Raw genomic sequence first — 57,280 nt, 5'->3', positions numbered from 1 at the left:
CACAGTGTATTATGCGCGATTTTTTTCACCTTGCAACTTTCTCCAGCGAATTTCCACCGCTTGTTTGTGCGCTTCTAATTGTTCTGCTTCTGCCATTAACATCACAGTATTGGCGAGATTTTTAAAACCCTGTGGACTAAGTTCTTGTACGGTCATTCGTTTGCTGAAATCGGCCAAACCTAGGCTAGAGTGTGTGCGTGTGTAGCCGTAAGTTGGCAATACGTGGTTGGTGCCGCTGGCATAGTCGCCCATACTTTCAGGGGAATAAGCGCCTAAAAAGATCGAACCTGCATTGTCCAACAATGGCAATAAATTACGAGCGTTTTCCACTTGTACGACTAAATGTTCTGGAGCGTAAGCATTGCTGATTGCGACACATTGTTGCAGATCTTCTGCGATAAACGTGCGGCTGTGTGCAAGGGCTTTGCGTGCAGTTTCCGCTCTTGGTAAGCGTGCAAGTTGTTGTTCAATGGCAAGTGCGGTTTGTTTTGCTAAAGTTTCGCAATTCGTCACTAAAATCACTTGGCTGTCAGCCCCGTGTTCCGCTTGAGAGAGTAAATCGCTCGCTACAAAATCAGGATCGGCAAATTCATCGGCAATCACTAACACTTCTGAAGGCCCCGCAGGCATATCAATGGCTGTGCCTTGTTGTAAAACTTGGCGTTTAGCTTCTGTCACAAAGGCGTTGCCTGGTCCGAAAATTTTATCCACTTTTTGCACGCTCTCTGTACCGTTTGCCATTGCAAATATCGCTTGAGCGCCACCAACGGCATAAATAGTTTCAACTCCACATAAGTTTGCTGTGTAGAGAATTTCATCGGCAATTGGTGGTGGCGAACAAAGTACAATGGTTTTGCAGCCTGCGATTTTGGCGGGCACTGCGAGCATCAATACAGTGGAAAAGAGCGGGGCAGAACCACCCGGAATATACAAACCGACTTTTTGAATTGGTCGGGTTAACACTTGGCAACGCACACCTTCTTGCGTTTCGATATCCACACGTTCATTTTTCTGTGCTTGGTGAAAACGCTCAATATTATCTTTTGCCGTTTGAATAGCTTGTTTCAACCCTTCAGAAATTCGGCTACTTGCTTGTTCAATTTGCTCTTTTGAGATAACCAAGCTTTCCAATTTCACTTTATCGAATTTTTCCGACAGCTCAAATAACGCCTGATCGCCGTTCTTGAGCACATTCGCCTTAATTTGATTGACTGCTTGTGTAATTTGCTCACCAATCGCTTGTGCTGGGCGTGAAAGTGCGGTTTGTTTTTCTTGATCATTTAAGTTATTCCAAATTAGTGTTTGCATAATTTTTTCTCATATTGCACGGTAAATTCATTAATAAAAAATACAAGCGGTCAGTTTTAAAGCATTTTTTGCAATATATTAACTGTTTTGTGCCTTAGCCCAATTAATTGCAGCCTCTATTGCTTTACGAGCTTGCGGGCTATTTCGCCAACAAGTTGAACCTGTAATTTCTGAACCGAGTTGTAAGATAAAGTCAGGGGTAGAATTTGCTAATTGATTCACATCATCTAGCCCCATTTCAGCTAAACGTTTCAAAATAGTTGGACCAATGCCTTTTTGAGCGAGTAAAGATTGCTTTTCAGTTTCTGTGAATGCCATATTTACTCCATCATTTTCTCAATTGGTAAAACAAGGATTGAACTTGCACCAATCTCTTTTAACTGTTCCATTGTTTCCCAGAATAGCGCTTCTTGGCTAACAACATGCATGGCGACTTTTGAATCATCGTGTGCCAATGGCAAAATGGTTGGGTTTTCCACGCCTGGTAAAAGTGCGGTAATTTCTTCTAATTTTTCTTTCGGTGCGTGGAGCATAATGTATTTGGATTCTGCCGCCTGTTGAACGCCTTGGATACGAGTGAGTAACTTATTCACTAAGGCTTGTTTTTCTGGGCTAAGTTCGGCAGCTCGTTGAATTAAGCAGGATTTTGAGCGGTAAATCACTTCCACTTCTTTTAAGCCGTTGGCTTCAAGCGTAGCGCCTGAAGACACTAAATCACAAATCGCATCGGCAAGCCCCGCACGAGGAGCAACTTCTACTGAGCCAGTGAGTGAACAGGTTTTGAAGTCCACGCCTTGTTGTTGCATATAGCGTTTGAGTAAATTTGGATACGAGGTTGCAATACGGGCGTTTTCGAGATCGCTTACGCCTTTATAAGTCTCATCTTGTGGAATAGCGATGGATAAACGACAGCCACCGAAATCTAAACGGCGTAATTTTTTATAATTGACGCTTTCGCCAGCAGCTTGGCGGGCAAGTTCCTCTTCTTCTAAAACATTCTCACCGATGATGCCAAGATCCACGACGCCATCAAAGACTAAACCAGGGATATCATCATCACGAACACGTAAAATATCAATTGGCATATTTTCAGCGTAAGCAATTAAACGTTGTTCTTGTAAATTTATTTTTACACCACATTGTTTTAATAGTGCTTGAGATTCTTGGCTTAAACGCCCTGATTTTTGCATCGCAATGCGTAGTCTTTTACTTTCGATCATAATGTTATCCTGTGTTTGATGTTGTGAATTTTAGTTATAAAAAAAGCCTCTCGAGTGGTTCCGAGAGGCTTTGTTGTTGGTTCTATCGCACTGCTCGGAAGATTTTCTATCTTCCAAGCACCACTAAACGCCCGAAAGATAATCAGGAGTGATGGTGGTGATGATGAGCAATGCGGTTAAAATTCATTTTGTCTTCCTTATTGGTTAATTGCTATCCAAATTACTGTAAAAAAAATGAACTGGCAAGTGTTTTTTACAAAAAAGTTAAATTTTTTTTGCTTTAATAAATAACAGAACAGGGCGGTGTTGCAGATCTTTAAATTCGTTTTGCCACTCAGGCTGATCGGAAAGCATCGGTTCTGCCATTTGTTCAATTTGGAAACCCGCTTGAATTAAATTATTGATGAGGGTAGCAGTAGTGCGGTGATAGGTTTTAAACGGTTGTTTAAACCAATTTCGATCACGTTCGCCTTCGTCACGGTAATAATTTAAGCGATACGCCACTTGCTGTTTGTTTTCATCTTTTTCCCAGCGATCACCGCCTTGGTAACAAGTTACAATCGGGTGCTCTTGCGAGAAAATCAAATAACCATTTGGATTTAATTTTTGATGAATATCGGATAACAACTGAGGAAAATCTTGCACATAATGAAACGCAAATGAACTTGTGATGACATCAAACTGGCTTTCAGGTAACTCGCTGAGTTGTTCCATTGAAAGCTGATGCAAAGCAAAGTGCGGTGCATTTTGGGAAAATTTTGCTAAGTCTGTTTCTGCCTGTTTGAGCATATTCTCAGACAGATCAATGCCCACAACAAAGCGGGCATTGCGTTGTAAATAAAGTTGTAGATGACCACCACAGCCACAACCCAAATCTAACAGTTTTTTGCCTGTTAAATCGGGCAGTAGAGACAACATTGTCGGCTTTTCTACCACTTCATTTAAGCTGATCGGATTTTCCCGCAATTTTAAATAAAGCTCAAAAAATTGCGGGGCATCATAGACGCTTTTTTTAGTCATCTTATTTGAAGATGATGTCGTCTTTTGGATCGTATTTCGATGCGTCTAATACTTTGTTTTCTTCAAAGTATTTTTTCAACATTTCAGCATCGATGAAACCAGTATTCACATAGCTTGGGTGTTTTTTCAATACTGGGTAACCGTCACCACCGCCAGCGCAGTAGTCTGGTACAGACACTTTATATTTTTTGTTTAAATCAAGTGCTTTGCCATCCACTTTTACATCAGACACTTTTTGTGCAGTACGATCAACAACCATTGAAAGCCCCGCAAATTGTGGATATGCACCACTATCAACTTGTTTCATCGCAACAACGTTGAGGTAGTCTAAAAGCTCTTGGCCGGTGAAATCCACAGTTGCGATCATATTACCGAACGGTTGAACAGTAAGAAGATCTTTATAAGTGGTTTCGCCCTCGTTGATATCAGCACGGATACCACCTGAGTTCATAATACCGACGTCAGCTTTCACACGTTCCATTTGAGATTGTGCGATTAAGCGACCAAGGTTAGTTTGGTGGAAACGAATAATTTTACGATCGCCCACAAATTTACCTTTTACTTCACCCACTTTCACGCCTAATAAGCGGTCACCTTCGTCTTGGTAAGTTTTTAAATGTGCAAATACTGCTGGATCTTCTACGATTTCAGATTGATAAAGTTTGTATTCAGATTTGCCGTCTTCTAATTTGATTTTTTGTTTTAAGTTAACTGGGATTAACTCATATTTCACCAATTTCGTTTCGCCGTTTTTGAATTCAAAATCTGCGCGACCAATGAATTTACCCCATTCGCCTGCTTGAACAATCCAAGTCCCGTTTTGGAAGTCAGGTTGACATGCTTCACCTGGCGTGTATTTCGCTTTGAATTGACCTTGTTCATCAATACAAACGGTGTCGTGTGTGTGTCCACCAATGATTAAATCAAATGCGCCTTTATCAAGAGTTCGAGCCATGGTAACGTCGCCTGGTGCATTTTGACCGTGTTTACCGTCAAAATAGTAGCCCATATGGGTCAACGCAATGCGCATATCGGGTTTTTCTTTTTTATTGATTTCCGCTAATGTAGTTTTTGCTGTTTCGATTGGATTTTTGAAGATAACGTGATCAACCACATCTGGGTTACCTAATTTTGCGGTATCTTCAGTGGTTAAACCTACAACTGCAATGTTTAAATCTTCTTTTTTCAACATCACATAAGGATTCACTAATGGTTTGTTGGTTTTTTTGTTGATCACGTTTGCAGAAAGAAGTGGGAATTTTGCCCATTTTTCTTGCATATCTAACAGTTGGATTGGGAAGTCAAACTCGTGGTTACCTAGCACTGCCGCTTCATAACCAATCATATTCATCCCTTCGATATCTGGTTTTGCGTTTAGCATATCTGATTCTGGCACGCCCGTGTTGAAGTCACCTGCGTGAAGTAACACAACCGAGCCACCTTTGCTTTCGACATCCTTACGAATACCGTCGATCAAGGTTTTGTGTGCAGCAAAACCATATTCACCTTTGCTGTTTTTCCAGAAGTGACCGTGCGTATCGTTCACGTGTAATACGGTGATGTTATAGGTTTTGTCTTGTGTGTAAGCATGTGCTTGGCTGATTAACCCTAATGACAGTGCGACGGCGCTAAATTTAATTAATTTTTTCATTGTAAACCTCTTGAGATTGAAAATCCGCTAACTATATACTCAAAATTTTGTATCAAGCCAAGCTTTTTCCATGAAATTTGTGATGTTTAACCTAAAAATGTCGGTAAGATGCCAAATTGTGCAGCCACTTGTGCCACAATATTGAGGACGCCAAACAAAATCACAAAGTAAATCATAAAGTTACCGCCGTAAACACGATATGTACTGTCTTTAAAACGCTGACGTGTCGCTTTTGCCAATAATGCTGGCACAATTGCCGCCCAAATCGTTGCCGCCAAACCTGCATAGCCAATGGCGATCACAAAGCCATAAGGGAATTGTAAGCTTAGTAATAGTGGCGGTAAAAATGTGATTAAAGTTGCTTTGGTTCTGCCTGATAAGCTGTCATCTAATTTGAATAGGTCAGAAATATAGTCAAATAAACCTAAACTTACCCCTAAGAATGAGCTCGCAATCGCCATATAAGCAAAGAAATTCAGTACCACGCCAATGTAATCGGTTTGGATATATTGTGACAGTGCGCCAAGCAGTGCAGCGATGTCGCCACCTTTTTCAATAACTGGTGCAAATTCAGCGCGTGGCAAGTTTCCTTGCACCGCTAGCTGCCATAAGATGTAAATCACTAATGCAATGCCTGTACCTAAGAAGATCGATTTCATCACACGTTTACCATCGCGATCGTAATATTTCACTAAACTTGGCACGTTACCGTGGAAACCAAACGATACTAAGCAGACAGGAAGTGCGGTCAAAATATAAGGTAAATAGTGTTGTTCACTTTGTGCGATTTGATTGAATAACACGTCTGTTTTGACTGAGCTAATTAAATCGCTGGTGGAAAGAAAGAACGCTACAACCATACCTGCAATCAGCACAGTAGTAAAACGATCGACCGCTTTCGTGGATAACCACACAAAAGCGGCGAGTACAATACAGAAAATTAGCGAGCCAGAACTACGCCCAATATCGACCGCACTTTCTGGTGAACTGAAGACCTGATTGAGTAAATTCTGTGTAATCCCGCCGCCTGATGTAATGTAAGCATAGGTTAAAATATAAAGTACAAAGGCAACAGAAAGTCCGTTGATTACATTCCAGCCGTTACCTAATAAATCTTTCACAATGGTGTCAAAACTTGCACCAGTTGGATAATGCAAGTTGGCTTCGAGGATCATTAAACCCGACGTTGTCATACAAAACCACGTGTAAGCTAAAAGAAGAATCGAACCGATAAACCAAACCCCTGCGGTTGCTGTTGGGTTTGCTAACATACCAGCGCCAATCGCTGTGCCTGCAATAATCATTGCGCCGCCGAGTAAAGAAGGCTGTTTTTTTGTTGTCGTTGTCATAGAAATCCCATGTTAGTTATGATAGTCATGTAAAACATGTACTACTTTAATAGTGCATGAAATAAAAATCAAATGTTTTTTACACATTTGAAGTATTTTTTTGATGAATGAGAGAAAGTGAGGAGGCGTGCGTCTCTATCTCGACAAATTACGTCAATTAGCGCTATAATTGATTGCTTTTATTTATAATTAACTTGAAATAAGGAAGACAAAATGGGTTTAGAAAATGTACCAGCAGGTAAAGCATTACCAGATGATATCTATGTTGTAATTGAAATCCCTGCAAACGCTGATCCAATCAAATATGAAGTGGATAAAGAAAGCGGTTCATTATTTGTGGATCGTTTTATGGCAACAGCGATGTTCTATCCAGCAAACTACGGTTATGTAAACCACACCCTTTCTTCTGATGGCGACCCAGTGGACGTGTTAGTGCCAACACCATATCCGTTACAGCCAGGTTCTGTCATTCGTTGCCGTCCAGTTGGCGTATTAAAAATGACTGACGAAGCGGGTGGTGATGCAAAAGTGGTTGCAGTTCCACACAGCAAATTAACGAAAGAATACGATCACATCAAAGATGTGGGTGATTTACCCGCATTATTAAAAGCGCAAATCCAACACTTCTTTGAAAGCTACAAAGCATTAGAAGCTGGCAAATGGGTGAAAGTTGAAGGCTGGGAAGGCGTTGAAGCAGCACGTCAAGAAATTTTAGAATCATTTGAACGTGCGAAAAAGTAATATTGATGCGATAAATACCGCTGTAAAGAGCGGTATTTTTTTATTTAATTGATTGTAAGTGAGGACTTTATGACTAAATTTATCAAGCAAATCGCGATGGTTTCTTCTATTGCCCTGCTATTAAATGCCTGTGCCGATTCTGCCAGTATTAATCAACAGTCGGCGTCGTCTTATTTACAAGCGGTAAATAAAGCGCGCAGTGAAGGGGTGTTAGATACGACTTCCCCTACAGCAAAACGGATCCAAGCAGTGTTTAAGAAAATGGTTCCTTACGCGAATGCAGAAAATCACACGGGACAAGTATTTAACTGGCAAATTAGTGTGATTAAATCAAAAGAATTAAATGCTTGGGCAATGCCTGGCGGTAAAATGGCATTTTATACTGGGTTAGTTGATAGTCTGAAATTAACCAATGATGAAATTGCAACGGTTATGGGGCACGAGATGGCACATGCGTTGAAAGAACATGGTAAGAAAAAAGTCAACATGGGACAATTTACTAATGTCTTAGCGCAAGTGAGTCATGTTGCGTTGTCAACCGTGATTGGTACAGACGGTAGTGCGGTCGTTGTTGGGCTAACGAAAGATTGGGCATTGGATAAACCGTATTCGCGTAGTAATGAAACGGAGGCGGATGAAGTCGGTTTAATGTTAATGGCAAAATCAGGTTTTAACCCAGAAGCTGCACCACGTGTTTGGCAAAAAATGCAAGCCGCGGGTTCGAGTTCAAAAGGGGTATTGGCGGCCTTATCTTCAACACACCCTAATGATGCAGATCGCCAACAGAATTTATTACGCTTGATGCCACAAGCCATAGCGTTATACAAACAATCAAAATAATTTGCGCGGATGAACTCGCTTGATATAAAAAATCCACCTTCTGTGTAAGGTGGATTTTTTGTTAGTTAGTGATTCTAAAGCTAACAGGTACGCTTACTTCATTCGCCATCCCCGCGGGCAGTGGACCAATTGGGCGTGCATTATTTACAGCGGCCAGTGCAGCTTGATCAAGTTCTTCTGACCCCGATGATTTAATAATACGAGCGTGACTAATTGCACCACTATTATTAATGTGGAATGAAATCGTTGCGACACCTTGTTTACGCATCATTTTAGCGCGATTTGGATAACGTTTATGTTTTTCAATCTCGCGGCGTAATGCCGAACGATAAGCATTAATTTCGTTTGTTGTACTTCCAGTTCCAACTAAATTAGGGTTTGTGCTAGTCACTTTACCTGTCGTGGTCGCTTGCTGATTAATTGAGGAATCTGAATTAATCTCACGATCCGATTTCGGTAAGTCTTTACGTTCTGGTTTGGTTTTTTTCGGTTTTTCCTTTGGCTTTTCTTTAGGCTTTTCCTTTGGTTTTTCTGGTTCTTTAGGTTTTTCTGGTTCTTTTGGCGGTTCAGGTTTTACCGTTGGATCGGCTACTTCTTCTTTCGGGAGCTCTGGCTCGACGACTGGCTCAGGAACGGGTTCTGGCTCAGGTTCTTCCAGCACAGTAGCTGCTAACATTTCCATGGAAATGTGAGTACTTACAATGTCCGCAGAAAATCCATTTGCACTTTCATCATCTTTTTGTACCGACCAGTATAAAAACGCGACAAAGCTCACGTGAAAAAGCAAAGAAACGACAAATCCAACCAATGAGCGATTTGTTTTTATCATTGCGCAGCCTTTTCTTTGATGGTGACAATCGCCACATTGCGAATTTCATTTTTTGCCATGATATCTGTAATAGAAACAAAATCTTGGAAGCTTGATTTTGCATCTACTTTCAGCGTTACTTTCTGATCTTTAGCCCATGTGCTGATTTCTTGTTCTAATGCTTCTTTCGTAATCGGTTTATCATTAAAAAAGATGTCACCAGTTTCTGTCACGGTTAATAATTTGGCTAAATCATCCGATCTAAATGCGACAGTTGAACTGGCTTTGGGAACATTCACTTGTATTTTGCCTTGAGAAATAAAGGAAGCTGTAATCAAGACAATGGCTAACAATACCAACATAATGTCGATAAACGGAATGATGTTGATTTCATCAAATTTTTTCACGGTATCACCTATGCTTGTTTGGTTTTTTTCTCATTTAAGGCAAACCATTTCAAACGATTTACTTCGATTTTACGACCTAATCCGTTGTAGAAAACCATAGAAGGAATCGCCACTAAAATCCCCACAGCAGTGGCTTTTAGTGCAAGAGACAAGTGCACCATGATGGCAGCAGCATCGATTTCACCACCAGAATGTCCAAGCTCAAAGAAAGTGAGAAGAATCCCAATAACCGTTCCCAATAAACCGACATAAGGTGCATTGGAACCGATAATCGAAATTGCGGTGAGATTACGTTGCAAATCAATATCAAGTTCATGCACGTTGTCATAATCTTCAACATTTACTTTATTTAAGAAGATAAAACGTTCAACAACAAGCCATACCATGATAAAGCTCATCAGAGCAAGTAAGCCTAAAATGATGTAGTCAATATAGTTTTGTAAGAATTGAAAGAGCTGTGGCATAACAAAGTCCTTTAATTTGCAACGAAAAATAAGTTGTGCATTATACGCTATTGAGAATTAATTTCAATTGCGAAATTCTAGCAAAAAGCAAGGTAAAAGGTAAATAAAAAAGAGACAATTTTTTGATATAAATCAGCGCATGTTTTATAGAAAAATATTGAGGAAACGAAAGAGGATGGCGATGGGATTGTGCCATCGCCATGAGAAAAAACGGTTAAAGTTTGACGACTTTTGCTTGTTTAATCATGTTGTCAGCGACTTCTAAAATGGTAATCTGTAGACCATTAATTTCGCAGACGGTCCCTTCTTCAGGGATTTCCTCCAGATGTTCGAGGATTAAACCATTAAAGGTTCGTGCTTCTTCCGTATCTAAGTTCCAATCAAATAGTTTATTCAAATCACGTAAATTGGTTGAGCCTTCGATAATCATAGAACCATCAGATTGTGGGATGACTTCTTCTTCGATCGATGGTGCAGTTGAAGTGGTAAATTCACCGACAATTTCTTCAAGAATATCTTCTAGTGTGACGAGTCCCTTGATATCACCGTACTCATCTACTACTAATCCAATGCGTTCTTTATTATTACGGAAATTTAGTAATTGTGCATTTAGTGCGGTGCCTTCAGGAATAAAATAGACTTCGTCTGCGGCGCGAATTAATGTTTCTTTGCTAAACTCATTTTTATCCAACATCAAACGGTAGGCTTCTCGTACGCGAAGCATCCCGAGGATATTTTCATCCATACTGCCTTTATAAAGAACCACGCGACCATGTGCTGCATGGTTGAGTTGGCGCATGATGGATTTCCAGTCATCGTCTATATCAATGCCGCCAATATCGTTACGTGGCACCATGATGTCATCCACAGTGACTTCTTCCAGATCTAAAATGGAAAGTAACATTTCTTGGTGGGCAGATGGAATGAATTTGCCTGATTCGTTGACAATAGAACGCAACTCCTCTGGACTGAGGGATTGTGATTTACTTTCCGATTTGAGTCGGAGTAATGCCAGAATGCCTTGGATGATTAAATTCATCAAGTACACTAATGGGGTAAATAAACGTAAAAAGACCGAAAGCAAATGACTTGATGTAAACGCGACTTTTTCGGGGTAACGCGCAGCTATCGTCTTAGGCAAAATTTCTGAGAAAATGAGCATAACAAACGTTAATGCCCCTGTCGCGATGGCGACCCCTGCATCGCCATATAAACGCATACCAATAATAGTGGTAATGGCAGAGGCGGTAATATTGACGAGGTTGTTACAAATCAGAATTAGGCTTAATAACACATCGGTTTTTTTTAATAATTTCTCAGCTTTTTTGGCACCTTTATGACCTTTCTCGGCTAAGTGGCGGAGACGATAGCGGTTTGCCGCTAACAGACCTGTTTCTGAGCCTGAAAAATAGGCTGAGGTGATAAGTAGAACAATAAGAACGATAAATAGGGTACTAAGGGGAATACTGTCCAAAATGCATCCTTTTATGAGTTAATCAAAATTGAAAAGTGCGGTCATTTTTTTCACTATTTGAACCGCACTTTTGCTAGGTATAAGGATAAATAAATATTGTTTATATTTCAAGCATTACACGACTGCCAAAATAGGCAATGCTGAGTAATAACATACCTAGAATGGCATAGTATACCATCTTTTTCCCACGCCAATGTTGTTTCCAATGACCAATCAGTGCACGACCAAAAACTAGCCAAGCGAGAAAAGAAAACACGGCTTTTTGAATATCTTGTGGCGCAAATTCTTTTGCCAAGTGATAAGAGCCCGAAATTAAGATGAGACTAAGGAGGAATTGACCTGTGAGCATTAAGCGGAAAAAATGCCGTTCGACAGCCATTAAGGGGGGAATGACTGGGGAAAGAACCAATGTTTTATTTTTTAAGTTGCGATCGATCCACAAGAGCTGAATAGAGTAAAGTGCAGACATGAGGCAAATTGAATAAGTGAATAATGCCAATCCGACATGGATAAACAGTGAAATATCTTGGCTTAAATGATAGACAAAATGCGTGGGTAATAAGGTTGTTAAAAGTAAATTAATGATAGAGAACGCATAGATAATTGGTAAGAGAAACCAGAGTGTACGAATTTGAAATAATAAAGCAAAAGTTGCGAGCGTGGCTGTGATGACACTGATGAGTGAGCTAATTTCCATAACAGTGAAATTTTGTCCCCCTGTTAAGCGGAGTAAGAGCGGAGTGAGATTGATAATATGAAGAACCAGGGCGAACACCGTACTTATGATAAAAAAGAAGGTATTTGGTTTTGCGGCAGGTTCACCTGATTGTGTTTTTAATAGCATGGGTGTTATTAGCAGCACACTCAACAAATAAAATAGCACAGCAAAAATTGCAAACCACATGTCGATTTCCTCATCTTAAAACGTAATTTATTCTAACTTTCTCCGTATTAAACTGCTATTAATTTATTTCACAGGGTGAAAATCTAACAGATTTCAGTATAATTGACACAATTTTTGTTGTGTAAATAGGAATAACACATGTTTGAGAATTTATCAGATCGCCTATCTAAAACGTTGCGCAATATCAGTGGACGTGGGCGCTTAACCGAAGACAATATTAAAGAGACGCTGCGTGAAGTTCGGATGGCATTGCTTGAAGCGGATGTCGCATTACCAGTAGTACGTGATTTCATTAATAACGTTAAAGCACGTGCGATTGGGGTCGAAGTTAATAAAAGCCTGACACCAGGTCAAGAGTTCGTCAAAATTGTACAAGCTGAACTTGAAGCAGCGATGGGCGAAGCAAACGAAAGTTTAAACCTTGCTACGCGGCCTCCTGCAGTCATTTTAATGGCGGGTTTACAAGGTGCGGGTAAAACGACGAGTGTTGGTAAATTAGCGAAATTCTTAAAAGAACGCCATAAGAAAAAAGTGCTCGTGGTGTCTGCTGACGTGTATCGTCCAGCTGCGATTAAACAGTTAGAAACCCTGGCTCAAGCGGTTGGTGCTGCATTTTTCCCTTCTGATGTTTCACAAAGTCCGGTTGCGATTGCACAAGCAGCTTTAGCTGAAGCAAAATTAAAATTTTATGATGTATTGATTGTGGATACCGCAGGTCGCCTCCATGTTGATGGCGAAATGATGGAAGAGATTAAGCAAATTCATACCGCGCTTAAGCCAATCGAAACACTTTTCACTGTGGATGCAATGACAGGGCAAGACGCCGCGAATACCGCGAAAGCCTTCAATGAGGCCTTACCATTAACTGGGGTCGTATTGACTAAAGTTGATGGAGATGCACGTGGAGGGGCAGCCTTATCGATTCGTCAAATTACAGGCAAACCGATTAAATTCTTAGGGGTAGGTGAAAAAACGGATGCGCTTGAGCCTTTCCATCCAGAGCGTGTTGCTTCACGTATCTTGGGAATGGGCGATGTCTTGTCGTTAATTGAAGATCTTGAGCGCTCTGTTGACCGCGAAAAAGCGGAAAAAATGGCGCAGAAATTCAAAAAAGGCGACAATTTCACATTAGAAGATTTTCGTGAACAGTTAATTGAGATGAAAAAAATGGGTGGAATGATGTCGATGTTAGACAAATTACCTGGCGCGAAAAATTTACCAGACCATGTTAAGAACCAAGTTGATGATAAAATGTTTAATAAAATGGAAGCCATTATTAACTCCATGACATTTAAAGAGCGTGCGAATCCCGATATTATCAAAGGATCCCGTCGTCGTCGTATTGCAATGGGGTCTGGGACACAAGTGCAGGACGTCAATAAATTGCTCAAACAGTTTGACGAAATGCAACGAATGATGAAAAAAATGCGTAAAGGCGGCATGGCAAAAATGATGCGTGGTATGCAAGGTATGATGGGGGGACTTGGTGGTCTAGGCGGGATGTTTAGACGATAAACTCTTCGTGAATACAGCATAAAAAAGAGCGGTGCAAATTTTTACTTTTGCACCGCTCTTTTTCATATCGAAAGATTTATTCTTCTTCAATTTTGGCAATAGCACCTTTGATGGTTAGGGTGACTTCTGTTGAAATGACTTGATTTAGAATCTCTATGATTTCATTGAGTTTTGTTGTATTGGCAATGCCTTCCTCATTGAAATAGCCTTCTTGTTTTAAGCTGGCGATAAAGGCAGAGAAAACCGCTTTATCAAAGAACTCTGGTGCATTGATGCCGTGTAATACGGACAAACGTTGTGCAACAGATTGACTGTCTTTTTCTAAATTTGCACGAGGTGTGGCAGGATCTTTTTCTAAAATACTCACCGTAATGTAATAACGTTGTAATATTTCACGCACACCCGAAGACCACAGTTGTAACATTCTGACACGAGGTTTATTAATCGACAGCATGTTGGCATTACATTTAATCACTTGCTGGCGTTCAAATTCAGCAATGATGTGATTGACGCGCTCTTGTAGCTCTTCTTGTGAGAATGATAAAAATAATTCATTCTTCAAGAACGGATAAATTTTGCTGACTGCTTCTAACACTAAAGGCTTTTGGATCGCTTCATAGTGCAAGACGATACTAGCGACTAAAGAAGGTAAGACAAATAAATGCTGGATATTGTTTCGATAGTAAGTCATTAATACTGCAGCATTGCGTTCTAAACGCACAATTTCACCAAAGTTATCTTTTTCAATAATGATACCAACACGCTCTAATGTCAGAATATGCTCAAGCATTTTTTCTGGAGATTCTTGTGGAACCACGATGTCTTGTGAATAAGGCACATTTTGTAAAAATTGTTGGTAGCTTTCTAATTGTTCAAGTAGCTGCTCTTTTGAAAGGGCGCGCTGACGTGAAGATAATAAGGCGGTACCCGTTAAATTCATGGCATTAACCGCTGCAGCTTTATTAATGTTAATCATCACCTGATGTGACACACTATCAACCGCTTGGTTAAACCATTGTGGTCGCTCTTCATGTTGAATGTTTTCTTTCCATTCAGGATAATGTTGATTCAAAAAGTTACTTAACGTAATTGGCTCACCAAAATTCACATAAGCTTGACCTAAATTACGTAATTTTTTGATCACTCTTAAAACCAGTCCTGCGTTTTCTTTCTCTTTTGCTGCCCCGCGCAGTTCTTTCGCATAGGTATCAACTTCTAAAACGTGCTCATAACCCACGTAAACAGGAACAACAGAAATCGGGCGAGTTTGACGCTGTAACAGTGCCTGTAAGGTCATTGACATCATCCCTGTTTTAGGTGCGAGCAAGCGACCAGTCCGAGAACGTCCGCCTTCAATAAAGTATTCAACAGGATAACCACGGTGGAAAAGCTCTGCTAAATATTCACGGAAAATTGTTGAGTACAGGCGGTTTCCTTTAAAGGTACGACGGATAAAGAAGGCACCGCCTCGACGGAACATTGCCCCCACGGGCCAAAAGTTAAGGTTAATGCCTGCTGCGATATGAGGAGGGACTAATCCTTGATGATAAAGCAAGTAAGACAGCAATAGGTAGTCAATGTGGCTGCGATGGCAAGGGACATAGACAATTTCATGTCCTTCTAATGCCAATTTACGTACGCGATCTGCATTTTGTACATCGATACCTTGATAAAGTTTATTCCATAACCAACGTAAGAAACGATCCGCAACACGTAACCCTTCATAATTGACGTTAGCTGCAATCTCATTCAGTATTTTTTCTGCTTCTTGTGCCGCTTTTTCTTCACTGATATTTTTTGATTTTGCTTCATCTTTTATGGCTTCCAAAATGCTTGGCAGTTCAAGTAGTTTATTGAACATTGCTTGACGATTTGGTAAGCGTGGTCCTGTTGCTGACATACGTTGTTTTGAAAAGTGCATCTTGGCAACACGGGCAAGTTTGTGAGCAATTGCCTCGTCTGCACCATGTTCATTAACCATGTAACGTAGTGATACAGCCTGTGAAAAGCGCACAAATGTGTCACGCCCAAACCAAATGGCTGCGATGACTTTTTGAATGCCACTTAATAGACGAAGTTGCGGTAGACCTGATTGATTCTCGTGACCAGGAGAACGTCCCCATAATACTGAGCCTGGAATTAATTGCACATCCAGCTCGGGTAAGGCGTGGTGTAAGGCTAAGTATTTATTGAAGACTTGAATCGTTTCTTGTTTAGCACCTTTTGATTTGAAAAAACGACGTCCTTCATCAAGAAATACGAAACGTGGCAACACATGATCGCCAATTTCATTATTTTCAAATGGATCAGGCAAACCTACACTGAGGCAGTTTTTGCGGAAAATAACTAAATCGGTCTGTGAAGTATAGGGTAAAACGTAAACAACAGGTTGTGTGGTATCAAGTTTTAATTCATCGATAGGATGATGTGGAATTGGATTATTTTTCACTAAAAAGGATAAAGGCAATTCCAATATTTTGCGATACATATTTAGAAAACTAAACATAGTGAATTTCCATTTTTATAGGTTTATTAGAAAAATTTCGATTAGTTTACCATAAAATTATCAGAAGTGAGTTGTTGAATAAAAGAACTACTGTGGGTTTTGATCTCGTAGGGGGATTTTCGTGTTCTTGCTTTGCTACGAGAAGAACGGAAAAGATTGCAATATGAATAAGTATGTATATAATGACAGTTATTCTGTATATAAAAACAGGGGTGTTTATGAAACCATTCAAAGCACTGACAGCGCGTCAGCAAGAAGTATACGATTTTCTAAAGCGTCATTTAGAGACAACAGGCATGCCGCCTACTCGTGCGGAAATTTCAAAAGAATTAGGTTTCCGTTCGCCTAATGCGGCAGAAGAACACCTTAAAGCCCTAGCAAGAAAAGGCGTTATTGAGATTCTTTCGGGCACATCGCGTGGGATTCGTCTCTTATTAGAAGAGGCTTCTTCTCATGATGATGCCGATGACGGTTTACCACTTGTTGGACGGGTTGCAGCAGGAGAACCAATTTTAGCGGAACAACATATTGAGGGGACATATAAAGTCGATGCCAATATGTTCAAGCCACAAGCCGATTTTTTATTAAAAGTTTATGGTCAATCGATGAAAGACATCGGCATTTTAGATGGCGATTTGTTAGCAGTACATAGTACCAAAGATGTACGCAATGGACAGGTAGTCGTAGCGAGGATTGAAGATGAAGTGACAGTAAAGCGTTTGGAACGCAAAGGATCTGTCATTTATTTGCATGCAGAAAATGAAGAATTTGAGCCGATTGTTGTCGATTTGAATCAACAACCAAATTTTGAAATTGAAGGAATTGCAGTTGGGATTATTCGCAATAATGCGTGGATGTAATCCAAAAAAGTAAAATGAGAGCCGTAAAAATGCGGTTCTTTTTTATTCTTTTTCGAGGGAAAGAAAAACATAAAATTCTTGCAAAAATGACCACGCTTTATCTTGCAAAAAACATGATTATCTGTATAATTCACCACCTTACAGCTACATTGAATTTTCGTTCCTTGCTTCTGCAGATTGGTAGCTGGTCTAACAGTCAGAGGCTGATTAACCCGTAAGGAGCAGTAATGCGACACTACGAAATCGTGTTTATGGTTCACCCGGACCAAAGCGAACAAGTACCTGGCATGATTGAACGTTACACAGGTTCTGTAAAAGAAGCTGGCGGTCAAATCCATCGCCTAGAAGATTGGGGTCGTCGCCAATTAGCGTACCCAATCAACAAATTACACAAAGCACACTATGTGTTAATGAATGTAGAAGCGCCTCAAGAAGTCATCGACGAGCTAGAAACAACTTTCCGTTACAACGACGCAGTTCTTCGTAACGTAATCATTCGTACTAAGCACGCCGTAACAGAAGCGTCCCCAATGGTTAAAGCAAAAGACGATCGTAAAGCTTTAGCTGAAGTTGAAAACAACGATTTTGAGGATGCTGAAGAGTAATTTAAAAATTGATAATCGTTTTTCGTTGATAGGTCAGGTCGCCAGTCAACCAAAGCGAATGCAAAGCCCAAGCGGAATTGCGCATTGCCAATTTTTGTTAGAACATCGTTCTACACAAGAGGAGGCAGGATTAAGCCGACAGGCTTGGTGTAAAATGCCAATTCAAATTAGCGGCAATCAATTAATAGAAAAAACTCAAAGCATTACGGTCGGCAGTCAGCTTTTGGTGGTGGGATTTATTAGTTCTCACAAAACTGCAAATGGTTTAAGCCAATTAGTATTACATGCCGAGCAAATCGAATTTATAGATTAGGAGACTAGCCAAATGGCACGTTATTTCCGTCGTCGTAAGTTCTGCCGTTTCACAGCGGAAAATGTAGTTGAAATTGATTATAAAGATGTTGCTACATTAAAGAACTATATCACAGAGAGCGGCAAAATTGTTCCAAGCCGTATTACCGGTACTCGTGCGAAGTATCAACGTCAATTAGCTCGTGCTATTAAACGTGCACGTTATTTAGCGTTACTTCCGTACACTGACAATCATCAGTAATTAAAGAGAGGATACGGTAATGCAAGTAATTCTTTTAGACAAAGTGGTTCACCTTGGTAACATTGGTGATCAAGTAAATGTTAAATCAGGTTTCGCGCGTAACTTCTTAATCCCACAAGGTAAAGCAGTTATGGCAACGAAAGCAAATATTGAACATTTCGAAGCTCGCCGCGCAGAATTAGAAGCGAAAGCAGCAGAAGTATTAGCAGTTGCTCAAGCTCGTGCAGCGAAATTAGCAGAATTAGGTTCGGTAACTATCGCATCTAAAGCTGGTGATGAGGGTCGTTTATTTGGTTCTATCACAACTCGCGATGTGGCTGAAGCTGTAACAGCAGCTGGCGTTGAAATTGCGAAAAGTGAAGTTCGTTTATCAACAGGTCCTATCCGTACTTTAGGTGATCACGAAGTGAAATTCCAACTTCATGGTGAAGTATTTGCAACAGTTAACGTTATCGTTGTTGCTGAATAATTCTTGAAGTATAAATATGAAAAACCCAGCGTATGCTGGGTTTTTTATTGCCCCAAATTTGATGTGTCATCTGGATATTTTGAAAAAATAGACCGCACTTTATTGTTAAATCTGAGCTAACTAAATGAGAATAAAAAAATTGCTGGTACATACAAAATATATCAGCAATTTTTGTTATTGGTATCAATCAGATTGAATTAATATTTTTGACAAACTGTGGTTAATAATTGACGGCTGGTACGATAATCAGGCGCAGGGAAAGTAAATGTACCTGATGCGTGATGATCTTCCCATTTCAATGTATTTTGGTTATTCACATAAGTCGCTTTTGTGCCTGGTACTGTAGTGAGGTAATTGGCATATCGGTTTTTATTGTTGTCTCTAAATACAAGGCTTATTGCGCCTTTTGCTTGGTGTTTAATTGAACCTTTGTAGCCATTTTCACAACGGAATTGGATAAGGCTAGAATCAGTAGTTTGGTTATTAAACCCGCCCATTTCAATATCGCCAAGTTGAACACAAGCTGTAGTACAGCAAGCGACTGCAACAGGGATTAATTTTTTAAAAGTACGCATAAAAGCTCCTAGTGAGTAATTAGCTAAATTAAGATTAAAAATAAAAAAATGAATAAATAGAATGCAGCAGGGACTGCATTCTAAAAATTAAGCATAATACATTTCAAATTCTACTGGGTGTGGGGTCATATTTAAACGTTCCACTTCTTTACGTTTGATGCTAATAAAGGCATCAATAAACTCTTTTGTGAACACGTTACCTTTCGTTAAAAATGCATTGTCTTGTTCAAGTGAATTTAATGCTTCTTCTAATGAGGTCGCAACAGCGGGGATATTTTTTAATTCTTCTGGCGGTAGATCATACAGGTTTTTATCCATTGCATCACCAGGATGGAGCTTATTCAAGATACCATCTAAACCAGCCATGAGTAATGAAGCAAAGGCAAGATAAGGATTTGCTAGCGCATCAGGGAAACGTGCTTCAATACGAATAGCTTTAGGAGTGGTGACCGCGGGGATTCGAATTGAAGCAGTACGGTTACTTGCAGAATAAGCTAATAACACAGGGGCTTCAAAGCCAGGAACAAGACGTTTATAGGAATTAGTTGTTGGATTAGTAAAGGCATTTAATGCTTTTGCATGTTTAATAATCCCGCCGATAAAATACAGTGCGGTATCAGATAAGCCAGCATATTTATCTCCTTGAAACACATTTTTACCTTGTTTGCTTAAAGAGATGTTGCAATGCATCCCAGAACCATTATCACCTGTGATGGGTTTGGGCATGAAACAGGCGGTTTTACCATGTTCATAAGCCACATTCTGAACAACATATTTGTAAATTTGTGTTTCATCTGCTTTTTTAGTTAGTGAATTAAATTTTGTTGCAATTTCATTTTGTCCTGCCGTCGCAACTTCATGATGATGTGCTTCGATGACTAAGCCCATTTCTTCTAAAATAAGACACATTTCTGAACGAATATCATGTGCGCTATCTACTGGCGCTACCGCACAATATCCGCCTTTTTTCAATGGGCGATAGGCGTTATTACCATTTTCGTAGCGTTTATTGGTATTCCAGCTTGCTTCTATATCGTCTACAGAGTATGAATTTGTATTCATTGATACATCGAAACGTACATCATCAAATAGGAAAAACTCAGGTTCAGGTCCTAAAAATGCTTCGTCAGCTACCCCTGTTGAACGCATATAGTTTTCCGCACGTATCGCGATAGAACGAGGGTCACGATCATAGCTTTGCATCGTAGTCGGTTCGTAAATGCTGCAGCGAAGTGATAGGGTTGGAATTTGTGCGAAAGGATCAACCACGGCCGTTTCAGGCATTGGCATAAGTAACATATCTGCTTTGTTAATTGCTTTCCATCCTTCGACAGAGGAACCATCAAACATTTTTCCATCTTCAAATAAATCTTCATCAACGAGACTCACAGGAAGTGATACACCGTGTTCTTTTCCTTTAATGTCCGTAAAACGAAGTAAAACAAATTTGATATCATATTCTTCAATCAGCTTGAAGACATTAGCGATGGCAGCTGCGTTTGACATATTATCAATCCTCTAAAATGTGATTTTTTTAAATAAGCTCACATTATAAAACAGCCGCCCTAAAATAGCATAATTTTTATCTGTTTTTTTCTGCGATTATTTGATAGCTCATTACTTCAAAACGTTGTATAATCTTGCCCCTTTCGCACGTTTTTAGCTTAAGTGCGGTCAGAACACAGAACTTTTCATATTTCAAGACATAAGATTTTCTCAATGACAGATAAAATAGATATCAATAAATTGCGTAATATCGCAATTATCGCTCACGTTGACCACGGTAAGACCACCCTTGTTGACAAACTTTTACAACAGTCAGGTACATTAGAAGCATCACGTAGTGAAGGTGATGAACGCGTCATGGATTCAAATGACATTGAAAAAGAGCGTGGCATTACCATTTTAGCCAAAAATACCGCAATTAATTGGAACGATTACCGTATTAATATCGTTGATACACCGGGACACGCGGACTTTGGTGGTGAAGTAGAACGTGTAATGTCAATGGTAGATTGTGTACTACTAATCGTTGATGCGTTTGATGGCCCGATGCCACAAACACGTTTCGTGACACAAAAAGCCTTCGCTTATGGTTTAAAACCTATCGTTGTCATCAATAAAGTTGACCGTCCAGGCGCACGTCCTGATTGGGTTGTGGATCAAGTATTCGATCTTTTCGTCAACCTAGGCGCAACTGACGAACAATTGGATTTCCCAATCATCTATGCATCCGCATTAAATGGTGTTGCGGGTTTAGAACATGATGATTTAGCGGAAGATATGACGCCGTTATTTGAAGCGATCGTGAAATATGTTGAGCCACCAAAAGTTGAACTCGATCAACCTTTCCAAATGCAAATTTCCCAATTGGATTATAATAATTATGTAGGGGTAATCGGTATTGGACGGATTAAACGTGGTTCAGTCAAACCTAACCAAACTGTCACGATTGTTGATACAGAGGGTAAAACCCGTACAGGTAAAATTGGTCAAGTATTGGGACATTTAGGTTTACAACGTTATGAAACAGAACGTGCCTATGCTGGTGATATTATTGCGTTAACAGGATTAGGTGAACTGAATATTTCAGATACAATCTGTGACATTAACAATGTGGAAGCGCTTGCGCCGTTAAGCGTAGATGAGCCTACAGTGACAATGTTCTTCTGTGTAAATACTTCCCCATTCTGTGGTAAGGAAGGGAAATATGTGACTTCTCGTCAAATCCTTGAGCGTTTAAATAAAGAGCTTGTTCACAATGTTGCACTACGTGTAGAAGAAACACCAGACCCAGATGCTTTCCGTGTTTCTGGTCGTGGTGAATTGCATCTTTCTGTGTTAATTGAAAATATGCGTCGTGAAGGTTATGAACTTGCGGTTTCTCGTCCACGTGTTATTTACAAAGATGTAGATGGTCGCAAACAAGAACCGTTTGAACAAGTAACGATTGATATTGAAGAACAGCATCAAGGTGCGGTGATGGAAGCGCTGGGTATTCGTAAAGGGGAAGTACGTGATATGGTGCCAGATGGCAAAGGTCGTACACGTTTAGAATACGTGATTCCAAGCCGTGGTTTAATCGGTTTCCGTGGTGAATTTATGACGATGACTTCAGGTACAGGTTTACTTTACTCGAGTTTCAGCCATTATGATGATGTGAAGTCAGGTGAAATCGGTCAGCGTAAAAATGGTGTATTGATTTCTAATGCAACAGGTAAAGCATTAGCCTATGCGCTCTTTGGTTTACAAGAACGCGGTAAACTTATGATCGATCATGGTGCGGAAGTGTATGAAGGACAAATTATCGGCATTCATAGCCGTTCAAATGATTTGACAGTGAACTGTTTACAAGGTAAAAAACTCACTAATATGCGAGCTTCAGGTAAAGACGAAGCCGTGGTATTAGTCCCGCCAGTGCGCTTCAGTCTTGAACAAGCAATTGAGTTTATTGATGATGACGAGTTAGTAGAAGTGACACCAAGCTCAATTCGAATTCGTAAGAAATTATTAACTGAAACGGACCGTAAACGTGCAGGGCGTACGACAACGAGTACGAGTACTTATTAAATCGTGAGTCTGTTTGAGAAAGATCGCACTTTTAGTGCGGTCTTTTTTTATGCTTGAGTTAGCCTAAAACATTTATTTTTGTCTTATTAAGCTTTTCTTAATATTTCTAGTGTGTAATAGACTCATCAAAAGTGAGGTAGGCTTTTGAGTAAAGTATGTTAACTTATGATGATTATTGAGGAAGGAATTATGAAAAAACTAATGACATTTGTTTCAATTTTAGCACTTTCTGGTGTTGCGGTGGCACAAGGCGGTTTTGGACCTAAACAGGAAGGAAAGCCTTATCATAAAGGGGGATTTTATGATAGTGCAGCAGTTGTCAAAACAGTGAAAGAGGCACTGAATTCGGCAGATAAAACGCCAATTATCATTGAAGGGTATATGACGAAACAAATTGATGATGAATTTATTTTTCGTGATGTAGCAGGTTCAGAAGTACAGATTGATGTTAGCAATCGCGCCTGGAAAGGACAAACAATTCAGCCGACTGATAAGATTACTATACAAGGTCATGTCGACAAGGAATGGAATAAAATCGAAATTGATGTAAGAGACATCACAAAATAATCTGATAATAGGCGGTCAACTTTTAAAGGTTGACCGCATTTTTTTGAATATTATTCCACTTCTTCTATTTCGAATATAATGGCTTGCGTTGAGTTTGCAGGGATTTGCCAACGGATATTAAAGTCATCGAGTCGGCAACCATAGGTCCGATCATTTGAACGATTTTTTTGATACGCTGGGCGTGGGTCTTGAGCAATGACATCTGTAATAAAACGGGTAAAGTGCGGTCGTTTTTGTTCAATTTTTTGTAACGTATTGATGACAGATTCACTTAGTATAACCTGCAGTTTAGGTTCAGGTTTCTCTTGCGCGAAACTAGAGCACGCATTGGGTTCACTGTCGGCGTAAGCAAGATAAGGTTTAATATCAAAGATTGGTGTGCCATCAACGAGATCTACGGGTCCAACGTGAAGTAACACTTTCCCATGCCGACATTCAATATGTCGTAAGGCCACTTTTGATAATCCCAATGGATTAGGTCGATGTGTTGCACGCGACGCAAATACACCAATGCGTTGATTTCCACCTAAACGAGGGGGGCGTACGGTTGGATGCCATTTGCCCGTAGGGACGTGGTTAAATTGGAAAATGAGCCAAATATGACTAAATTTTTCAAGTCCACGGACACTTTCTGGTTGATTATAAGGTGGAAGCAATTCAATGACGCCAGTTCCATCTTGCACTAATTCTGCTTGACGAGGAACAGAAAATTTCTCTTTATATGGGGTATGGATGAACGCAATTGGGGTTAATGCAAGCGACAAGTCAGACATATTTTCCTTAATACTGTGATTTCGTGTAGAATAAGTACAAATTATAAGTATTTTACGCAAAGTGCGTTGGAAATCGTACTTTTTCTTTGTATAAGTGATTTTTATGACAAAAAATACATTAAAGATGTGGGTAGAAACGGCACGACCAAAAACATTGCCTCTTGCGATTGCTTCAATTATTACGGGAGCCGCATTGGCAGCATGGTCTGGTCAATTTAATTGGATGATTACGTTACTCTGCTTAATTACAACTATCTTATTGCAGATTTTATCTAATTTTGCAAATGATTATGGTGATCACCAAAAAGGGTCGGATACGGCGGAGCGAATTGGTCCTTTACGTGCAATTCAGCAAGGGGCAATTAATGCGACACAGTTAAAAAAAGGGTTAATGATTGTTGCGGGAGCCAGTGTCGTGTGTGGCGCATTGTTACTGGTCGTCTCTTATCAAAATCTAGTGGATTTGCTCGCGTTTAGTGTATTAGGGATATTGGCAGTGATCGCGGCAATTACTTATACTGTGGGAGCAAAACCTTATGGGTATATGGGGTTGGGGGATGTATCGGTATTGCTCTTTTTTGGAATTTTAGGTGTAGGCGGAACCTATTATTTACAGACGCAGCAGCTTAATTTTGCGGTGTTGTTGCCTGCTTTTGCCACAGGCTTATTAGCAAGTGCGGTATTAAATATCAATAATTTACGTGATATTGAACAAGACAAAAAAGCAGGAAAAAATACGTTGGCTGTGCGTTTGGGCGCAGAGAACGGACGTATTTATCATATTTTACTGCTTACTCTTGCGATGTTAAGCTACATGTTGTTTAGCGTATATTATGTTCAAAAAGGAACGGGTTTTTTATTTATTTTAGCCATGCCTTTGCTAATAAAACATGCTGTTTTTGTTTGGCAACATAAAGAGCCGATTACATTGCGTCCAATGTTAGCACAAATGTCGTTGATTGCGTTAATTATCAACGGCTTGTTTAGTTTAGGCTTGCTTATAAGCGGATAATAGGCATATACTAAGTGAACTCATTTTCTTCAAAATAAGGTAGTGTTATGTACGTTGATACTTCTGAGCTTTGTGATATTTATCTTGATCAAGTTGATGTGGTTGAACCTATTTTCTCAAGTTTTGGTGGTGTAAGCAGTTTTTATGGCAAGGTCACAACAGTGAAATGCTTTGAAAATAATGGGCTGATTACTGAAATTTTGGAAGAAAACGGCGCGGGTCGCGTTTTATTAGTCGATGGTGGCGGGGCAGTACGTCGAGCTTTAATTGATGCAGAGTTAGCGCAGCTTGCTGCAGATAATGAATGGGAAGGTATCATTGTATATGGTGCAGTACGCCAAATTCAGCAATTAGAAAATATTGATATTGGTATTCATGCGTTAGCGCCTATTCCAGTCGGGGCAGATAACCACAATACTGGTGAAACAGATGTTCCAGTTAATTTTGGCGGCGTAACGTTTTTCCCAGAAGATTACGTTTATGCGGATCTGACGGGCATTATTTTATCTCAAGAACCTTTAGAGCTTGATGAATTTAATGAAGAATAAAGCGTTTCTTTTTCCACGTTAAGCAAAAAGTGCGGTTAAAAAAATGTTAAAATTTTAACCGCACTTTTTTATTCTACGCTGATTTTTATGCGTTTGTTCACAAATCCACAAGAAATATATTGCTTTTTATTAACATGATGATAGCTTGCCTTTTAACTTGTTTATAAGTTAAACATGCTTTCCCTTTTTGTTGTTTATTTAGAAGGATAACATTATGAATGTCGCAGACAATCCCGTGCAAAATGGTTTAAATAAGAATGCCATTATTTTTCTCTTAGATATTGTTGTGTTCTTTGTGTTACTTAAGGCATTACCTTTTGATCCAAAAGCAAATAAAGGTTTAGCCTTACTGGTCTTTATTGCTGTCTTATGGTTAACCGAGGCGCTGCATGTGACAGTGACGGCGCTGCTTGTCCCTATTCTAGCGATTAGTTTAGGATTGGTCGCCACGAAAAGCGCATTAGCCGAGTTTGCTAACCCGACTATTTTCCTCTTTTTTGGTGGTTTTGCTTTGGCAACCGCATTACATATTCAAAAACTGGATCGCATGATTGCTAATAAAATTATGGCACTCGCGAAAGGTAAGCTTCTTCTTGCTAGTATTTATTTGTTCTCAATTACCGCATTCCTTTCCATGTGGATGAGTAATACCGCAACCGCTGCCATGATGTTACCTTTAGCAATGGGGGTGTTAAGCCAAATGGATAGAGATGCAAACCACAATACCTATGTGTTTATTCTATTGGGGATTGCGTATAGTGCGAATATCGGCGGAATGGGAACTGTTGTAGGTAGCCCACCTAATGCGATTGTTGCATCTCAGTTAAACTTAACGTTTTCTGACTGGCTGGCTTACGGTTTGCCAATTATGTTGATTTTAATGCCATTGATGATTGGTACGCTCTATCTTGTTTTTAAACCAAAACTCAATGTTCGTTTCGAGAAAACGTTTGAAAAAGTGGAAATGAATAAGCAACGTATTATTACTTTAGTGATTTTTATTACTATTGCATTATGTTGGGTATTCAGCAGTAAAATTAATCCATTGGTATCAGGCATGCTTGGATTAGAAAAGAAAATTGCCAGTTTTGACAGTGTGATTGCCTTACTTGCTGCCGCTGTAATTTGTATTACAGGTGTCGCAACATGGAAACAAATTCAAGAAAATACAGACTGGGGTGTCTTAATGTTATTTGGTGGTGGTTTAACATTAAGTGCTGTGTTAAAAGATTCTGGGGCAAGTAAAGTGTTAGCCGATGGCATCGTGTTCTTAATTGATGGCGGGCATTTCTACTTAATTGGTTTAATTGTTGCTGCGTTTATTATTTTCTTAACAGAATTTACCTCCAATACCGCCAGTGCTGCATTATTAGTACCAATTTTCATTTCGATTGCACAATCATTGGGTATGCCTGAGCTTGGTTTAGCCTTGATTATTGGTTTAGGGGCATCTTGTGCCTTTATGTTGCCAGTTGCCACACCGCCAAATGCGATTGTTTTCGGTACGGGTGATATTAAACAAAGTGAAATGATTAAGGCTGGGGTAGTATTGAATATTATTTGTATCTTTGTGATTGCGACTATCGGTTATTATTTCTGGCTAAATTAAACCTAGATATAGGCTCAGCATGTTTTGCTGAGCATTAAGTTAATATAGAAAAAATGCGGTCAACATTAATGGAATGTTGACCGTGTTTTTTTAGCCACAAAACATTATTTACCAATACAGAAAGAACTAAAAATATTGCCGAGTAAATCATCAGAGGTAAATTGCCCTGTGATTTCGCTTAGATGGTTTTGTACCATACGCAGTTCCTCCGCAAGTAATTCGCCTGCATAAAATTGTGTTAATTGAATGTGACCCTGCTGTAAGTGTTCCGCTGCTTTTTCTAGTGCGTCTAGATGACGACGACGAGCAAGGAATCCGCCTTCCATATTGGTTTGATATCCCATGGATTGTTTAAGGTGTTCCCGTAATAATTCAATGCCTTGTTGTGTTTTAGCAGAGAGTGTGATCACGGTATATCCCTGCTGGGCTTTTAACCCTTCGGGTTCACCACTTAAGTCAGCTTTGTTGCGTACGATCGTGACAGGAATATGGGACGGGAGTTTTGTCAAAAATTCTGCATGCACTCGCGTTAAATCTTGATTATCTTCCTCAGTACTGTCCAACATTAATAAAATACGATCTGCTTGTTCTATTTCACTCCAAGCTCGCACAATCCCGATACGTTCCACTTCATCTGTCGCCTCACGTAAGCCTGCGGTATCGATGATATGTAAAGGCATTCCATCAATATGAATATGCTCACGTAGTACATCACGTGTTGTTCCCGCAATATCCGTAACAATCGCAGCTTCACGACCAGCAAGGGCATTCAGTAAGCTTGACTTACCCGCATTAGGACGACCTGCAATCACGACTTTCATGCCTTCACGCAGGATAGACCCCTGTTTCGCTTCTGAACGTACTTTCTCTAATTGCCCAATAATATCATTGAGGTGGGCTTCAATTTTACCATCAGCAAGAAAATCGATTTCTTCATCTGGGAAATCAATCGCAGCTTCGACATATGTGCGCAGATAAATCACACTTTCTACGAGCTGGTTGACTTTATTGGAAAATTCACCTTGTAATGATTTTAATGCTGAACGAGCGGCTTGTTCTGAGCTCGCGTCGATTAAATCCGCGATTGCTTCTGCTTGGGCTAAATCTAATTTATCATTTAAGAAAGCTTGTTCTGAAAATTCGCCAGGACGAGCGAGACGTACCCCATCAATGCATAGAATACGTTTGAGGAGCAAATCAAGGACAACTTGTCCCCCATGGCCTTGCAGTTCAAGCACATCTTCACCAGTAAAAGAATGTGGGGCTTTGAAATATAAAGCGATTCCTTGATCGAGCACGGTCCCATCAAGATCGTGAAAAGGTAAATAATCCGCCATTCTTGGTTTTGGACATTTCCCTAAAACTGCTTCAGCCACTGAGATGGCTTTAGGTCCTGATACCCGTAAAATCCCAATGCCACCACGTCCTGGTGCTGTCGCTTGTGCCACAATTGTTTCTTTCATAAAAATTCTCTCAAAATGACCGCACTGATATGAAAACAAAAGGCATCAAACTTGATGCCTTTTTCCTCTGTTACAATTCACTTATTTGTGGCGAGCATGTAACCCTTTTTTCTCTAGACCACGATAAATTAATTGTTGTTGTACAATAGTGATTAAGTTTGATACTAACCAGTATAGCACTAAGCCAGATGGGAAAAATAGGAAGAATCCTGTAAATAACACTGGCATAAAGTTCATGATTTTTTGCTGTGTTGGGTCAGCCACAGGCGTTGGTGACATTTTTTGTAACAAGAACATAGATGCACCCATTAGAATTGGTAGGATGTAATAAGGATCTTGTGCGGATAAGTCTTGAATCCAGCCAAAAAATGGCGCATGGCGTAACTCAACTGCTTCTAAGAAAGTCCAATATAATGCGATGAAAATTGGCATTTGAAGAAGTATAGGCAAGCAACCGCCTAATGGGTTCACTTTTTCTTCTTTGTACAGTTTCATCATCTCTTGGCTCATACGTTGGCGATCTTCACCAAAACGTTCACGCATCTCTTGGAGTTTTGGTTGAAGCATACGCATTTTGGCCATTGAGGTATATTGCGCTTTAGTCAGTGGATATAAGAGTGCTTTCACCACTAATGTGACGCCAATGATTGCAAGACCCCAGTTATGTACAAGGCTTTGAATAAAGGTCAATAACCAGAAGAGTGGTTTTGCAATAAACCAAGCCCATCCGTAGTCAACACTTAAATCTAAATGATTTGCGACTGAAGCCATTTCATTTTGTAGTTTGGGACCTGTCCAAAGTGTGCTCTTAATGGTTTCTTGCGTACCTGCAGGAATGACGGTCACTGGACCACGATAACCAATAGACGCAATATTGCTGGCTTTATCTGTTAAACTATAAAGCTGATTATCAGCATCTTGGTTAGGAATCCAAGCAGAAACAAAATAATGTTGTAATACTGCAACCCAGCCTGCTTTAGTTGAGATCGCTAAATTCGCTTTTTGCATTTCATCAAAACTGTATTTTTTATAGTTGGTTTCAGCTGATGAATATGCACCACCAGTATAAGTTGGCATCGCAACATTACCACTATCTTCCACTAAAGTATGGCGTAGTTGACCATAGGGTTCAACTTCAAGTGTTTTGTTACTTTGGTTGTTAATTTCAAAATTCACGGCAACATCGTATGCATTACGTTTTAGCACAAAAATTTTGCGGTAGGTCACTCCCTCTTTTTCAAACACAAGTGGAACAACAAGTTCATTTTGATCTTCAGCAAGTTTAAAAACGTCGCCTTCTACTTGATAATTTGCTCGTCCTGCTTTTGTATCAATCCCGTCTTTACCTACTAAACCACTTTGAGCAATGTACACATGATTTGCTTGGTTGGTTAACAAAGTGAATGGGGTATTTGAGTGCAGTTCTTCATCATAGTTTAATAGTTCAGAACTGACGACATCTCCACCTAATGTGTCAACTTTTAAACGGAAAACATCGTTTTCTAAAGTAATGATACGACCTTGCAGTTGCGCCGTAGTAGAAATATCTGATGTTGATGAAGCCGCGCTTGCAGGTACGTCAGAAGATACTTTTACTTGTTCAGTGACAACGGGCTTTGGCGTGTGATAATCCAGCTGCCATTGTTGATAAACAAGAAAAGAAATGAAGAGTAGTGCGATGACTAACAGGCTACGTCTTGAATCCATTATTTTTTCTCTTTTTTGTTATTGATCTTTGGTGGTACAGGATCGTATCCACCCTCGTTTAAAGGATGACATTTTAATATACGTTTCAATGTAAGCCAACTCCCTTTTATTGCACCATGGGTTTTTAATGCTTCAATACCATAACAGGAGCAAGTCGGTGTAAAACGACAGCGTGGACCAATAAGTGGACTGATGACAAGTTGATAAATGCGAATTAGCCCAATTAAGATTTTTGAGCCAAACGAATGTGTCGTTGCCATAATTTATCCAATGTTTGATTTAATGTACGATTATCCAGTTTTCCAATACCTTGCTTGGCAACAATCACAAAATCATAAGGCGGTAGTGTATGCTGTAACAAACGAAAACGTTCACGACACACTCGTTTAATGCGATTACGATCATGCGCTCTTTTCAGATGTTTTTTAGCAACAGTGAGACCTAAACGTGGATGTTGGAGATTGTTTGGACGGGCAAGAATAGTGACTTCAGGCGTACTAGCTCGGGACGGCTGTTCAAAGACGTATTTAAAATGAAGGGGAGTTAACAAACGCAACTCCCTCGAAAAGTTCAGTTTAATCACACCAATAGGGTTAGATTATGCTGATAAAGATTTACGACCTTTAGCGCGACGACGAGCTAAAACTTGACGGCCGTTTTTAGTCGCCATGCGAGCACGGAAACCGTGTGTACGACTACGTTTTAATACTGATGGTTGAAATGTACGTTTCATAACTTTAATTTACCTAAATCAAAAAGTGTTCAGTAATCTTGAAAACAAGGATTAATAAAATAAGGAACGGAATTGTAATCATAAATTCAGCGTTCGTCAAATTAGAATAGGCAAAATGAGCAAATAAATCTCAGTTTTCCTAATAAAAAGCAAAAGTGCGGTCGGAATTATACGTTTTTTAGCAAAAATCTCAAGCAACCTTTTTCGTTTTTTTTCCGTCTTTAATGCAGATCTTTGACCAACTTTATTGTAAAATTAATTTTCTTTAAACCGAGCTTTAGCAAGGTTTTTTCTGATAAATTTAACTATAACGATAATAGAATATGAAACCTGATCTGTCTTCTCTTTGGCAAGAATGCCTATTACAGCTTCAAGACCAAATATCACTAACGGATTTTAGTACATGGTTACGTCCGTTACAGGCGGATTTTATTGCGCCAAATACTATTGTGCTATATGCATCAAATGTTTTCATTAAACAAAAAGTGGATGAAAGCTATTTAGCACAGTTAACTAAAGGGGCTCAAGAATTAAGCGGATGCCCAGAGTTAGTCGTGCAAGTTAAAGTTGGAGTGAAGCCAGAAAATCAGCCTGTTCAGATGGAAAGTCAACCTGTAACGGCGAAGACAAAAGACGAAAAACCGCAAATGGTGATTCGTTCTTACCTTAATCCGAAGCATGTTTTCGAAAACTTTGTTGAAGGTAAGTCAAACCAATTAGCACGCGCAGTTGCACAAAAAGTCGCTGAAAATCCTGGTGAAACGAGCTCAAATCCTTTGTTTTTATATGGTGGGACAGGTTTAGGAAAAACCCATTTATTACATGCTATCGGGAATGGTATTTTACTACGTAATCCGAATGCTCGTGTGTTGTATATTCATGCAAATAATTTTATGCAGCAGATGGTTAATGCCGTGCGTGATAACAAGATGGATGAATTTAAAAAATTCTATCGTTCTTTGGATGCGTTATTAGTCGATGATATCCAGTTTTTTGCAGAGAAAGAAAAAACACAAGAAGAATTTTTCCATATTTTCAACAATTTATTTGATACTGGGCGACAGATTATTTTAACCTCCGATCGTTATCCAAAAGAAATTGAAAAGCTAGAAGAACGCTTAAAATCGCGTTTTGGTTGGGGATTAACAACAGCGATTGAACCTCCAGAATTAGAGACGCGAGTGGCAATTTTGTTGAAAAAAGCAGAAGAAAAACATATTCATTTACCAGAAGAAGTGGCCTTTTTTATCGGACAAAAGTTACGAACGAATGTGCGAGATTTAGAAGGTGCATTAAATCGTGTGAGTGCAAATGCCGAGTTTATGGGAGCTCCGATCACCATTGATTTTGTTCGTGAAACATTGAAAGATATGTTAGCTCTCCAAGATAAGTTAGTGACAGTTGAAAATATTCAGAAAACTGTAGCAGAATATTATCGAATTAAAGTCTCTGATTTAAAAGGGAAAAGTCGTTCACGTTCTATTGCTCGTCCAAGACAATTGGCTATGGCGCTTTCAAAAGAATTAACAAACCGTAGTTTGCCAGAGATTGGCAAAAATTTTGGTGATAAAGATCATACAACTGTGTTACATGCTTGTCGTAAAATTGCGGAACTCAGAGAACAAGAACATTCTTTAGAAGAAGATTGGTCAAATTTAATCCGTACACTATCTGTGTAAAAAGGGGAAAAATATGCAGTTTATTGTTTCAAGAGAAAACTTATTAAAGCCATTACAACAAGTATGTGGCGTACTGAGCAGCCGTCCCAATATTCCAGTTTTAAATAATGTGTTGTTGCAAATTTATGCTGATCAATTAGTCATTACAGGAACGGATTTAGAAGTTGAACTTTCTACTCAAACGGAATTATTAAGTTCTCTACAACAAGGCAGTTTTACCATTCCTGCGAAAAAGTTTTTAGATATTTGCCGCAGTTTACCAGAGGGTTCTGAGATTTCAGTCAGTTTTGAAGAAGATCGGGCAATTGTGAAATCTGGACGCAGTAAGTTCAATCTGTCTACCTTACCTGCAGAGGAATACCCAAATTTGACTGATTGGCAATCTGAAGTGGATTTTACTATTGAGCAAAGTACATTACGTCGTTTAATTGATGCAACACAATTTTCTATGGCAAACCAAGATGCCCGCTATTTTTTAAATGGGATGAAGTTTGAAACAGAAGGTAATTTATTAAGAACCGTTGCCACCGATGGACATCGTTTAGCGGTCTGTACCATTGCATTAGAGCAAGATTTGCAAAATCATTCGGTGATTGTGCCTCGTAAAGGTGTGTTAGAGTTAGCACGTTTATTAGAGAATACGGATTTGCCAGCACGTTTACAAATTGGGACCAATAACTTACGTATTGAACTGGGTAATATTATTTTTACTTCAAAATTAATTGATGGTCGTTTCCCTGATTATCGTCGTGTGTTGCCACGTAATGCTACCCGCATTTTAGAGGCTGATTGGGATGTCTTAAAACAGGCCTTTGTTCGTGCGGCAATTTTATCAAATGAACGCTTCCGTAGTGTTCGTTTACAATTGAGTGAAAATCAATTGAAAATTACAGCAACGAACCCAGAACAAGAAGTGGCGGAAGAAATTATTGATGTGGCTTATACTGGTGAAGAAATGGAAGTGGGTTTTAACGTGAGCTATATTTTAGATGTATTAAATGCCCTAAAATGTCATCAAGTTCGTATGCGATTAACTGATGCGTCTTCTAGTTGTCTGATTGAAGATTGTGAAGATGCCAGTGCAGAATATGTGATTATGCCAATGCGTTTATAAGTTAATCTATTGTCGTATGGCGATTTCCCGCGTATTCATTGAACACTTTCGCAATTTAACAGCCGTGGATCTTGAGTTAGATCACGGCTTTAACTTTTTAGTTGGCAATAACGGCAGTGGAAAAACCAGTTTATTAGAAGCTATCTTTTATTTAGGACATGGGCGGTCATTTAAAAGTGCGGTCAGTAATCGCATCATTTCTTATGAGCAACCGCACTTTATTCTACATGCGAAAATTCAAGAGCAACAGCATCATTGGTCTGTGGGCTTACAAAAATTACGTCAAGGAAACAGTATAGTGAAAATTAATGGCGAAGACGGAAATAAAATTTCTGATCTAGCGCATTTACTTCCTATGCAGCTTATCACTCCAGAAGGCTTGACGCTGTTAAATGGTGGGCCCAGTTATCGACGCGCTTTTTTGGACTGGGGGCTGTTTCACCATCATAATCATTTTCATTTAGCGTGGGTCAGTTTAAATCGTTTGTTAAAACAGCGTAATGCCGCGTTACAACAAGTCACGAGCTATGCCCAATTAGTGATTTGGGATCGCGAATTAGTCAAGTTAGCGCATCAAGTGAGTACTTGGCGTGCAGAATATGCTGAGGCGCTGAGAGCAGAAATTGAACAAACTTGTCAACTTTTTCTACCAGAACTTGAAATCAGTGTGAGTTTTCATCAAGGGTGGGAAAAAGAACGTGATTATGCCACCTTATTAGAGCAAAGTTTTGAGCGTGATCGTATGATGGGGTATACAGTTTCGGGGCCACAAAAGGCAGATTTTCGCTTTAAAGCCAATGGACTCCCTGTGGAAGACGTGTTGTCTCGTGGGCAACTGAAATTGTTGATGTGTGCATTACGTTTGGCTCAAGGGGAACATCTTACGAAACAAAAGCAACGCCATTGTATTTTTTTAATTGATGACTTTGCATCTGAATTGGATCAGTATAAACGTGCACTATTAGCAGAACGCTTGAAGAAAAGCGGATCGCAAGTATTCGTGACTGCGATTACTGAATCACAATTAAAACAAATGCGACCAGAAATACACCGCACTTTTCGTGTTGAAAATGGTTGCATTTTACCTGTTTAACGCATTTATTTTTGACTGCAAATTGCAATAAAATGCAACTTATTGTTTGGATCATGGAAAAGCTTGAACAGGTGTTTGAATTGTTCACGGTTCTCTGATTTGAGCGCATTTTTTAAGATATTGAACGTCCCAAAGAGTCCCTCGTCATAAACTAACCCAGAAGATGAAAGTAGCGTCATGTCGTCTGAGTAAGTGTCAATATGACGAAAGCCGCTTTCTTGGAACAACGTTTTCCAGTCTGTTTTAGTGAGCGGTGCAATCGGAATGTGAATGACATCACGAATCGTATCGAGCAGTGCTGAAGTGGATTCATTTTTTAGCATAATATCTTGAGTTAACAAAAAACCATTAGGCTTGAGTACGCGAAAATATTCTGCAATGACTTTTCGTTTTTCTTCAATGGGTAACATCGTCAGCATGGCTTCATTCAGTACGATATCAAAACTATCATCAGCAAAAGGGAGCTTTATTGCATCAGCGCGTTGAACATGAATCCGTTCTTGTAGACCTTCATTAGTAATGTTTTCCTGTGCTTTTTGTAATGCTTCTTCATCTAAGTCAATTCCTTCCACGAAACAGCCGTACTGTTTGGCTAAATTTATTGCGGTAGTCCCCTGATGACATGCGACATTCAACACTTTTTTGCTTGTTGTAAAGTCACCATTACCAATAAGCCATTCTGTTGCTTTGCGTCCGCCTGGATGTAAGCGTGATTTGCCTAATTGTGCAAGAAAATGACGAGAAGTTTCTTCTTTTTCCATAACATGTTCCTTAAATCATGATGTTAATAGATTGGCATTTTCAGATTGAAATACAAATGAAGATTAAGCGTGATATGAATGTGAAAAAGTGCGGTCAATATTGACCGCACTTTTTACGCTAAGATTTTATCGAGTACCGTAAACGACAATGGTTTTACCATGTGCCGAGATCAAGTGTTGATCTTCTAACATTTTGAGAATACGACCAACCGTTTCACGTGAACATCCCACCATTTGACCAATTTCTTGACGAGTAATTTTAATTTGCATGCCATCTGGGTGGGTCATGGCTTCTGGCATTTTGGCAAGATTTAATAATGTTTGTGCAATACGCCCTGTCACATCTAAAAATGCTAAGTTACTTACTTGTCGAGATGTGTTTTGTAAACGGCGAGCAAGTTGGGCAGACAAATGCATTAAAATATCAGGATTCACTTGAATAAGTTGACGGAACTTCTTATACGAAATTTCAGCAATTTCACAGGGACTTTTCGCTTTAATCCAAGCTGAGCGTAATTGACCCTCTTCAAAAAGCCCTGCTTCCCCGAAGAAGTCGCCTTGGCTTAAATAGGTGAGGATCATTTCTTTACCGTCTTCATCTTTGACTAAGACAGCAACAGATCCTTTAATTAAGTAATACAGCGTTTCTGCTTTTTCTCCAGCATGAATTAATGTACTTTTAGACGGATATTTATGAATATGGCAGTGAGATAGAAACCATTCTAATGTGGGATCTATCGACTGAGTTGTTTGCATTTGCTCTTGCATGGAAGACCTCCATAAACTAATTTTGTTTCCGACAAAGTAGAATTATTTGATCAAGTCCATTTTGTCTTTTATATCAATGGATTCGTGTAGTTCTGACCACACAATCACGGCATTACCTTGCTGGATTTTAGAAATTAAATTTTGTTTTTTTTGTGCTAAAGAAAGCTCTTGCATACCGTAATCAGTGCCTTCTCGTAAAATGAAACTTTCAACAATATTATTGAGCGTTTCTTCTTCCAATTCTTGCCAAGGAATAATCATATTCTTACCTAAATTTACATTTTATGCAAATAGCGTTTCAATTAATCGCCACTGTTGCTCAAAACTTTGGTTAGGAAAATGGCGGAAATTAGAACGAACATAGCGCATAAAATGCCCTTCACATAGACTGACTAAATGAGCTGCAATAATACGTTCGTCATATTGAAATCCTTTTCCCTCACGTAATTTGCGCATTTGCAAAATATTGACAAATTGCAGTTCTAAGCGATCAAAAAATTGTGCTACGCGCGCTTGTAATTGAGGTTCTTCAAACATTAATGCATGCCCAGTCAAAATACGGGTTAGACCAGGATTTTTACGAGCAAAATCGAGAATCATCTGCATGATGTTATGCACGCGTGCTGCAGTATTCGTTTCATTTTTTACAGATTGGGTAATACGTGTAAATAAATGACTTTCTAAATTATCAATGAGCGCCTCAAACATCTTAGTTTTACTTGGATAGTAACGATAAAGGGCGGCTTCAGATACGCCTACTTCTGCTGCAATGCGTGCTGTTGTCATCCGCTCCATTCCTCTTTCAGAATGGAGCATATGTGTGAGAACAGTGAGGACTTGTTGGCGTCGTTCTTGCAGACTACGTTTTATTGGTTTTTCCATGGTTTATTTTTTACCTGAATGCCCAAATCCGCCAGCGCCACGATCTGTTTGTGCAAAATCACTCACAAGATTAAATTCAGCTTGTACAACAGGAACAAACACGAGTTGTGCAATTCGATCACCGACTTCGATATTGAATGGCGTATTACTGCGGTTCCAAAGTGAAACCATCAATGGACCTTGGTAATCTGAGTCAATTAACCCTACTAAATTGCCTAATACGATCCCATGTTTATGCCCTAAGCCAGAACGCGGTAGAATGACTGCGGCTAAGTTAGGATCCGCAATATAAATAGAGAGTCCTGTGGGAATCAAAACTGTTTCTCCAGGGGCAACAGTGAGTGGTGTTTCAATTAATGCTCTTAAATCAAGACCTGCGGAACCAGAAGTCGCATAAGTCGGTAAGGGATAGTCAGAACCAATGCGTTGGTCGAGAATTTTAACATCAATTTTTTTCATTCTTTTTTCCTTTTTATCCGTTATTGAATTTGGCGATAACGTTCGACAATGTAGTTGACTAATTGTTTAGCTAGGTTGGTCTTGGTTGCAAGTGCAAGTTTATGCGAACCACCTTGCCAAAAAAGGTGCAGACTATTTTGATCTTGCCCGAAGACTTGTCCCCCCGAGACATCATTTGCACAGATCATGTCTAACTTTTTACGCTGTAGTTTGTCTTGTGCATATTGTTCAACTTGTTGTGTCTCCGCGGCAAAACCTACAGTGAAGGGACGATGTTCAATTAAATGCCCGATATCTGCAATAATGTCAGGATTTTTGATCAATGTGAGATGTATTTCATCATCTGATTTCTTGATTTTTTGCTCGGCAATATGAGCAACTCGGTAGTCTGCTACCGCGGCACAACCAATAAAAATATCCTGTTTTACCGCATGTTGTAATGCATATTTATGCATTTCTTGTGCTGAAGTGACATTAATTCGTTGGACTTCGGGGGGGGTAGGCAAGTTGACGGGACCTGTGATTAAGGTGACATTGGCGCCCCTTTCCGCGAAAGCTTGTGCGATTGCAAAGCCCATTTTGCCCGAACTGTGATTGCTAATATAGCGAACAGGATCGATGGCTTCTTGAGTAGGACCTGCGGTAATTACAACAGAGAGTTGAGCTAGATCCCGTTTGTTTGCGAATAAATCGCACATTGCGTCAAAAATTTCAGTTGGCTCTGACATTCTCCCTAAACCAATATCGCCACAGGCTTGCTCACCACGATTGGGACCAATAATGTGCATCCCGCGCTGTATTAGTGCGGTCAGATTTTGTTGTGTTATTGTTTGTGCAAACATTTGTTGGTTCATTGCTGGAGCAAGAAGAATAGGTGCTGTCGTCGCTAAACAAAGCGTGGATAAGAGGTCATTTGCCATGCCAGCGGTTAAACGGGCTAAAAAGTCGGCACTCGCAGGGGCAATGACTATCGCATCTGCCCATTTGGCTAATTCAATATGTCCCATAGCCAGTTCAGCTTGAGGATCCAATAACGATTGTGCGACAGCATTACCTGAAATGGCTTGCAGCGTTAGTGGGGTGACAAACTCAGTGGCTGCTGGCGTTAATACTACACGTACTTCTGCATGACTTTTTCGTAATAAACGGATTAATTCGATCGCTTTGTAAGCTGCAATCCCCCCCGTGATTCCGACGACAATTCGTTTTGATTGAAGTTGTTGCATTGTGGATCCTCATGCCGAATTTTTATTCAATAAATGAACGCATTATTTTACTGTAATTTTTCCTAAGAAAGAATGATATTTTGCGATCTGCTTTCCAAAAGTATATCTTAGCTTGAATTCTTGATTTAGCGTCTGGGTAAACTAAGCATAAAGTACAGTTCATCAAACACAATGGTATAACATGGATACAGAGAGAATGTTGATGCCTCGCGAAAAACTATTGAAATTTGGTGCAAACACCCTCACTAATGAAGAATTGCTGGCGATTTTTTTGAGAACGGGTATACGAGGATGTCCTGTTATGATGTTATCTCAACAAGTGCTACAGCATTTTGGCTCATTGAGAGGGTTACTTTCAGCAACTCAGCAAGAGTTTTGTGCAGTGAAAGGCATTGGTGTCACACAATTTATTCAATTACAAGCGTGCACTGAAATGACAAAACGCTACTTATTGGAACAATTAAAGGGAAGTCACGCCTTTCTATGTCCAGAAAATGTGCGGGTGTATTTACAAACCTCACTGGAGCAGAAAGAGCGAGAAGTATTTGTGGTGTTATTTCTCGATAACCAGCATCGTTTAATTAAACAAGAAGAGATGTTTTTAGGTACAATAAATACAGCTTCGGTGTATCCTCGTGAAATTATTAAAAGTGCGTTATCTTGTAACGCAGCAGCTTTAATTTTGGCACATAATCACCCTTCTGGTCATGCAGAACCGAGTTTATCTGATAAACAAATCACGCGAAAAATACAAGAGGCGGCTGAGTTAGTTGAAATCAGGATCTTAGATCATTTTGTGATAGGAAAGGGGAACTATTACTCTTTTGCTGAGAATGGCTTGTTGTAGTTTCTTTTCGATTCAACAAGGATTTCCTCTACAAAATTTTCATATTTATTTAGGGAAATAGTGTATTTAGGCTTGAGAATAAAACATAAAGTGAGTATAATTCACCACCTTTAATATAGTATGCGGGTCGGTTACAGCGACCTGACGAGGTAGCTATCAAAATTGATAAGATAATACTTGATACAATTTTGAAGTAATCCGAACCCTAAGCTCGAGCTTATATTTGATTTATTGGAGATTAATATGTCTAGAGTCTGTCAAGTAACAGGCAAGCGTCCAACAGTTGGTAACAACCGTTCACACGCTATGAACGCGACTCGTCGTCGTTTTCTTCCAAACTTACACACTCACCGTTTCTGGGTTGAGAGTGAAAAACGTTTCGTAACTTTACGCTTAACTGCGAAAGGTATGCGTATTATTGATAAAAAAGGCATTGATGCAGTTTTAGCTGATATCCGTGCTCGTGGCGAGAAAATCTAAGGAGCTAAAATATGGCAGCTAAAGGACCTCGTGAGAAAATCAAATTAGTTTCAACAGCTGAAACTGGTCATTTTTACACTACAACAAAAAACAAACGTAATATGCCTGAAAAAATGGAAATCAAAAAATACGATCCCGTTGTGCGTAAACACGTTGTTTATAAAGAAGCTAAAATTAAATAATTTTAAAGCTATTTTGAAAGACCCGACATTGTTCGGGTTTTTTTATAACTTAACTTTGGGGAGAATATGCCAGAATTACCAGAAGTTGAAACCACAAAAAATGGAATTAGCCCTTATCTTGAGGGTTTTATTATTGAGAAAATAGTGGTTCGACAACCTAAATTACGTTGGATGGTGAGCGAAGCGTTACAGTACGTTTCTCAACAAAAAGTGATTGCGTTGAGTCGTCGTGCTAAATATTTAATCATTCACACTGAGAAAGGGCATATAATTGGGCACTTAGGAATGTCTGGTTCATTGCGTATTGTATCTGAACAAGATACGATCGATAAACATGATCATATCGATATCGTGATGAATAACGGTAAGATCTTGCGTTATAACGATCCTCGTCGTTTTGGTGCATGGTTATGGACTGACAATCTAGCAGAGTTTCATCTTTTTCTAAAATTGGGACCAGAACCTCTTTCTGATGAATTTAATGCAGATTATCTATGGCAAAAAAGCCGTAAAAAACAAACCGCACTTAAAACCTTTCTAATGGATAATGCGGTAGTAGTTGGCGTAGGGAATATTTATGCAAATGAAACCCTATTTCTGTGTGGTTTACATCCACAAAAAACGGCTGGTAGCTTAACTAAATCACAATGTTCACAGCTTGTTGAGCAGGTTAAATGCGTATTGACTCGGGCAATTCAACAAGGTGGCACAACGTTAAAAGATTTTCTTCAACCTGATGGACGCCCAGGTTACTTTGCACAACAATTATTAGTCTATGGTAACAAAGGCAAGCCTTGTCAAAAATGTGGCACAATAATTGAAAGTTTAGTTATTGGACAACGAAATAGTTTTTATTGTCCAATGTGTCAGATTTTATAGACATTTTTTGTTTTGTTATTGTACAATAAGGTCGTTTTTTGACTTATTGAATAATAAAAAGAAGTACTATGTCTACTATATTATGTGAGTATGTTTCAGATTTAAAGAAATACAATTTGCAGTTTATAGCTTCAAATTCGAAAGATTGTTTTTCAAGTTCCTTTATTATAAAGCCACCCACAGATTTTGAATATATTCCTGTTAGTATATATGATGGATTTGTTTTTGCTGTCATTTTTAAAGCTATGGAAGTTGGAGAAGACTTTATTGTCGAACTTCCTTTGTCAATTGATGGTGTTAGAAATATTCATTATTTTATTGAGGCTTGGGCTAATTTATGTCCTAATAAATATAAAAAAATTCATTTTATTGCGACAAATATTGTATCGCTAAATAATAAGCTACCGAGTTCTGAGGCGATTGTCGCTTTTTCAGGAGGAGTTGATTCTTGTTTTACATTGATTAGGCATAATGAAAAAGATTGGCAACACAATGATGCTTTTAGTTTAAAGCATGTATTGTGCATTCAAGGGTTTGATGTTCCAACAGATAAAAGTAATGAATATGCCAAATTAATGGAGCGGATATCTCCAATTTATGAACAATTTGGTTGTAAAAGATTTGAGGTCTGGACTGATCTTAAGAAGAAATCTCAGCAAGATTGGGAAATGAGTCATGGAGCACAATTAGCAAGTTGTTTTCATCTGCTTTCTGAGCATTTTGAGTATGGTTTGATTGGCTCTTCAGATGATTATTCTCATCTTACTATTCCGTGGGGGTCTTCCCCTTGTATTGATTTTCTATTTTCTACAGGTCGATTGAAAATTGTGCATGACGGTTCTGGTTATTCTAGAACTGAAAAAGTAGAACGTATTGGGAAAAATGAGCAAGTTAAAAAATATTTAAAAGTTTGTTGGGAAAAGGGGTTGGAGGATAATTGTGGTCGATGTGAAAAATGTTTAAGAACACGGCTCAATTTTTTAGCTGTCGGAATTGATAATCCTAGTTGCTTTAATGGTAAATTAAATTTTGATGACTTTAAGAGAATTAAATTAAAAAATAAAGGAATTATAGAGGAAGTAGAAGGAATTATCGATTATGTCAAGAAAAATAACATCCAGGTAAATTGGATTAATAAAATTGAGCGAATTATTATAAAAAATAAAATACGTAATAAGATTAGAAAAATTAGGCAGTCTTTGAAGAGTTGAATTTATTGAAGCATGAGTTTTATGTTATTTTAAATTAATAATTTTTTAGTTGCCAAAAGTCAACTTCTCGATTTTTGCGCAATCTTCCTTGGAGACATCATTACATATTCAGAAATGTGTAATGATCATTTGGGTCGTTAATGCTGAATTAAGAGTACTAAAAAAGTAGTGGAGCTCTCTTTCATGGCCTGGAATGACTATATAAAAATGTATAATTGTTAGGTAAAATCCATTATTTTTTCTTATATAACAAAACACCCTATATTTTTATAGGGTGTTTTACATTATTTAGTACCAGGAATGTTAAAACGTTTGTTAAAGCGTTCTACACGACCGCCAGTATCAACAACACGTTGTTTACCAGTATAGAATGGATGGCATTTGCCACAAACGTCTAAGTTTAAATCTTTACCCACTGTTGAGCGAGTTTTAATAACGTTACCGCAAGAACAGGTTGCTGTAACTTCGACATAATTAGGGTGAATACCTTGTTTCATGGAAAACCTCGATTTGAAGCCACGCCGCTATCAAGTTCAAAGACTGACACCGCGTGTAGTTAATATTACGCCAAAATGGCAAGTTATGTGTAAGGTAGCAAATTCTACAAAAAAATGATCGAATATTCAAGCCAAATTACCTAAATAGACAAAGATATTCAGGAGTGCTATATTTCTGTGAATTTCGGAGACCCTGACCATTTCATTGACCAAACTATGCAACTCATCCGCGTGGCACTTGCAGTGCCTTTATTTCGTTTTTTTGATTATCTTTTACCTGATGATGTTTATGCTGTAATCGGTGGGCGAGTTATTGTGCCTTTTGGGACGCAAAAACGCGTTGCAATTGTGGTCGATTTTCCCTCTCAAACAGATGTTGCCGCTCAACAGTTAAAGTCCGTAATTGAGGTGTTGGATCAAACGAGTTTATTTCATCCAGAAACCTGGAAGCTCTTACATTGGGCGGCAAATTATTATCAAACGGCATTAGGTGAAGTTTTGTTTCAAGCATTGCCAACTAAATTAAGACAAGGAGAAAGTGCGCTTGAAACAAGTCAAATATTTTGGCAACTAACCCAGTTGGGAGAGCAAGCCCTGCATCAAGGTGAGTTGAAACGGGCGAAAAGACAAGCGGAAGTATTAAACGTGTTAGCGGCTGGTCCATCAGAAAAAGGGAGAACCACATTTAGCCGTGCCATATTGTCGGCATTAAAACAGAAGCAATATATTGAGGAAGTCAGGGTAGAACCGATGCCACAACCTTGGCGGGACAGGCTGGGAGCTTTGCCGATAGTCAAGGCAGAAAATCGTTTAACGCTAAATAAGCAACAAGCTCTTGCTTTTAGCCAGCTGGTTTTCCATGAAGGTTTTGCAGCATGGTTGTTAGATGGAGTAACGGGTTCAGGAAAAACAGAGATTTATTTGCAAGTTATTGAACATGTTTTAAATAAAGGAAAACAAATTTTAGTGTTAGTGCCTGAAATTGGTTTAACGCCTCAGACTGTACAGCGCTTTACTGCCCGTTTTCATGTTGCAATTGATGTTTTACATTCTCATTTGAATGATACTCAGCGGCTGCAAGTATGGCAGCGTGCACGGACAGGGCAAAGTGCGATTATTATAGGAACACGATCCGCACTTTTTACTCAATTTTCTGATTTAGGTTTGATAGTTATTGATGAAGAGCATGATGTATCGTTCAAGCAACAAGATGGCGTTCGTTATCATGCACGTGATTTGTCGATTGTTTTGGCTAAACAGTTGGCGATACCAGTATTGATGGGCTCGGCAACACCTAGTTTAGAAAGTTTAAATAACGTTGCTCATGGGAAATATCATCGCCTAGTTTTATCTAAAAAAGCAGGAAATTCTACCGCACTTTATCATTCTGTTATTGATTTGAAACAGCAAAAATTACATCATGGTTTGTCTGAAACGTTATTACAGCGTATGGCGAACCATTTGCAAAAGGGCAATCAGGTTTTGTTGTTTTTAAATCGGCGTGGTTTTGCGCCTGTGCTACTTTGTCATGAATGCGGGTGGATTGCAGAGTGCCCTCATTGTGATAAGCCATACACTTATCATCAACATCAACGTGTGTTACGTTGCCATCATTGTTCAGCTCAAAAACCGATTCCAATGCAATGTGGACATTGTGGTTCTACACATTTGCTGACCACGGGATTGGGAACAGAACAATTAGAGATGACATTAAAAACGCATTTTCCACAATATCATGTGACGCGTATTGATCGTGATAGTACTGCGCGTAAAGGCAAATTAGAACATTATTTAGCTGAAATTCAACAGGGTAAAAGTCAGATTCTGATCGGAACGCAAATGCTTGCAAAAGGGCATCATTTTCCTGATGTGACCTTAGTAGCGTTAGTGAATGTGGATAGTGCGTTATTTTCAGTCGATTTTAGAGCGGAAGAGCGTTTAGCTCAACTTTATATTCAAGTGGCAGGTCGTGCAGGGCGTGTAGAAAAACAGGGAGAGGTTGTATTGCAAACACATTATCCAGACCACCCACTGTTACAGGCATTATTGACTCAAGGGTATGATACTTTTGCTGCTCAATCTTTGATGTTACGTAAAAATATGGGGCTTCCCCCTTTTAGTGCACAAGCCTTATTTAAAGCACAAAGTCGTCATAGTGAAGAGGCTGAACAGGTTTTACAACGTATCGCCGATTATTTTTATCAATGGTGTGAAAACGCATCGCTTCATAACCTCTCAATTTTAGGACCTATTGCGGCACCGTTTAGTAAAAAAGCAGGACAATACCGCTGGCAATTATTGTTACAGCATCCTTCTCGTGCTCAATTACAACGGGCATTAACCGCATTTCAACAAGCGCAGCCAGTCAAATATGGTCAGGTACGCTGTGTTTTAGATGTTGATCCGCTTGATTTAAGTTAGCTTGAGTTTGAGTTAAGTCGGATTTTTCAGTAAAATCGTACGAATTTGACAAATTATTTTTAGGAATAGGTTTTAGCGTGGCAAGACGAGATTATGCCCGTCGTGGCAGTAAGAAAAAGCAAAAAGGAACAAATAAGCTCGTATTAGTACTGATCGCAGGACTGGTTATCGTGGGTTTTGCTATTGGTTTATTTTTGATTAAGGAAAAAGCACCAGAAAAAGTTGTAGTGTCTCCTAAAGTTGAGACAGCGCAGCCTAAAAGTGTATTACCTAGTCGTCCAGAAGAAGTATGGAGTTATATTCAAGCATTAGAAACACGAACTGTGCCCGTTAATGACGATCCTCAATCATTAGAAAAAAATATGCGTCTGACAGAAGAACAAAAGAAAATTTTGTTAGCGATGGAACAAGAGCAGAAACAGGTTGAACAAGCACGTTTAAAACAAGAAGAGCTAAAAAAAGCAGAAGAAAGTGTTAAAAAAGAGACCGCACTTCCATCGAGTGAAACAAGCAGTACGAAGGCTGAATCAACTAAATCAGCACATAAACCTTCTGCGGTTGTTGAAGCAAAAAAATCAGAGCCTACTAAAGAGGTTGTAAAAGTTGAGCCCGTGAAGAAAGTAGAGGTTGTGAATGTGACGGCTTCAGAACGTAAATATGGGTTACAATGTGGGGCTTTTAAGAACAGAACACAAGCAGAAAATCTACAAGCCCGTCTTGCAATGTCAGGATTAAATGCACGTGTCAACTCAAGTGCAGAATGGAATCGAGTCGTTGTTGGACCAATTGGAGAGCGTGCCGCAGCCGTCAAAGCACAAGAAAAAGCAAAATCTATAGCAAGTTGTGTCGTGATTGGTATGTAAATGACATCGTGATGAGAGAAAAACGTGGATAATTTTTCCACGTTTTTTGTTTTTAAGCTTGCGTAAATATAAAAACACTTTAAAATGAACGAACGTTCATTCAGTTGTATTTGTCTGTTTGTAACCCACCTTATTTTTAATCAATTTAATATAAAGAAGTGATTATGCGTCAGTCTGATTTAGATATGACCGAGCATATTTTTATGGCGATTGATCAGCTCATGGCAAAAGAAGGTTTGCATAATTTATCTATGCATAAAATCGCCAAGGCTGCGACCATTTCGCCAGGTACGATTTACATTTATTTTAAGTGTAAGGAACAGTTACTGGAACAGTTTGCTCGGCATGTATTTGCACGTTTTCAGCGTGCGCTTGAGAAAAACTATGATGAAAATCAGTGTTTTTTTGAGCAATATCGCCAAATGTGGTGGAATATTTGGCATTTTTTAGAAGAGAATCCCAGCATATTGTTAAATATGCACCAATATCGCTCTTTACCGGGATTTGATACGGTGATTAAAGAGTGGGATACTGGTCACTGGAGTGCATTTTGTGAGCGAGCACAGGCTGCGGGCGAATTATGCCATCTTCCGATAAAAGTCTTGTTCACGTTAGGCTTAGATAGTGCAATTCAACTTGCATGGAAGAAAGTGTATTTTAATGAATCACTTTCTGTCGAGATTCTTGAATCTGTTATTCAGCGCACATGGCGCGCGATGCAGAAATAATTTACGTTTTGATATTTTACGGAGTTTTTGTATGAGTGGAACTCAAGCAAACCAACCTAAGCGTTCGCATTCGGTGATCATGAAACTAACCTTAGGGTTGATTGTGTTTTTGTTTATCGTGGTTATTGCATTTAATGTAATCAAAGACAAGATGATTGAAAAAGCGATTGCAGGAATGGGGGAGAAAATTTATCCCGTGACCGCTATTGATATTCAACCACAACAATGGACCCCAGTTATTGAAACCACGGGGCTTGTGCGCCCTAATCAAGGCGCCATGTTAAGTGCACAAATTGCGGGTACTGTGACAAAAGTACTTGTTCAATCTGGGCAAAATGTGAAAAAAGGAGAGGTCTTAGTGGTGTTAGACAGTACTGTTGAACAACGTAGTTTACAGGCATCACAAGCGCAACTAGCCTCAGTTAAAGCGACTTATCAACGTTATTTAAGTTTATTTAAAACCAAGAGTGTTTCACAACAAGAATTGGATAATGCAAAGTCTGCTTATGAAGCCCTAGAAGCTAATATTGCCGCTTTAAAAGCGGGGATTGAACGTCGCCAGATTATCGCCCCATTTGATGGGAAAACGGGTATCGTGAAAGTTAACGTTGGGCAATATGTTAATCCTGGTATGGAAATTGTGCGTGTTGAAGATACGAGCAGTATGAAGATTGACTTTGCGTTATCACAAACTCAACTTGAGAATTTGTATATTGGGCAAAAAGTCACAGCAACCGCAGATGCCAGAATGGGCGAAACATTTGCTGCCAAAATTACCGCGATTGAGCCTGCGATTAGCTCTGCAACAGGATTGATTGATGCGCAAGCAACCTTTGAAGCAGAAGATGGACGTAAATTATTATCAGGGATGTTTACACGCTTACGTGTCGCATTACCCACAGAATATGATCAAGTGGTCGTGCCACAAGTGGCGGTCAGCTATAACATGTATGGTGAAATTGCGTATGTTTTAGTCCCTCTTTCTGAAGAAGATCGGGAAGCCGTAGCGAATCGTAAAGATTTTGATCCGAATAATTTATCACGTACTTATCGTGCTAAACAAATTACCGTCTTTACAAAAGATCGCCAAGGTGTGTATGCACAGCTAAAAGGCGATGAAGTAAAAGTCGGCGATAAAATCGTAACAGGGGGGCAACAAAACTTAAGCAATGGGAGTTTAGTACTTGTTGCAGATAAAGCTGGTGTTGGTGCTATGCAACCCGCGAAGAAAAATAACCTATAAGTGCGGTCAGAAAATAGGAAAATAAGATGAATTACGCATTATTATTAAAACAGTTAGCAGAAATTTTAGCACCTGAGACGTATTTGATTTCGAGAATGGCAAATACCTCGGCTTTTATTTATGAGCATATGCCTGACTTAAATTGGGTTGGGTTTTATATTGTGAAAGATGGCGTGTTAAAAGTGGGACCTTTTCAAGGCAAAGTTGCGTGTTCCGATATTGGTTTTGGTAAAGGCGTGTGTGGCTATACATGGCAAACAGGAAAAACAACAGTGGTTGACGATGTCCATCAATTTGAAGGTCATATTGCTTGCGATAGTGCTTCACAATCTGAAGTTGTGGTTCCCATTTTTAAAGACGGGGAAATGATTGCAGAGTTGGATGTGGACTCACCTTGTTTAGCCCGTTTCTCTGCACAGGATGTTGAGTTTTTAGAAAAATGTGCCGCACTTATCTGAGTTAAAAAGTAGGAAACAAAAATGCGATTTACCGATATTTTTATTCGACGCCCGATATTAGCAATTTCGATTAGCTTGTTGATCATTATTTTAGGATTGCAAGCAATTGCGAAATTAGCGGTGCGTGAATATCCCAAAATGACCACAACGGTAATTAATGTCTCAACTGTTTATCCTGGAGCGGATGCTAGTTTAATTCAAGCGTTTGTGACCTCTAAGCTTGAAGAAGCGGTTGCCCAAGCGGATAACATTGACTATTTGTCATCAAAAAGCTTGCCAAATAGCTCATTAATTACGATCAAAATGAAGTTGAATACGGATCCGAATGCTGCCCTTGCAGACGTGTTGGCAAAAGTGAATTCCGTACGTTCTCAATTACCGAGAGGTATTGATGATCCTGTGATTACCTCGTCAACAGGGGGAACTGGGATGATGTATGTTCAGTTTAGCTCGACTAAATTGGACGCGAGTCAAGTCACAGACTACATCGAACGAGTCATTAAGCCACAATTTTTTACGGTAGAAGGGGTGGCTGAAGTCCAAATTTTTGGTGCATCGGATTATGCGTTACGAATTTGGTTGGATCCTGCCAAAATGGCGGCGCAGAATCTATCAGCGATGGCTGTGAGAAATGCGTTGTCTTCTAATAACGTACAAACAGCGGCAGGAAATGACAATGGTTTTTATGTGACATATAAAAATAAAGTGGAAACCACGACCAAATCTGTGGAAGAACTGAGCAACCTGATTATTTCGGCAAAAGGCAATAAATTAGTTCGTTTACGTGATATTGCTGAAGTAGAGCTCAATAAATCCAGTGACAGTACTCGAGCCGTAGCTAATGGTTTTGAGTCCGTGGTATTAGCGATTAATCCGACTTCTTCCGCCAATCCATTAGTTGTAGCAGAAAACGTCCGTCCGTTATATGAGCAAATTAAACAGAATTTGCCAGACAGTATGAGTGCTGAAATTCTGTATGACACAACGATTGCGATTAATAGTTCAATTGATGAAGTTGTGAAGACAATTTTAGAAGCGACGATTATCGTTTTAGTGGTCATTACGCTGTTTATTGGTTCATTACGTGCTATTTTCATCCCCGTGATCACGATACCTATTTCGTTAATCGGTGTAATTATGCTGTTACAAGCATTTGATTTCTCCATTAACTTAATGACTTTGCTCGCATTGATTTTAGCCATCGGATTGGTGGTGGACGATGCGATTGTCGTGCTTGAAAATGTGGACCGTCATATTAAATTAGGGGAAACCCCATTCCGTGCCGCGATTATTGGTACGCGAGAAATTGCGGTTCCCGTTATTTCGATGACGATTGCCTTAATGGCGGTTTATTCACCGATGGCATTAATGGAAGGCATAACAGGATCTCTCTTTAAAGAATTTGCATTAACGCTGGCAGGTGCGGTATTTATTTCGGGTATTGTAGCATTGACACTTTCACCGATGATGAGTAGTAAGTTGCTAAAACCTCATACGGATCCCACCAAGTTAGAGCAATGTATTGAGCATATGTTAACCAAAATGAACAATGGATATAACTATGCCTTGAATCTTGTGATGGCAAGTCGTAAATGTATGTTGGCATTTGCTGCAGTCATTTTTGCAACCTTACCTTTCTTATTTAATTCATTGGCACATGAATTAACCCCTGCGGAAGATAAAGGGGCATTCATGGTAGTCGGTCGTTCACCTGCTAATGTGAATGTGGATTATGTCCAAGAGGCGATGAAAGAATTTGAACAGATCCTAAAAGACACGCCAGAAGTGGATTTTTCGATGGTGATTTCTGGCGCAATGGGGAGTAATCAATCTTTCAGTGTCGTGACATTAAAAGATTGGAGTGAACGTGAGCGTACTCAAGCCGAAGTGTTGAGTGAATTAAATAAAAAAGCTGCGCATATTCCTGAAATTGCGTTAACGGGGTTTAACTTCCCTGAAATTAATACAGGTGAGCAAGGGCCTCCGATTGGTTTTGTGATCAGTACCGCAAGCGACTATAAAGATTTAGCCAATGTTGCGGGTGACTTTTTAGAGAAAATGAAAAAATCAGGGAACTTTGTTTATACGGCACTGGATTTAAAATTCGATACGGCACAAATGCGTATTAAAGTGGATAAAGAAAAAGCAGGGACGTATGGTGTAACGATGCAACAAATTAGTGCAACGTTAGGAAGTTTCTTATCTGCTGCGACAATTGAACGAGTAGATATCGATGGTCGAGCCTATCGTATTATTATGCAAGTAAAACGTGACCAACGTTTATCGCCAGAAAGCTTGAATAACTATTATGTGACGGCAAGTAATGGAAAATCCGTGCCTTTAAGTAGTTTTTTAACCATGACATTAGAGCCTCAGCCGACTTCATTACCCCGTTTTAGTCAATTGAACTCGGCAGTCATCAGTGCGGTACCGTTACCGACAAAAAGTACAGGTGAAGCAGTGGAATGGTTAAAATCTGCAGCAAAAGAACATTTACCACAAGGCTATAATTATGACTTTACTGGCGAGGCGCGTCAGTTAGTTCAAGAAGGGAATGCGTTAGCAATGACCTTTATTTTAGCGGTGATTATTATTTTCTTAGTGCTAGCAATCCAGTTTGAGTCATTACGTGATCCATTGGTGATTATGATTTCGGTGCCATTAGCGGTAAGTGGCGCATTACTCACACTGAATTTCTTAAGCAGTACGTTACCAGGTATATTAAGAATTTTTGGCGTTGTGACTACATTCCCAGGCACAACATTAAATATTTACTCACAAGTAGGTCTGATCACACTAGTGGGATTAATCACAAAACATGGTATTTTGATGTGTGAAGTGGCGAAAGAAGAACAGCTAAATCATGGTAAAAATCGTATTGAAGCGATTATGGAAGCTGCGAAAGTACGTTTACGTCCAATTTTAATGACGACGGCTGCAATGGTGGCTGGGGTGATTCCATTACTCTATGCGTCAGGTGCAGGTGGGGTATCTCGTTTTAGTATTGGTATCGTGATTGCCTCTGGTTTGACAATCGGAACCTTGTTTACGCTGTTTGTACTTCCTGTGATTTATAGTTACATAGCAACGGAACATAAACCTTTACCAGAATTTGATGAAAGTATTAAGCCATTAACAGAAGACTCTATTCGTTAAGCTAAACTTGTCAAAAAAAAAGACCGCACTAAGTGCGGTCTTTTTTATAGGATATTTATTGCTAAAGTAATGAATGCGTATTTTCCTGTTGTTCATTTGATGGCCAAGCATTCACGACAGCCTTCACTAATGTCGCGAGAGGAATTGCGAAAAAGACACCCCAAAAACCCCATAATCCTCCAAAAATCAGAACAGCAATAATAATCCAGAGTGGATGTAAATTAACTGCCTCAGAAAACAAAAACGGCACTAATAAGTTACCATCAAGAATTTGGCTGATCACATAGGCTGAGAGTAAGTACCAAAAAGTTGGAGTGACGCCAAACTGAGCGACCGCCACGAGCGCAATAGGAATCGTCACTAATACTGCGCCAATATAAGGAACAAGTACAGAGAGCCCTACGGCAACCGCTAAGAGTAAAGCGTAATTCAGACCAAATAATAAGAAGATGAAATAAGTAACAATTGTAACAATAATGATTTCAATGAGCTTACCTCGAATATAATTTGCGATTTGTAATTGCATTTCTTGCCAAACATTTGAAGCAAGTGTACGGTTACGTGGTAAGAAACGACTCACGCCTCTAATTAATTCCTCTTTGTCTTTTAATAAGAAAAATACCATTAGGGGTACTAAAAACGCATAGATTCCCAAGGTCACTAAACTGAGTAAAGAGGTCAATGAAAATTTTAGTGCAGATTCACCGAAAGCTAAGATTTTTTCTCTCACCGTTTTTAGCAAGGAATCAATCGTTTGATAGTCCACTAATTCAGGATAATGCTCTGGTAATGAAAGTAACCATTCATTCAGATTATTAAACATATGTGGCAAATCGGTGACTAAGTTGACCGTTTGTGTCCATAATGTCGGAATGAGGATTAATACAATGACTAAAATCAGACCTAAAAAACCACCAAATACCAGTGCAGTTGCCAGTAAACGAGGGAGTTTGACTTTGTATGAAAGAAAACGAATTGGCCATTCTAGTAAATAAGCGAGGACAATCGCAATTAAAAGGGGGGCAATTAAATTGCTGAAAAAATAAATGGAGATAAAACCGAATAACAAAATAGCAAAGAGTCCCATTGCTTGTGGATCACTAAAACGGTTGTTATACCAACTTTTTAACATTTCTAACATAATATTCCCTTAAGGTAAGCATTTTGAGCGATTATAAGGTAAAATCTAAACGGAGCATATCATTAAGCGAGGAAATTCTATGGCGGTTACTATTTATCACAACCCACGTTGTTCAAAGAGTCGAGAAACATTAGCCTTATTGGCGACACAACACATTCAACCCAATGTTATTTTGTACTTAGAACATCCCTTAACCATTACAGAACTCCAGCAACTCGTAAAAAAATTAGGGATTAAAAGTGTACGTGAAATGATGCGTGTTAAAGATGAGCTATATGCCTCATTAGGCTTAGATAACGCAGAGTTATCAGAGCAACAATTACTCGAGGCGATTGCACAACATGCGGCGTTACTTGAGCGTCCGATCGTTGCGAAAGGGGATAAAGCGAAAATTGGTCGACCGCCTGAAAGTGTACTTGAGATTCTCTAATTTATCTTTATAATGTTGCCGCTTGTCGAGAATGAGGCGGCAATATGATTAAATTTAAACAAGGAGAGAGAATGGCAAAGAACATTCAAGCACCACAGCATGCGATTCCTTATCAGCATCAGCGTGGTGTAATTCGTGATAATGCACTTCAAGCATTATTACATGATGCTTTATTTCGTCAGCGTATTGAAAAGAAACGCAAGGGGAAAGGGAGCTACCAGCGTAAAGCGAAACATGTGGGGAAATATTTTGAAAAGCCCGATGATAAAATTTTTGATGTGAAAGATTTTATCATCGGGTTTTTTATAACCACATGTTCAACAAATAAGATGCAACTCATTTAAACTCAGCGAGGTAAATTTATGACTATGCAAACCGAACTTTTATTTAGTAACAATTGGAATGTGAGAATTAGTGATCCAGGTGAAGAAGGAGCGCACAGTCACTTTTTTGAAACGATTTATATCACTTTAGAAGCACATATTATGGGTGATAAAATTTGTTATGAATTTACACGTAAAGTGGAAGATCAAGTCAAAATCAACCGTACATTTACCGATTTAACAGAACTGTTTAAGTTTTTAGGGGATTATCTTGATCCTGTCAGCATGGGATTTTTGGGTATCAAAATTGGCAATTTAGGTGTGAAAGCCTAAATTGATGTGATTATCAGTCAAGTATAAGAAACGCAATCATAGTACGATTGCGTTTTTTCCTGCTTCAGTATTATGGCTATGCCAATCGGGATTTCGCCTCAGCGATTGCTTCTGCAACACGTAATGGTGAGACACCTCCTTTCGCACAACGCTTGTCTAAACACGATTGGAGAGAGAGAATGTCATAAACATCTTCTTCTACTACATCACTAAATTGTTTAAACTCTGCTACCGTAAGGGCTTCTAGGGCTTTTTGTTGTTGAATCGCATAGACTACAGTTTCACCAACAATATGGTGTGAATCACGGAACGGTACTCCTTTAGCAACTAAGTAATCCGCTAATTCTGTGGCGTTTGAGTAACCTTTTAGTGCCGCCTCTTTGGTCCGTTCGACATTCACATGAATACCGTCTAACACCAAGGTTGCCATATCAAGACAATCTTGCCAGGTGTCTAATGCATCAAAAATACCTTCTTTATCTTCTTGCATATCTTTATTATATGCTAGAGGTAAGCCTTTTAATGTCATCAACATACTTGTGAGAGCACCCATGACTCGACCAGCTTTACCACGAATCAATTCGCACGCATCAGGGTTTTTCTTCTGTGGCATTAGGGATGAGCCAGATGTCACGCGATCGGATAATTCAACAAAGTTTGCCTCTCCACTGTTGAAAATGATCATATCTTCTGCAAAACGAGATAAATGTGCCATGCTAAGTGCCGCAGTAGAAAGTAATTCAACAATATGGTCACGATCTGATACGCTGTCTAAGCTGTTGCGTGTTGCGAATGAAAAGCCTAAATCTTGAGCAAGTTGTTCACGATCAATAGCGTAAGCCGTCCCCGCCAGTGCTCCACTACCAAGAGGGCAAGCATTCATCCGTTGATATGCGTCATTTAGGCGCGAGTGATCGCGATCCAACATTTCAACATACGCCATACACCAGTGTGCGAAAGTAATGGGTTGCGCACGTTGTAAATGCGTATACCCAGGCATAACGGCATGTTGATTACGTTCTGCCGTTGTGACCAGTTTACGTTGTAATTCGCTAACAGAATTTTGGAGTTCGTGTACACGTTGTTTACACCACATTTTAATGTCGAGTGCAACTTGGTCATTTCGGCTACGCCCAGTGTGTAATTTTTTACCTAAATTACCCACTTTATCAATCAGTTTACTTTCAACCCAGCTATGAATATCTTCCGCATCATCTTGTAAAATCGCTTGAGGATTTGAGTGTACCTCAATCAAGAGTTCGTTTAATGCCTGTTCAAGTTGTTGTTGCTCTGCACAACTTAATACTCCGACGCTCGCCAAGGCTTTTGACCAGCCAATTGAACCTTCAATGTCTTGTTCTGCTAGACGATAGTCAAAACGTAGTGAGTCGTTAAAATCTTTAAAACGTTTATCTGCCGCTTGTGTAAAGCGACCACCCCAAAGTGCCATAGTTTCCTCTTAATATTTAAGGTTTAATTCTTGTACCAATGATTTCCCCACCAAACAGTGCGGTGAGCTTTTCAGGATATTTCCAGTTTGCGATATCTACACCGCGATTTAGAATTGTGGCTGCTTCAAGTGCAGCTTGTACTTTAATCACCATACCATCTGTGATGACATTATCAGCAATCAATTGGTTAATTTGTGCAGTATTTAATTCAGATAAACGTTGTTTGTTTGCATCTAATACACCATCCACATCAGATAGCATCACTAGATCGGCATGAATTAATGCTGCAATAGCGGTGGCAGCCTGATCAGCATTAACATTCATCAACACCCCTTCTGAATCCACTGCAATTGAGCTAATAATAGGCAAGAAAGCCTCGCCAAGCAAATGATTTAATAGGGTTGGATTTTTTGGGGTAACGGTTGCGACATGGCCTAGTTCAGGATCTAGTGGTATTGCATGAGTAAGATTACCATCGGCTAAGCATAATCCGACAGGATTTAATTGAAATTTTGCGGCTTGTGCAACCAATGTTTTGTTAGCAATACCCGCTAATGCCCCCGTGATGATTTCAATTTGGTCACTCGGGGTGACTCGAAGGCCATTTTTCTTTTTGACTGGGAGATGTAAACGTTGCATTAAGTCGTCCACAATACAACCGCCACCGTGAACGATGACTAATGGACGGTCAAAATGCTGTTGATAATCTGCAAGGGCAGTAAATAAATTGGTCATAGCAGCTGGCGTATCAAGTAGTACACCGCCTAATTTAATGACTAAAGGGTTCATTTAAAGTAATCCTAATGTTTCTGGAAAATGGTAACGAATATTGGCACATTGTACGGCTTGTGCGGCGGCACCTTTTAGCAAATTGTCCTCTGCACCAACAATAATGATATGATTATTTTTAGTCGCAAAGCCAATATCACAATAAGGCGTAAATTCAACGGCTTTAATGCTTGGTAAGCCTTGTGGGTAAAGGCGTACTAAGGGTTTATTGGCATAAGCGTGTTGATACGCAAGCACGATCTGTTCATCAGTGACATGGGCTTGGAGTTTTGCCGTGATCGTGGCGAGAATACCGCGTTTGAAGTTAGCTAAATGCGGAGTAAAAATCACGTCTGTCCCAAGGTGTGTGGCAATTTCTGGTTGGTGGCGGTGATTAAATACGCCATAAGCATTGAGGCTGACTTCACAAAAACTACTGTTCAGTGACACTTTTCGTCCTGCACCGCTCACACCGCTGACCGCATTGATAATCGGTACTTGACTTAAATCAAGCAGATTTTGTTCAATGAGTGGCTTTAGACAAAGTTGTGATACTGTCGGATAACAGCCCGCAACAGCAACTAAATTCGCATTTTGTAATTTGCTGTGATTCCACTCCGCTAGCCCATATACCGC

Annotated in this window: 61 protein-coding genes and 1 other annotated feature (1 of these 62 cut by a window edge); of the genes, 30 read left to right on the top strand and 31 right to left on the bottom strand. The window is 39.4% G+C overall.

Going from position 1 to position 57,280, the window contains the following annotated elements:
- Positions 1-9: 9 nt before the first annotated feature.
- The 6 genes from hisD to mtr form a co-directional block, all read right to left on the bottom strand.
- Positions 10-1,308 carry a histidinol dehydrogenase gene (gene hisD / locus ACWIT3_RS01660; protein WP_457161090.1) on the bottom strand — a complete coding sequence of 433 codons (1,299 nt, stop codon included), beginning with the start codon at positions 1,306-1,308 and terminating at the stop codon, positions 10-12.
- Between the two features lie 78 nt (positions 1,309-1,386).
- Positions 1,387-1,626: a recombinase RecA gene (locus ACWIT3_RS01655; RefSeq protein WP_457161089.1), complete on the bottom strand. Its 240-nt coding sequence runs from the start codon at positions 1,624-1,626 to the stop codon at positions 1,387-1,389.
- 2 nt (positions 1,627-1,628) lie between these two features.
- On the bottom strand, positions 1,629-2,528 hold the full coding sequence (hisG, locus tag ACWIT3_RS01650; protein ID WP_457161088.1) for an ATP phosphoribosyltransferase: 900 nt from the start codon (positions 2,526-2,528) through the stop codon (positions 1,629-1,631).
- A 36-nt stretch (positions 2,529-2,564) separates the two neighbouring features.
- Positions 2,565-2,692 (bottom strand) — a sequence feature (His leader region).
- A 100-nt stretch (positions 2,693-2,792) separates the two neighbouring features.
- Positions 2,793-3,548 carry a class I SAM-dependent methyltransferase gene (locus tag ACWIT3_RS01645; protein ID WP_457161087.1) on the bottom strand — a complete coding sequence of 252 codons (756 nt, stop codon included), beginning with the start codon at positions 3,546-3,548 and terminating at the stop codon, positions 2,793-2,795.
- A gap of 1 nt (position 3,549) precedes the next feature.
- Complete coding sequence (gene ushA / locus ACWIT3_RS01640) at positions 3,550-5,199, bottom strand: bifunctional UDP-sugar hydrolase/5'-nucleotidase UshA (RefSeq protein WP_457161086.1); 1,650 nt, start codon at positions 5,197-5,199, stop codon at positions 3,550-3,552.
- Positions 5,200-5,285: 86 nt separating this feature from the next.
- The gene (mtr, locus tag ACWIT3_RS01635; protein WP_457161085.1) at positions 5,286-6,548 is read right to left on the bottom strand and encodes a tryptophan permease; all 1,263 of its coding nucleotides are present in this window, start codon (positions 6,546-6,548) and stop codon (positions 5,286-5,288) included.
- A 213-nt stretch (positions 6,549-6,761) separates the two neighbouring features.
- Between mtr and ppa the strand changes: the two genes are divergently transcribed.
- Both ppa and ACWIT3_RS01625 read left to right on the top strand, forming a co-directional pair.
- The gene (ppa, locus tag ACWIT3_RS01630) at positions 6,762-7,289 is read left to right on the top strand and encodes an inorganic diphosphatase (protein ID WP_457161084.1); all 528 of its coding nucleotides are present in this window, start codon (positions 6,762-6,764) and stop codon (positions 7,287-7,289) included.
- Positions 7,290-7,358: 69 nt separating this feature from the next.
- A complete protein-coding gene (locus tag ACWIT3_RS01625) occupies positions 7,359-8,129 on the top strand; it encodes a M48 family metallopeptidase (RefSeq protein ID WP_457161083.1) in 771 nt (256 codons plus the stop codon).
- A gap of 61 nt (positions 8,130-8,190) precedes the next feature.
- Here the strand turns inward: ACWIT3_RS01625 and ACWIT3_RS01620 are convergent, their stop codons facing one another.
- From ACWIT3_RS01620 to ACWIT3_RS01600, 5 genes are all read right to left on the bottom strand, one after another.
- On the bottom strand, positions 8,191-8,958 hold the full coding sequence (locus tag ACWIT3_RS01620) for an energy transducer TonB family protein (RefSeq protein WP_457161082.1): 768 nt from the start codon (positions 8,956-8,958) through the stop codon (positions 8,191-8,193).
- Positions 8,955-9,344: a TonB system transport protein ExbD gene (gene exbD / locus ACWIT3_RS01615; protein ID WP_046339572.1), complete on the bottom strand. Its 390-nt coding sequence runs from the start codon at positions 9,342-9,344 to the stop codon at positions 8,955-8,957. The genes ACWIT3_RS01620 and exbD overlap by 4 nt, the downstream gene beginning before the upstream one ends.
- An 8-nt stretch (positions 9,345-9,352) precedes the next feature.
- On the bottom strand, positions 9,353-9,808 hold the full coding sequence (exbB, locus tag ACWIT3_RS01610; protein ID WP_046339571.1) for a TonB-system energizer ExbB: 456 nt from the start codon (positions 9,806-9,808) through the stop codon (positions 9,353-9,355).
- A 214-nt stretch (positions 9,809-10,022) separates the two neighbouring features.
- Positions 10,023-11,282, bottom strand: a complete 1,260-nt coding sequence (locus ACWIT3_RS01605) for an HlyC/CorC family transporter (RefSeq protein WP_457161081.1) — start codon at positions 11,280-11,282, stop codon at positions 10,023-10,025.
- Between the two features lie 100 nt (positions 11,283-11,382).
- Positions 11,383-12,186, bottom strand: coding sequence for a cytochrome C assembly family protein (locus ACWIT3_RS01600; protein WP_457161080.1), 804 nt, complete (start codon positions 12,184-12,186; stop codon positions 11,383-11,385).
- A 138-nt stretch (positions 12,187-12,324) separates the two neighbouring features.
- On the opposite strand from ACWIT3_RS01600, the gene ffh reads away from it, so the two are divergent.
- On the top strand, positions 12,325-13,701 hold the full coding sequence (gene ffh / locus ACWIT3_RS01595) for a signal recognition particle protein (RefSeq protein ID WP_457161079.1): 1,377 nt from the start codon (positions 12,325-12,327) through the stop codon (positions 13,699-13,701).
- Between the two features lie 76 nt (positions 13,702-13,777).
- Here the strand turns inward: ffh and plsB are convergent, their stop codons facing one another.
- Positions 13,778-16,207, bottom strand: coding sequence for a glycerol-3-phosphate 1-O-acyltransferase PlsB (plsB, locus tag ACWIT3_RS01590; protein ID WP_457161078.1), 2,430 nt, complete (start codon positions 16,205-16,207; stop codon positions 13,778-13,780).
- 218 nt (positions 16,208-16,425) lie between these two features.
- On the opposite strand from plsB, the gene lexA reads away from it, so the two are divergent.
- The 5 genes from lexA (at position 16,426) to rplI (ending at position 18,694) form a co-directional block, all read left to right on the top strand.
- Positions 16,426-17,067 (top strand): transcriptional repressor LexA, encoded by a 642-nt coding sequence (gene lexA, locus ACWIT3_RS01585; RefSeq protein WP_457161077.1) that lies wholly within the window; start codon positions 16,426-16,428, stop codon positions 17,065-17,067.
- 227 nt (positions 17,068-17,294) lie between these two features.
- Positions 17,295-17,672, top strand: coding sequence for a 30S ribosomal protein S6 (gene rpsF, locus ACWIT3_RS01580; RefSeq protein ID WP_046339564.1), 378 nt, complete (start codon positions 17,295-17,297; stop codon positions 17,670-17,672).
- On the top strand, positions 17,659-17,985 hold the full coding sequence (priB, locus tag ACWIT3_RS01575) for a primosomal replication protein N (RefSeq protein ID WP_046339563.1): 327 nt from the start codon (positions 17,659-17,661) through the stop codon (positions 17,983-17,985). The genes rpsF and priB overlap by 14 nt, the downstream gene beginning before the upstream one ends.
- Before the next feature lie 12 nt (positions 17,986-17,997).
- Positions 17,998-18,225 carry a 30S ribosomal protein S18 gene (rpsR, locus tag ACWIT3_RS01570; protein ID WP_005717555.1) on the top strand — a complete coding sequence of 76 codons (228 nt, stop codon included), beginning with the start codon at positions 17,998-18,000 and terminating at the stop codon, positions 18,223-18,225.
- A 19-nt stretch (positions 18,226-18,244) separates the two neighbouring features.
- Positions 18,245-18,694, top strand: coding sequence for a 50S ribosomal protein L9 (gene rplI / locus ACWIT3_RS01565; protein WP_046339562.1), 450 nt, complete (start codon positions 18,245-18,247; stop codon positions 18,692-18,694).
- A 197-nt stretch (positions 18,695-18,891) separates the two neighbouring features.
- Here the strand turns inward: rplI and ACWIT3_RS01560 are convergent, their stop codons facing one another.
- Positions 18,892-19,269 (bottom strand): MliC family protein, encoded by a 378-nt coding sequence (locus ACWIT3_RS01560; protein WP_457161076.1) that lies wholly within the window; start codon positions 19,267-19,269, stop codon positions 18,892-18,894.
- Between the two features lie 87 nt (positions 19,270-19,356).
- Complete coding sequence (gene glnA / locus ACWIT3_RS01555; RefSeq protein ID WP_457161075.1) at positions 19,357-20,775, bottom strand: type I glutamate--ammonia ligase; 1,419 nt, start codon at positions 20,773-20,775, stop codon at positions 19,357-19,359.
- A 213-nt stretch (positions 20,776-20,988) separates the two neighbouring features.
- Between glnA and typA the strand changes: the two genes are divergently transcribed.
- Positions 20,989-22,839: a translational GTPase TypA gene (gene typA, locus ACWIT3_RS01550; RefSeq protein ID WP_457161074.1), complete on the top strand. Its 1,851-nt coding sequence runs from the start codon at positions 20,989-20,991 to the stop codon at positions 22,837-22,839.
- Positions 22,840-23,028: 189 nt separating this feature from the next.
- Positions 23,029-23,406 (top strand): YgiW/YdeI family stress tolerance OB fold protein, encoded by a 378-nt coding sequence (locus ACWIT3_RS01545; protein ID WP_457161073.1) that lies wholly within the window; start codon positions 23,029-23,031, stop codon positions 23,404-23,406.
- Between the two features lie 50 nt (positions 23,407-23,456).
- On the opposite strand, the gene tsaA is transcribed toward ACWIT3_RS01545, so the two are convergent.
- Positions 23,457-24,179 (bottom strand): tRNA (N6-threonylcarbamoyladenosine(37)-N6)-methyltransferase TrmO, encoded by a 723-nt coding sequence (gene tsaA, locus ACWIT3_RS01540; RefSeq protein ID WP_457161072.1) that lies wholly within the window; start codon positions 24,177-24,179, stop codon positions 23,457-23,459.
- Positions 24,180-24,282: 103 nt separating this feature from the next.
- Between tsaA and ACWIT3_RS01535 the strand changes: the two genes are divergently transcribed.
- From ACWIT3_RS01535 to ACWIT3_RS01525, 3 genes are all read left to right on the top strand, one after another.
- Entirely contained in the window at positions 24,283-25,191 is a 909-nt protein-coding gene (locus ACWIT3_RS01535) for a 1,4-dihydroxy-2-naphthoate polyprenyltransferase (RefSeq protein WP_457161071.1), read from the top strand.
- Between the two features lie 47 nt (positions 25,192-25,238).
- Positions 25,239-25,739, top strand: coding sequence for a ribonuclease E activity regulator RraA (gene rraA / locus ACWIT3_RS01530; RefSeq protein ID WP_457161070.1), 501 nt, complete (start codon positions 25,239-25,241; stop codon positions 25,737-25,739).
- A gap of 214 nt (positions 25,740-25,953) precedes the next feature.
- Positions 25,954-27,348: a DASS family sodium-coupled anion symporter gene (locus ACWIT3_RS01525; RefSeq protein WP_457161069.1), complete on the top strand. Its 1,395-nt coding sequence runs from the start codon at positions 25,954-25,956 to the stop codon at positions 27,346-27,348.
- Between the two features lie 104 nt (positions 27,349-27,452).
- On the opposite strand, the gene mnmE is transcribed toward ACWIT3_RS01525, so the two are convergent.
- From mnmE to rpmH, 5 genes are all read right to left on the bottom strand, one after another.
- Positions 27,453-28,811, bottom strand: a complete 1,359-nt coding sequence (gene mnmE, locus ACWIT3_RS01520) for a tRNA uridine-5-carboxymethylaminomethyl(34) synthesis GTPase MnmE (RefSeq protein WP_457161068.1) — start codon at positions 28,809-28,811, stop codon at positions 27,453-27,455.
- Positions 28,812-28,892: 81 nt separating this feature from the next.
- Positions 28,893-30,518, bottom strand: coding sequence for a membrane protein insertase YidC (gene yidC, locus ACWIT3_RS01515; protein ID WP_457161067.1), 1,626 nt, complete (start codon positions 30,516-30,518; stop codon positions 28,893-28,895).
- Positions 30,518-30,778, bottom strand: coding sequence for a membrane protein insertion efficiency factor YidD (gene yidD / locus ACWIT3_RS01510; protein WP_457161066.1), 261 nt, complete (start codon positions 30,776-30,778; stop codon positions 30,518-30,520). Before yidD ends, yidC begins: the two co-directional genes overlap by 1 nt.
- Positions 30,742-31,101, bottom strand: a complete 360-nt coding sequence (rnpA, locus tag ACWIT3_RS01505; protein WP_457161065.1) for a ribonuclease P protein component — start codon at positions 31,099-31,101, stop codon at positions 30,742-30,744. The genes yidD and rnpA overlap by 37 nt, the downstream gene beginning before the upstream one ends.
- A gap of 15 nt (positions 31,102-31,116) precedes the next feature.
- Positions 31,117-31,251: a 50S ribosomal protein L34 gene (rpmH, locus tag ACWIT3_RS01500; protein ID WP_005539760.1), complete on the bottom strand. Its 135-nt coding sequence runs from the start codon at positions 31,249-31,251 to the stop codon at positions 31,117-31,119.
- 323 nt (positions 31,252-31,574) lie between these two features.
- On the opposite strand from rpmH, the gene dnaA reads away from it, so the two are divergent.
- From dnaA to recF, 3 genes are read left to right on the top strand one after another with little or no spacing between them, the layout of a single operon-like run.
- Positions 31,575-32,930, top strand: coding sequence for a chromosomal replication initiator protein DnaA (gene dnaA, locus ACWIT3_RS01495; protein WP_457161064.1), 1,356 nt, complete (start codon positions 31,575-31,577; stop codon positions 32,928-32,930).
- A 13-nt stretch (positions 32,931-32,943) separates the two neighbouring features.
- The gene (gene dnaN, locus ACWIT3_RS01490) at positions 32,944-34,044 is read left to right on the top strand and encodes a DNA polymerase III subunit beta (RefSeq protein WP_457161063.1); all 1,101 of its coding nucleotides are present in this window, start codon (positions 32,944-32,946) and stop codon (positions 34,042-34,044) included.
- 16 nt (positions 34,045-34,060) lie between these two features.
- Positions 34,061-35,137 (top strand): DNA replication/repair protein RecF, encoded by a 1,077-nt coding sequence (gene recF, locus ACWIT3_RS01485; RefSeq protein WP_457161062.1) that lies wholly within the window; start codon positions 34,061-34,063, stop codon positions 35,135-35,137.
- A 5-nt stretch (positions 35,138-35,142) separates the two neighbouring features.
- Here recF and ACWIT3_RS01480 read toward each other — a convergent pair whose 3' ends face one another.
- The 6 genes from ACWIT3_RS01480 to coaBC all read right to left on the bottom strand — a co-directional run bounded on the left by ACWIT3_RS01480 (position 35,143) and on the right by coaBC (position 39,233).
- On the bottom strand, positions 35,143-35,898 hold the full coding sequence (locus tag ACWIT3_RS01480; protein ID WP_457161061.1) for a class I SAM-dependent methyltransferase: 756 nt from the start codon (positions 35,896-35,898) through the stop codon (positions 35,143-35,145).
- Positions 35,899-36,024: 126 nt separating this feature from the next.
- Complete coding sequence (gene crp / locus ACWIT3_RS01475) at positions 36,025-36,666, bottom strand: cAMP-activated global transcriptional regulator CRP (protein ID WP_046339545.1); 642 nt, start codon at positions 36,664-36,666, stop codon at positions 36,025-36,027.
- Positions 36,667-36,708: 42 nt separating this feature from the next.
- Positions 36,709-36,927: a YheU family protein gene (locus tag ACWIT3_RS01470; RefSeq protein ID WP_046339544.1), complete on the bottom strand. Its 219-nt coding sequence runs from the start codon at positions 36,925-36,927 to the stop codon at positions 36,709-36,711.
- Positions 36,928-36,948: 21 nt separating this feature from the next.
- Positions 36,949-37,548, bottom strand: coding sequence for a nucleoid occlusion factor SlmA (slmA, locus tag ACWIT3_RS01465; RefSeq protein ID WP_457161060.1), 600 nt, complete (start codon positions 37,546-37,548; stop codon positions 36,949-36,951).
- A gap of 3 nt (positions 37,549-37,551) precedes the next feature.
- The gene (dut, locus tag ACWIT3_RS01460; RefSeq protein WP_046339542.1) at positions 37,552-38,007 is read right to left on the bottom strand and encodes a dUTP diphosphatase; all 456 of its coding nucleotides are present in this window, start codon (positions 38,005-38,007) and stop codon (positions 37,552-37,554) included.
- 20 nt (positions 38,008-38,027) lie between these two features.
- Positions 38,028-39,233, bottom strand: coding sequence for a bifunctional phosphopantothenoylcysteine decarboxylase/phosphopantothenate--cysteine ligase CoaBC (gene coaBC, locus ACWIT3_RS01455; protein ID WP_457161059.1), 1,206 nt, complete (start codon positions 39,231-39,233; stop codon positions 38,028-38,030).
- 181 nt (positions 39,234-39,414) lie between these two features.
- On the opposite strand from coaBC, the gene radC reads away from it, so the two are divergent.
- The 5 genes from radC to ACWIT3_RS01430 all read left to right on the top strand — a co-directional run bounded on the left by radC (position 39,415) and on the right by ACWIT3_RS01430 (position 42,832).
- Positions 39,415-40,080 carry a RadC family protein gene (gene radC / locus ACWIT3_RS01450; protein WP_457161058.1) on the top strand — a complete coding sequence of 222 codons (666 nt, stop codon included), beginning with the start codon at positions 39,415-39,417 and terminating at the stop codon, positions 40,078-40,080.
- Positions 40,081-40,323: 243 nt separating this feature from the next.
- Positions 40,324-40,560: a 50S ribosomal protein L28 gene (gene rpmB / locus ACWIT3_RS01445; protein WP_046339539.1), complete on the top strand. Its 237-nt coding sequence runs from the start codon at positions 40,324-40,326 to the stop codon at positions 40,558-40,560.
- A gap of 11 nt (positions 40,561-40,571) precedes the next feature.
- Positions 40,572-40,742 (top strand): 50S ribosomal protein L33, encoded by a 171-nt coding sequence (gene rpmG, locus ACWIT3_RS01440; RefSeq protein WP_005733905.1) that lies wholly within the window; start codon positions 40,572-40,574, stop codon positions 40,740-40,742.
- Between the two features lie 66 nt (positions 40,743-40,808).
- Positions 40,809-41,621, top strand: a complete 813-nt coding sequence (gene mutM, locus ACWIT3_RS01435; protein WP_457161057.1) for a bifunctional DNA-formamidopyrimidine glycosylase/DNA-(apurinic or apyrimidinic site) lyase — start codon at positions 40,809-40,811, stop codon at positions 41,619-41,621.
- A gap of 68 nt (positions 41,622-41,689) precedes the next feature.
- Positions 41,690-42,832: a hypothetical protein gene (locus ACWIT3_RS01430; RefSeq protein ID WP_457161056.1), complete on the top strand. Its 1,143-nt coding sequence runs from the start codon at positions 41,690-41,692 to the stop codon at positions 42,830-42,832.
- Between the two features lie 284 nt (positions 42,833-43,116).
- On the opposite strand, the gene rpmE is transcribed toward ACWIT3_RS01430, so the two are convergent.
- Positions 43,117-43,329, bottom strand: a complete 213-nt coding sequence (rpmE, locus tag ACWIT3_RS01425; RefSeq protein WP_046339537.1) for a 50S ribosomal protein L31 — start codon at positions 43,327-43,329, stop codon at positions 43,117-43,119.
- Between the two features lie 216 nt (positions 43,330-43,545).
- On the opposite strand from rpmE, the gene priA reads away from it, so the two are divergent.
- The 6 genes from priA to acrB all read left to right on the top strand — a co-directional run bounded on the left by priA (position 43,546) and on the right by acrB (position 52,198).
- Positions 43,546-45,750 (top strand): primosomal protein N', encoded by a 2,205-nt coding sequence (priA, locus tag ACWIT3_RS01420; RefSeq protein WP_457161055.1) that lies wholly within the window; start codon positions 43,546-43,548, stop codon positions 45,748-45,750.
- A gap of 77 nt (positions 45,751-45,827) precedes the next feature.
- On the top strand, positions 45,828-46,613 hold the full coding sequence (gene ftsN / locus ACWIT3_RS01415; RefSeq protein WP_457161054.1) for a cell division protein FtsN: 786 nt from the start codon (positions 45,828-45,830) through the stop codon (positions 46,611-46,613).
- 164 nt (positions 46,614-46,777) lie between these two features.
- The gene (locus ACWIT3_RS01410) at positions 46,778-47,341 is read left to right on the top strand and encodes a TetR/AcrR family transcriptional regulator (protein WP_046339534.1); all 564 of its coding nucleotides are present in this window, start codon (positions 46,778-46,780) and stop codon (positions 47,339-47,341) included.
- 31 nt (positions 47,342-47,372) lie between these two features.
- Positions 47,373-48,584 carry a multidrug efflux RND transporter periplasmic adaptor subunit AcrA gene (gene acrA, locus ACWIT3_RS01405; RefSeq protein ID WP_457161053.1) on the top strand — a complete coding sequence of 404 codons (1,212 nt, stop codon included), beginning with the start codon at positions 47,373-47,375 and terminating at the stop codon, positions 48,582-48,584.
- A gap of 26 nt (positions 48,585-48,610) precedes the next feature.
- Positions 48,611-49,042 (top strand): GAF domain-containing protein, encoded by a 432-nt coding sequence (locus ACWIT3_RS01400; RefSeq protein WP_457161052.1) that lies wholly within the window; start codon positions 48,611-48,613, stop codon positions 49,040-49,042.
- A gap of 21 nt (positions 49,043-49,063) precedes the next feature.
- Positions 49,064-52,198 (top strand): multidrug efflux RND transporter permease subunit AcrB, encoded by a 3,135-nt coding sequence (gene acrB, locus ACWIT3_RS01395; RefSeq protein WP_457161051.1) that lies wholly within the window; start codon positions 49,064-49,066, stop codon positions 52,196-52,198.
- 61 nt (positions 52,199-52,259) lie between these two features.
- Here acrB and ACWIT3_RS01390 read toward each other — a convergent pair whose 3' ends face one another.
- Positions 52,260-53,339, bottom strand: coding sequence for an AI-2E family transporter (locus tag ACWIT3_RS01390; RefSeq protein WP_457161050.1), 1,080 nt, complete (start codon positions 53,337-53,339; stop codon positions 52,260-52,262).
- A gap of 79 nt (positions 53,340-53,418) precedes the next feature.
- Here ACWIT3_RS01390 and arsC point away from each other — a divergent pair, with 79 nt between their 5' ends.
- From arsC to ACWIT3_RS01375, 3 genes are all read left to right on the top strand, one after another.
- A complete protein-coding gene (arsC, locus tag ACWIT3_RS01385) occupies positions 53,419-53,769 on the top strand; it encodes an arsenate reductase (glutaredoxin) (protein ID WP_457161049.1) in 351 nt (116 codons plus the stop codon).
- 71 nt (positions 53,770-53,840) lie between these two features.
- On the top strand, positions 53,841-54,113 hold the full coding sequence (locus ACWIT3_RS01380) for an alternative ribosome-rescue factor A (RefSeq protein ID WP_457161048.1): 273 nt from the start codon (positions 53,841-53,843) through the stop codon (positions 54,111-54,113).
- Between the two features lie 18 nt (positions 54,114-54,131).
- A complete protein-coding gene (locus ACWIT3_RS01375) occupies positions 54,132-54,425 on the top strand; it encodes a DUF5377 domain-containing protein (protein WP_457161047.1) in 294 nt (97 codons plus the stop codon).
- A 76-nt stretch (positions 54,426-54,501) separates the two neighbouring features.
- Here the strand turns inward: ACWIT3_RS01375 and argH are convergent, their stop codons facing one another.
- The 3 genes in view from argH to argC are tightly spaced (at most 16 nt apart) and all read right to left on the bottom strand, a layout consistent with a single transcriptional unit that may run on beyond the window.
- Complete coding sequence (argH, locus tag ACWIT3_RS01370; RefSeq protein ID WP_457161046.1) at positions 54,502-55,875, bottom strand: argininosuccinate lyase; 1,374 nt, start codon at positions 55,873-55,875, stop codon at positions 54,502-54,504.
- A 16-nt stretch (positions 55,876-55,891) separates the two neighbouring features.
- The gene (gene argB, locus ACWIT3_RS01365) at positions 55,892-56,665 is read right to left on the bottom strand and encodes an acetylglutamate kinase (protein WP_457161045.1); all 774 of its coding nucleotides are present in this window, start codon (positions 56,663-56,665) and stop codon (positions 55,892-55,894) included.
- Positions 56,666-57,280: the 3' portion of an N-acetyl-gamma-glutamyl-phosphate reductase gene (argC, locus tag ACWIT3_RS01360; protein WP_457161044.1), read on the bottom strand. The gene runs 393 nt beyond the window's last position; only the last 615 of its 1,008 coding nucleotides appear in the window; the start codon falls outside the window, past its right edge; the stop codon is at positions 56,666-56,668. It abuts the gene before it with no gap.

The organism is Pasteurella sp. P03HT (genome assembly GCF_054052285.1).
This window is presented reverse-complemented; position numbering and strand designations above follow the sequence as displayed.

Coding starts and splice junctions, on each gene's coding strand:
- hisD (WP_457161090.1), bottom strand. CDS start 1,308: ATGCAAACACTAATTTGGAATAACTTAAATGATCAAGAAAAACAAACC.
- ACWIT3_RS01655 (WP_457161089.1), bottom strand. CDS start 1,626: ATGGCATTCACAGAAACTGAAAAGCAATCTTTACTCGCTCAAAAAGGC.
- hisG (WP_457161088.1), bottom strand. CDS start 2,528: ATGATCGAAAGTAAAAGACTACGCATTGCGATGCAAAAATCAGGGCGT.
- ACWIT3_RS01645 (WP_457161087.1), bottom strand. CDS start 3,548: ATGACTAAAAAAAGCGTCTATGATGCCCCGCAATTTTTTGAGCTTTAT.
- ushA (WP_457161086.1), bottom strand. CDS start 5,199: ATGAAAAAATTAATTAAATTTAGCGCCGTCGCACTGTCATTAGGGTTA.
- mtr (WP_457161085.1), bottom strand. CDS start 6,548: ATGACAACGACAACAAAAAAACAGCCTTCTTTACTCGGCGGCGCAATG.
- ppa (WP_457161084.1), top strand. CDS start 6,762: ATGGGTTTAGAAAATGTACCAGCAGGTAAAGCATTACCAGATGATATC.
- ACWIT3_RS01625 (WP_457161083.1), top strand. CDS start 7,359: ATGACTAAATTTATCAAGCAAATCGCGATGGTTTCTTCTATTGCCCTG.
- ACWIT3_RS01620 (WP_457161082.1), bottom strand. CDS start 8,958: ATGATAAAAACAAATCGCTCATTGGTTGGATTTGTCGTTTCTTTGCTT.
- exbB (WP_046339571.1), bottom strand. CDS start 9,808: ATGCCACAGCTCTTTCAATTCTTACAAAACTATATTGACTACATCATT.
- ACWIT3_RS01600 (WP_457161080.1), bottom strand. CDS start 12,186: ATGTGGTTTGCAATTTTTGCTGTGCTATTTTATTTGTTGAGTGTGCTG.
- ffh (WP_457161079.1), top strand. CDS start 12,325: ATGTTTGAGAATTTATCAGATCGCCTATCTAAAACGTTGCGCAATATC.
- plsB (WP_457161078.1), bottom strand. CDS start 16,207: ATGTTTAGTTTTCTAAATATGTATCGCAAAATATTGGAATTGCCTTTA.
- lexA (WP_457161077.1), top strand. CDS start 16,426: ATGAAACCATTCAAAGCACTGACAGCGCGTCAGCAAGAAGTATACGAT.
- rpsF (WP_046339564.1), top strand. CDS start 17,295: ATGCGACACTACGAAATCGTGTTTATGGTTCACCCGGACCAAAGCGAA.
- priB (WP_046339563.1), top strand. CDS start 17,659: ATGCTGAAGAGTAATTTAAAAATTGATAATCGTTTTTCGTTGATAGGT.
- rpsR (WP_005717555.1), top strand. CDS start 17,998: ATGGCACGTTATTTCCGTCGTCGTAAGTTCTGCCGTTTCACAGCGGAA.
- rplI (WP_046339562.1), top strand. CDS start 18,245: ATGCAAGTAATTCTTTTAGACAAAGTGGTTCACCTTGGTAACATTGGT.
- ACWIT3_RS01560 (WP_457161076.1), bottom strand. CDS start 19,269: ATGCGTACTTTTAAAAAATTAATCCCTGTTGCAGTCGCTTGCTGTACT.
- glnA (WP_457161075.1), bottom strand. CDS start 20,775: ATGTCAAACGCAGCTGCCATCGCTAATGTCTTCAAGCTGATTGAAGAA.
- typA (WP_457161074.1), top strand. CDS start 20,989: ATGACAGATAAAATAGATATCAATAAATTGCGTAATATCGCAATTATC.
- ACWIT3_RS01545 (WP_457161073.1), top strand. CDS start 23,029: ATGAAAAAACTAATGACATTTGTTTCAATTTTAGCACTTTCTGGTGTT.
- tsaA (WP_457161072.1), bottom strand. CDS start 24,179: ATGTCTGACTTGTCGCTTGCATTAACCCCAATTGCGTTCATCCATACC.
- ACWIT3_RS01535 (WP_457161071.1), top strand. CDS start 24,283: ATGACAAAAAATACATTAAAGATGTGGGTAGAAACGGCACGACCAAAA.
- rraA (WP_457161070.1), top strand. CDS start 25,239: ATGTACGTTGATACTTCTGAGCTTTGTGATATTTATCTTGATCAAGTT.
- ACWIT3_RS01525 (WP_457161069.1), top strand. CDS start 25,954: ATGAATGTCGCAGACAATCCCGTGCAAAATGGTTTAAATAAGAATGCC.
- mnmE (WP_457161068.1), bottom strand. CDS start 28,811: ATGAAAGAAACAATTGTGGCACAAGCGACAGCACCAGGACGTGGTGGC.
- yidC (WP_457161067.1), bottom strand. CDS start 30,518: ATGGATTCAAGACGTAGCCTGTTAGTCATCGCACTACTCTTCATTTCT.
- yidD (WP_457161066.1), bottom strand. CDS start 30,778: ATGGCAACGACACATTCGTTTGGCTCAAAAATCTTAATTGGGCTAATT.
- rpmH (WP_005539760.1), bottom strand. CDS start 31,251: ATGAAACGTACATTTCAACCATCAGTATTAAAACGTAGTCGTACACAC.
- dnaA (WP_457161064.1), top strand. CDS start 31,575: ATGAAACCTGATCTGTCTTCTCTTTGGCAAGAATGCCTATTACAGCTT.
- dnaN (WP_457161063.1), top strand. CDS start 32,944: ATGCAGTTTATTGTTTCAAGAGAAAACTTATTAAAGCCATTACAACAA.
- recF (WP_457161062.1), top strand. CDS start 34,061: ATGGCGATTTCCCGCGTATTCATTGAACACTTTCGCAATTTAACAGCC.
- ACWIT3_RS01480 (WP_457161061.1), bottom strand. CDS start 35,898: ATGGAAAAAGAAGAAACTTCTCGTCATTTTCTTGCACAATTAGGCAAA.
- crp (WP_046339545.1), bottom strand. CDS start 36,666: ATGCAAGAGCAAATGCAAACAACTCAGTCGATAGATCCCACATTAGAA.
- ACWIT3_RS01470 (WP_046339544.1), bottom strand. CDS start 36,927: ATGATTATTCCTTGGCAAGAATTGGAAGAAGAAACGCTCAATAATATT.
- slmA (WP_457161060.1), bottom strand. CDS start 37,548: ATGGAAAAACCAATAAAACGTAGTCTGCAAGAACGACGCCAACAAGTC.
- dut (WP_046339542.1), bottom strand. CDS start 38,007: ATGAAAAAAATTGATGTTAAAATTCTCGACCAACGCATTGGTTCTGAC.
- coaBC (WP_457161059.1), bottom strand. CDS start 39,233: ATGCAACAACTTCAATCAAAACGAATTGTCGTCGGAATCACGGGGGGG.
- radC (WP_457161058.1), top strand. CDS start 39,415: ATGGATACAGAGAGAATGTTGATGCCTCGCGAAAAACTATTGAAATTT.
- rpmB (WP_046339539.1), top strand. CDS start 40,324: ATGTCTAGAGTCTGTCAAGTAACAGGCAAGCGTCCAACAGTTGGTAAC.
- rpmG (WP_005733905.1), top strand. CDS start 40,572: ATGGCAGCTAAAGGACCTCGTGAGAAAATCAAATTAGTTTCAACAGCT.
- mutM (WP_457161057.1), top strand. CDS start 40,809: ATGCCAGAATTACCAGAAGTTGAAACCACAAAAAATGGAATTAGCCCT.
- ACWIT3_RS01430 (WP_457161056.1), top strand. CDS start 41,690: ATGTCTACTATATTATGTGAGTATGTTTCAGATTTAAAGAAATACAAT.
- rpmE (WP_046339537.1), bottom strand. CDS start 43,329: ATGAAACAAGGTATTCACCCTAATTATGTCGAAGTTACAGCAACCTGT.
- priA (WP_457161055.1), top strand. CDS start 43,546: ATGCAACTCATCCGCGTGGCACTTGCAGTGCCTTTATTTCGTTTTTTT.
- ACWIT3_RS01410 (WP_046339534.1), top strand. CDS start 46,778: ATGCGTCAGTCTGATTTAGATATGACCGAGCATATTTTTATGGCGATT.
- acrA (WP_457161053.1), top strand. CDS start 47,373: ATGAGTGGAACTCAAGCAAACCAACCTAAGCGTTCGCATTCGGTGATC.
- ACWIT3_RS01400 (WP_457161052.1), top strand. CDS start 48,611: ATGAATTACGCATTATTATTAAAACAGTTAGCAGAAATTTTAGCACCT.
- acrB (WP_457161051.1), top strand. CDS start 49,064: ATGCGATTTACCGATATTTTTATTCGACGCCCGATATTAGCAATTTCG.
- ACWIT3_RS01390 (WP_457161050.1), bottom strand. CDS start 53,339: ATGTTAGAAATGTTAAAAAGTTGGTATAACAACCGTTTTAGTGATCCA.
- arsC (WP_457161049.1), top strand. CDS start 53,419: ATGGCGGTTACTATTTATCACAACCCACGTTGTTCAAAGAGTCGAGAA.
- ACWIT3_RS01380 (WP_457161048.1), top strand. CDS start 53,841: ATGGCAAAGAACATTCAAGCACCACAGCATGCGATTCCTTATCAGCAT.
- ACWIT3_RS01375 (WP_457161047.1), top strand. CDS start 54,132: ATGACTATGCAAACCGAACTTTTATTTAGTAACAATTGGAATGTGAGA.
- argH (WP_457161046.1), bottom strand. CDS start 55,875: ATGGCACTTTGGGGTGGTCGCTTTACACAAGCGGCAGATAAACGTTTT.
- argB (WP_457161045.1), bottom strand. CDS start 56,665: ATGAACCCTTTAGTCATTAAATTAGGCGGTGTACTACTTGATACGCCA.